Annotated in this window: 50 protein-coding genes and 1 pseudogene (1 of these 51 only partly in view); 31 read left to right on the top strand and 20 right to left on the bottom strand. The window is 35.1% G+C overall.

Annotation, left to right across the window (positions count from 1 at the left end; all coding sequences use genetic code 11):
* Positions 1–66 precede the first annotated feature (66 nt).
* The 4 genes from FJOH_RS16800 to FJOH_RS26640 form a co-directional block, all read right to left on the bottom strand.
* The gene (locus tag FJOH_RS16800; protein ID WP_012025225.1) at positions 67–1,521 is read right to left on the bottom strand and encodes a TolC family protein; all 1,455 of its coding nucleotides are present in this window, start codon (positions 1,519–1,521) and stop codon (positions 67–69) included.
* Positions 1,522–1,524: 3 nt separating this feature from the next.
* Positions 1,525–4,641, bottom strand: a complete 3,117-nt coding sequence (locus FJOH_RS16795; protein ID WP_012025224.1) for an efflux RND transporter permease subunit — start codon at positions 4,639–4,641, stop codon at positions 1,525–1,527.
* Between the two features lie 26 nt (positions 4,642–4,667).
* A complete protein-coding gene (locus tag FJOH_RS16790; RefSeq protein WP_012025223.1) occupies positions 4,668–5,774 on the bottom strand; it encodes an efflux RND transporter periplasmic adaptor subunit in 1,107 nt (368 codons plus the stop codon).
* A gap of 243 nt (positions 5,775–6,017) precedes the next feature.
* Positions 6,018–6,377 carry a hypothetical protein gene (locus FJOH_RS26640; RefSeq protein ID WP_012025222.1) on the bottom strand — a complete coding sequence of 120 codons (360 nt, stop codon included), beginning with the start codon at positions 6,375–6,377 and terminating at the stop codon, positions 6,018–6,020.
* Positions 6,378–6,564: 187 nt separating this feature from the next.
* On the opposite strand from FJOH_RS26640, the gene FJOH_RS27160 reads away from it, so the two are divergent.
* The 3 genes from FJOH_RS27160 to FJOH_RS16775 all read left to right on the top strand — a co-directional run bounded on the left by FJOH_RS27160 (position 6,565) and on the right by FJOH_RS16775 (position 7,929).
* Positions 6,565–6,909: a hypothetical protein gene (locus FJOH_RS27160; protein ID WP_200799100.1), complete on the top strand. Its 345-nt coding sequence runs from the start codon at positions 6,565–6,567 to the stop codon at positions 6,907–6,909.
* A complete protein-coding gene (locus FJOH_RS27155; protein WP_202944869.1) occupies positions 6,867–7,154 on the top strand; it encodes a cyclic nucleotide-binding domain-containing protein in 288 nt (95 codons plus the stop codon). The genes FJOH_RS27160 and FJOH_RS27155 overlap by 43 nt, the downstream gene beginning before the upstream one ends.
* Before the next feature lie 73 nt (positions 7,155–7,227).
* The gene (locus tag FJOH_RS16775; RefSeq protein ID WP_012025221.1) at positions 7,228–7,929 is read left to right on the top strand and encodes a CPBP family intramembrane glutamic endopeptidase; all 702 of its coding nucleotides are present in this window, start codon (positions 7,228–7,230) and stop codon (positions 7,927–7,929) included.
* A gap of 137 nt (positions 7,930–8,066) precedes the next feature.
* Here FJOH_RS16775 and FJOH_RS16765 read toward each other — a convergent pair whose 3' ends face one another.
* Positions 8,067–8,420 (bottom strand): hypothetical protein, encoded by a 354-nt coding sequence (locus FJOH_RS16765; protein ID WP_012025220.1) that lies wholly within the window; start codon positions 8,418–8,420, stop codon positions 8,067–8,069.
* A gap of 284 nt (positions 8,421–8,704) precedes the next feature.
* On the opposite strand from FJOH_RS16765, the gene FJOH_RS16760 reads away from it, so the two are divergent.
* The 9 genes from FJOH_RS16760 (at position 8,705) to FJOH_RS16720 (ending at position 20,676) form a co-directional block, all read left to right on the top strand.
* A complete protein-coding gene (locus FJOH_RS16760) occupies positions 8,705–8,956 on the top strand; it encodes a hypothetical protein (protein ID WP_012025219.1) in 252 nt (83 codons plus the stop codon).
* Between the two features lie 631 nt (positions 8,957–9,587).
* The gene (locus tag FJOH_RS16755; protein WP_012025218.1) at positions 9,588–10,421 is read left to right on the top strand and encodes a universal stress protein; all 834 of its coding nucleotides are present in this window, start codon (positions 9,588–9,590) and stop codon (positions 10,419–10,421) included.
* A gap of 170 nt (positions 10,422–10,591) precedes the next feature.
* Positions 10,592–11,638: a beta-ketoacyl-ACP synthase III gene (locus tag FJOH_RS16750; RefSeq protein WP_012025217.1), complete on the top strand. Its 1,047-nt coding sequence runs from the start codon at positions 10,592–10,594 to the stop codon at positions 11,636–11,638.
* A gap of 199 nt (positions 11,639–11,837) precedes the next feature.
* On the top strand, positions 11,838–12,932 hold the full coding sequence (locus FJOH_RS16745; RefSeq protein WP_012025216.1) for a sensor histidine kinase: 1,095 nt from the start codon (positions 11,838–11,840) through the stop codon (positions 12,930–12,932).
* Positions 12,933–12,937: 5 nt separating this feature from the next.
* On the top strand, positions 12,938–13,690 hold the full coding sequence (locus tag FJOH_RS16740; protein WP_012025215.1) for a LytR/AlgR family response regulator transcription factor: 753 nt from the start codon (positions 12,938–12,940) through the stop codon (positions 13,688–13,690).
* 358 nt (positions 13,691–14,048) lie between these two features.
* Positions 14,049–15,185, top strand: a complete 1,137-nt coding sequence (locus FJOH_RS16735; RefSeq protein ID WP_012025214.1) for an efflux RND transporter periplasmic adaptor subunit — start codon at positions 14,049–14,051, stop codon at positions 15,183–15,185.
* A 30-nt stretch (positions 15,186–15,215) separates the two neighbouring features.
* Positions 15,216–18,368, top strand: a complete 3,153-nt coding sequence (locus tag FJOH_RS16730; RefSeq protein WP_012025213.1) for an efflux RND transporter permease subunit — start codon at positions 15,216–15,218, stop codon at positions 18,366–18,368.
* A gap of 2 nt (positions 18,369–18,370) precedes the next feature.
* Positions 18,371–19,780, top strand: a complete 1,410-nt coding sequence (locus tag FJOH_RS16725; RefSeq protein ID WP_012025212.1) for an efflux transporter outer membrane subunit — start codon at positions 18,371–18,373, stop codon at positions 19,778–19,780.
* An 89-nt stretch (positions 19,781–19,869) separates the two neighbouring features.
* Entirely contained in the window at positions 19,870–20,676 is an 807-nt protein-coding gene (locus FJOH_RS16720) for a hypothetical protein (RefSeq protein WP_012025211.1), read from the top strand.
* Positions 20,677–20,878: 202 nt separating this feature from the next.
* Here FJOH_RS16720 and FJOH_RS16715 read toward each other — a convergent pair whose 3' ends face one another.
* The 8 genes from FJOH_RS16715 to FJOH_RS16680 all read right to left on the bottom strand — a co-directional run bounded on the left by FJOH_RS16715 (position 20,879) and on the right by FJOH_RS16680 (position 28,924).
* The gene (locus tag FJOH_RS16715; RefSeq protein ID WP_012025210.1) at positions 20,879–21,319 is read right to left on the bottom strand and encodes a hypothetical protein; all 441 of its coding nucleotides are present in this window, start codon (positions 21,317–21,319) and stop codon (positions 20,879–20,881) included.
* 157 nt (positions 21,320–21,476) lie between these two features.
* Positions 21,477–21,845: a hypothetical protein gene (locus FJOH_RS16710; RefSeq protein ID WP_123875730.1), complete on the bottom strand. Its 369-nt coding sequence runs from the start codon at positions 21,843–21,845 to the stop codon at positions 21,477–21,479.
* On the bottom strand, positions 21,839–22,438 hold the full coding sequence (locus tag FJOH_RS16705) for a hypothetical protein (RefSeq protein WP_044047796.1): 600 nt from the start codon (positions 22,436–22,438) through the stop codon (positions 21,839–21,841). The genes FJOH_RS16710 and FJOH_RS16705 overlap by 7 nt, the downstream gene beginning before the upstream one ends.
* Positions 22,439–22,453: 15 nt before the next feature.
* A complete protein-coding gene (locus tag FJOH_RS16700; RefSeq protein ID WP_012025207.1) occupies positions 22,454–24,004 on the bottom strand; it encodes a hypothetical protein in 1,551 nt (516 codons plus the stop codon).
* A gap of 12 nt (positions 24,005–24,016) precedes the next feature.
* Positions 24,017–25,873, bottom strand: a complete 1,857-nt coding sequence (locus FJOH_RS16695; protein WP_012025206.1) for a contractile injection system protein, VgrG/Pvc8 family — start codon at positions 25,871–25,873, stop codon at positions 24,017–24,019.
* A 14-nt stretch (positions 25,874–25,887) separates the two neighbouring features.
* Entirely contained in the window at positions 25,888–26,361 is a 474-nt protein-coding gene (locus FJOH_RS16690; RefSeq protein ID WP_012025205.1) for a hypothetical protein, read from the bottom strand.
* A 258-nt stretch (positions 26,362–26,619) separates the two neighbouring features.
* The gene (ilvD, locus tag FJOH_RS16685) at positions 26,620–28,308 is read right to left on the bottom strand and encodes a dihydroxy-acid dehydratase (protein ID WP_012025204.1); all 1,689 of its coding nucleotides are present in this window, start codon (positions 28,306–28,308) and stop codon (positions 26,620–26,622) included.
* Between the two features lie 46 nt (positions 28,309–28,354).
* Positions 28,355–28,924, bottom strand: coding sequence for a Crp/Fnr family transcriptional regulator (locus FJOH_RS16680; protein WP_012025203.1), 570 nt, complete (start codon positions 28,922–28,924; stop codon positions 28,355–28,357).
* Between the two features lie 270 nt (positions 28,925–29,194).
* Here FJOH_RS16680 and FJOH_RS16675 point away from each other — a divergent pair, with 270 nt between their 5' ends.
* The 3 genes and pseudogenes from FJOH_RS16675 (at position 29,195) to FJOH_RS16665 (ending at position 31,104) form a co-directional block, all read left to right on the top strand.
* Positions 29,195–29,572: a hypothetical protein gene (locus FJOH_RS16675; RefSeq protein WP_012025202.1), complete on the top strand. Its 378-nt coding sequence runs from the start codon at positions 29,195–29,197 to the stop codon at positions 29,570–29,572.
* A 118-nt stretch (positions 29,573–29,690) separates the two neighbouring features.
* Positions 29,691–30,152: pseudogene (locus tag FJOH_RS16670) on the top strand (IS1595 family transposase); the annotation flags it as partial.
* A gap of 148 nt (positions 30,153–30,300) precedes the next feature.
* Complete coding sequence (locus FJOH_RS16665; protein WP_200799098.1) at positions 30,301–31,104, top strand: DUF2490 domain-containing protein; 804 nt, start codon at positions 30,301–30,303, stop codon at positions 31,102–31,104.
* Between the two features lie 83 nt (positions 31,105–31,187).
* Here FJOH_RS16665 and FJOH_RS16660 read toward each other — a convergent pair whose 3' ends face one another.
* Positions 31,188–31,979, bottom strand: a complete 792-nt coding sequence (locus FJOH_RS16660) for an SDR family NAD(P)-dependent oxidoreductase (protein WP_012025199.1) — start codon at positions 31,977–31,979, stop codon at positions 31,188–31,190.
* A gap of 51 nt (positions 31,980–32,030) precedes the next feature.
* Complete coding sequence (locus FJOH_RS16655; protein WP_012025198.1) at positions 32,031–32,612, bottom strand: TetR/AcrR family transcriptional regulator; 582 nt, start codon at positions 32,610–32,612, stop codon at positions 32,031–32,033.
* 323 nt (positions 32,613–32,935) lie between these two features.
* On the opposite strand from FJOH_RS16655, the gene FJOH_RS16650 reads away from it, so the two are divergent.
* Both FJOH_RS16650 and FJOH_RS16645 read left to right on the top strand, forming a co-directional pair.
* Positions 32,936–33,298, top strand: coding sequence for a BlaI/MecI/CopY family transcriptional regulator (locus FJOH_RS16650; RefSeq protein WP_012025197.1), 363 nt, complete (start codon positions 32,936–32,938; stop codon positions 33,296–33,298).
* The gene (locus tag FJOH_RS16645; protein ID WP_012025196.1) at positions 33,295–35,313 is read left to right on the top strand and encodes a M56 family metallopeptidase; all 2,019 of its coding nucleotides are present in this window, start codon (positions 33,295–33,297) and stop codon (positions 35,311–35,313) included. Before FJOH_RS16650 ends, FJOH_RS16645 begins: the two co-directional genes overlap by 4 nt.
* Before the next feature lie 90 nt (positions 35,314–35,403).
* On the opposite strand, the gene FJOH_RS16640 is transcribed toward FJOH_RS16645, so the two are convergent.
* Positions 35,404–36,855: an FAD-dependent oxidoreductase gene (locus tag FJOH_RS16640; protein ID WP_012025195.1), complete on the bottom strand. Its 1,452-nt coding sequence runs from the start codon at positions 36,853–36,855 to the stop codon at positions 35,404–35,406.
* Between the two features lie 252 nt (positions 36,856–37,107).
* Between FJOH_RS16640 and FJOH_RS16635 the strand changes: the two genes are divergently transcribed.
* The 3 genes from FJOH_RS16635 to FJOH_RS16625 all read left to right on the top strand — a co-directional run bounded on the left by FJOH_RS16635 (position 37,108) and on the right by FJOH_RS16625 (position 38,693).
* Positions 37,108–37,302 carry a hypothetical protein gene (locus FJOH_RS16635; RefSeq protein WP_012025194.1) on the top strand — a complete coding sequence of 65 codons (195 nt, stop codon included), beginning with the start codon at positions 37,108–37,110 and terminating at the stop codon, positions 37,300–37,302.
* A 186-nt stretch (positions 37,303–37,488) separates the two neighbouring features.
* The gene (locus FJOH_RS16630; RefSeq protein WP_012025193.1) at positions 37,489–38,124 is read left to right on the top strand and encodes a hypothetical protein; all 636 of its coding nucleotides are present in this window, start codon (positions 37,489–37,491) and stop codon (positions 38,122–38,124) included.
* Positions 38,125–38,240: 116 nt separating this feature from the next.
* On the top strand, positions 38,241–38,693 hold the full coding sequence (locus FJOH_RS16625) for a hypothetical protein (RefSeq protein ID WP_012025192.1): 453 nt from the start codon (positions 38,241–38,243) through the stop codon (positions 38,691–38,693).
* Between the two features lie 80 nt (positions 38,694–38,773).
* Here the strand turns inward: FJOH_RS16625 and FJOH_RS16620 are convergent, their stop codons facing one another.
* Both FJOH_RS16620 and FJOH_RS16615 read right to left on the bottom strand, forming a co-directional pair.
* Entirely contained in the window at positions 38,774–39,994 is a 1,221-nt protein-coding gene (locus FJOH_RS16620; RefSeq protein WP_012025191.1) for a DUF763 domain-containing protein, read from the bottom strand.
* Positions 39,995–40,063: 69 nt separating this feature from the next.
* Positions 40,064–40,615 carry a GNAT family N-acetyltransferase gene (locus FJOH_RS16615; protein WP_012025190.1) on the bottom strand — a complete coding sequence of 184 codons (552 nt, stop codon included), beginning with the start codon at positions 40,613–40,615 and terminating at the stop codon, positions 40,064–40,066.
* Between the two features lie 368 nt (positions 40,616–40,983).
* Between FJOH_RS16615 and FJOH_RS16610 the strand changes: the two genes are divergently transcribed.
* The 5 genes from FJOH_RS16610 (at position 40,984) to FJOH_RS16590 (ending at position 50,272) form a co-directional block, all read left to right on the top strand.
* A complete protein-coding gene (locus FJOH_RS16610) occupies positions 40,984–43,929 on the top strand; it encodes an Ig-like domain-containing protein (protein WP_012025189.1) in 2,946 nt (981 codons plus the stop codon).
* A 429-nt stretch (positions 43,930–44,358) separates the two neighbouring features.
* Positions 44,359–47,049, top strand: coding sequence for a PAS domain-containing sensor histidine kinase (locus FJOH_RS16605; protein WP_012025188.1), 2,691 nt, complete (start codon positions 44,359–44,361; stop codon positions 47,047–47,049).
* Between the two features lie 2 nt (positions 47,050–47,051).
* Positions 47,052–47,504, top strand: coding sequence for a response regulator (locus FJOH_RS16600; protein WP_012025187.1), 453 nt, complete (start codon positions 47,052–47,054; stop codon positions 47,502–47,504).
* Positions 47,505–47,625: 121 nt separating this feature from the next.
* Positions 47,626–49,398, top strand: a complete 1,773-nt coding sequence (locus tag FJOH_RS16595) for a mechanosensitive ion channel family protein (protein ID WP_012025186.1) — start codon at positions 47,626–47,628, stop codon at positions 49,396–49,398.
* A gap of 271 nt (positions 49,399–49,669) precedes the next feature.
* On the top strand, positions 49,670–50,272 hold the full coding sequence (locus FJOH_RS16590) for a murein L,D-transpeptidase catalytic domain-containing protein (protein WP_012025185.1): 603 nt from the start codon (positions 49,670–49,672) through the stop codon (positions 50,270–50,272).
* Positions 50,273–50,380: 108 nt separating this feature from the next.
* Here FJOH_RS16590 and FJOH_RS16585 read toward each other — a convergent pair whose 3' ends face one another.
* Positions 50,381–50,893 carry a hypothetical protein gene (locus FJOH_RS16585; protein ID WP_012025184.1) on the bottom strand — a complete coding sequence of 171 codons (513 nt, stop codon included), beginning with the start codon at positions 50,891–50,893 and terminating at the stop codon, positions 50,381–50,383.
* Between the two features lie 413 nt (positions 50,894–51,306).
* On the opposite strand from FJOH_RS16585, the gene FJOH_RS16580 reads away from it, so the two are divergent.
* The 3 genes from FJOH_RS16580 (at position 51,307) to FJOH_RS16570 (ending at position 54,141) form a co-directional block, all read left to right on the top strand.
* On the top strand, positions 51,307–51,915 hold the full coding sequence (locus tag FJOH_RS16580) for a GNAT family protein (protein ID WP_012025183.1): 609 nt from the start codon (positions 51,307–51,309) through the stop codon (positions 51,913–51,915).
* 85 nt (positions 51,916–52,000) lie between these two features.
* On the top strand, positions 52,001–53,023 hold the full coding sequence (locus FJOH_RS16575; RefSeq protein ID WP_012025182.1) for an LLM class flavin-dependent oxidoreductase: 1,023 nt from the start codon (positions 52,001–52,003) through the stop codon (positions 53,021–53,023).
* Between the two features lie 182 nt (positions 53,024–53,205).
* A complete protein-coding gene (locus tag FJOH_RS16570; protein WP_012025181.1) occupies positions 53,206–54,141 on the top strand; it encodes an NAD-dependent epimerase/dehydratase family protein in 936 nt (311 codons plus the stop codon).
* A 51-nt stretch (positions 54,142–54,192) separates the two neighbouring features.
* Here FJOH_RS16570 and FJOH_RS16565 read toward each other — a convergent pair whose 3' ends face one another.
* On the bottom strand, positions 54,193–55,482 hold the full coding sequence (locus tag FJOH_RS16565) for a hypothetical protein (protein WP_012025180.1): 1,290 nt from the start codon (positions 55,480–55,482) through the stop codon (positions 54,193–54,195).
* Positions 55,483–55,873: 391 nt separating this feature from the next.
* Between FJOH_RS16565 and FJOH_RS16560 the strand changes: the two genes are divergently transcribed.
* The 3 genes from FJOH_RS16560 to FJOH_RS16550 form a co-directional block, all read left to right on the top strand.
* Positions 55,874–56,452, top strand: a complete 579-nt coding sequence (locus tag FJOH_RS16560; protein ID WP_012025179.1) for a Crp/Fnr family transcriptional regulator — start codon at positions 55,874–55,876, stop codon at positions 56,450–56,452.
* A 163-nt stretch (positions 56,453–56,615) separates the two neighbouring features.
* Positions 56,616–57,473 carry an SDR family oxidoreductase gene (locus tag FJOH_RS16555; RefSeq protein ID WP_012025178.1) on the top strand — a complete coding sequence of 286 codons (858 nt, stop codon included), beginning with the start codon at positions 56,616–56,618 and terminating at the stop codon, positions 57,471–57,473.
* Between the two features lie 46 nt (positions 57,474–57,519).
* Positions 57,520–57,671, top strand: partial view of a VOC family protein gene (locus FJOH_RS16550; RefSeq protein ID WP_012025177.1) — the beginning only. 853 nt of this gene lie beyond the right edge of the window; the window shows 152 of its 1,005 coding nt (coding positions 1–152); it begins with the start codon at positions 57,520–57,522; its stop codon lies beyond the right edge, outside the window.

The following is a 57,671-nucleotide window of genomic DNA, read 5'->3' as shown; positions in this document are numbered from 1 at the left end:
GTGGGATTTATAACTGCAGTTTTTAAGTACTAATTCAAAAGTTTACGACCAGTAGCAGCTTCAAGATTAGTTAATTCCTCCTCCTAAAGCCTTGTACAATAAAACCTGTGACTCTGCATTTTTTAATTGAATGTCGACAAAGTCAAGTTCGGCCTGCAGTTTATTTTTTTGGGCATTAATAATTTCCAGATAATTGGCATAACCGCTCAAATACAAATCATTTGAAACGTTTACAGCAATTTCGAGATGTTCAATTTCCTTCGATTTATATTTCAAAACATCAACAAAAGATTCTGTTCTGTGCAGTAAAGCACTGAGTTCATTATACGCTGTTGTAATTGTATTTTGATATTGCAGAAACGAAATCTGCTGTCTTTTATTAGATACAAAAAATTCTTGTTTTATTTGTCCCTTATTAAAAACCGGAGCTGTTAATCCGCCAAGCAATTGCCAGGCAAACGATCCGTTATCAAAAAAAGTTGAAAAAGAAAACGAGTTAAATCCGGCATAACCTCCCAAGTTTAAAGTCGGGAAAAAGGCAGCACGTGCAGCCTTAGCATCGGCATTTGAGGCACGAAGTTCATGATACGCTTCAGATACATCGGGTCTTTTATGAATAATCGAATCTACGCTTATTTTTTGATTTAACACCTCAAGATGACCAGAAAGAAAATCAGAACTTCTGTCGATTTTTCCGCCATATTCCCCTAAAAGATTTAATAACGCTTTTTCAGTTTGGTCAATGCTTAAATTCAGCTGTTCAGCTTCGGCTAAAATATTATTATTCTGAGCATTAAACTGCTGTACAGCCAATTCGGTTGCTTTTCCCACAGATCGTTGTGCCGAAATAATATCAAGCGCTTTTTGTTGTGTTTTGAGGTTTTTATCGTAAATCGAAGCCTGTTTGTCTAAAGCGATCAGTTTATAATACAAATCGGCGACATCGCTTAACAATCGGGTTTGCAGTAAACGCATTCCTTCCTGAGAAGCAAAGAAACGTTCACGAGCCGCTTTTTTTCGATTGCTCAGTTTTCCCCAAATATCAGCTTCCCACGAAACTTTTCCGCCTAAAAAGAGGTTAGGGGTTACATCTTCGTTTATCCTTTGTTTTTCATTAATATTTTGCGAAAAATTGGTATCAAAATTCCCTACACCGTCCATAGTGTATTTTCCATAATGCGTTCCGGAAGCATCAGCCACAAAATCCAAAGAAGGAAGAAGCCCCAGTTTTGCTGCTTTTAAATGCGAATTGGCAATTAAAATTCTTTCCTGCATAATTAAATAGTCAGGATTTTGGGCAATGGCTTTCTTTAAAAGGTTTTCCAGTTTGGCATCTTTAAAATAGGTTTCTGTTTTTAGCGGAATAAAATCCTGCAGACTGTCTTCTGCTTTTTTTCTTTTCAAATCAAAATTTTCAGGCAGTTGTTTTGCCGCGAAATTATTGTTGATTTTAGGAGCAGAGCAGGCTGTAAGCAGTAAAACGCCTCCGAAGATTATATATCTATTTATTTCTTGTTTCATGTTTTAATTTTTATTCATTGCTTTTTCTAATTTGGCAAACAGGATATAAAGTCCCGGAATGATTACAAGTCCGAAAACAGTTCCTATAAGCATTCCTCCAGCTGCTGCAGTACCAATTGAACGGTTTCCAACTGCTCCGGCTCCGGTGGCAATACACAACGGAATCAATCCTGAAATAAAAGCAAAAGATGTCATAAGAATAGGTCTGAAACGAAGTCTCGCACCTTCAATCGCTGCTTCGGTAATGTCTCGTCCTAACTTGTTTTGTGCCATCGCAAACTCCACAATCAAAATGGCATTTTTGGCGAGCAGACCAATCAGCATGACGAGTGCTACCTGTGCGTAAATATTGTTGTCTAAACCAACCATTAAAAGAGCAAGATAAGAACCAAAAACTCCAACAGGCAGACTCAATAATACCGGAAACGGAAGCAGTAAACTCTCGTACTGTGCCGCAAGCAGTAAATACACAAACAGAATACAAAGAGCGAAAATGTAAATAGTCTGATTTCCGGAGAGAATTTCTTCACGCGTCATTCCCGACCATTCCAGTTCAAATCGGCTAGGGAGTTTTTCTTCGGCTATTCTTTCAACAGCAGCAATAGCTTCTCCAGAACTGTAGCCTTCTGCCGGTTCTCCGTTAATCATAGCCGACATATACATATTGTATCGTGTTAAAACTTCTGGACCATAAACACGTTCTAATTTGATAAAAGTTGAAAACGGAACCATTTCGCCTGCATCATTTTTTAAATACATATCCAGAATACTTTCGGGATTTTTTCTAAACTGCGGACTTGCCTGAACCATTACTTTATACATTTGAGAAAAACGAATAAAGTTGGTTGCATAAAACGAACCTAACATGGTTTGTAAAGTTGCCATAGCATTGTCTACAGAAATTCCTTTTTTTGCCGCAAGATCATAATCAATATGAATTAAATACTGCGGAAAAGTTGCATCAAAACTGGTAAAGGAGTTTTGTATTTCGGGTGAAGCATTAAGTTCTTTAATAAAGTTTTTAGTTACTTCATCGGTATTATTAATAGTTCCGCCGGATTTATCGAGTAAACGAAGTTCAAAACCACTCGTATTACCAAATCCGGGAACTGTTGGCGGTGCAAAAATTTCAATTTGCGCATCTGTAATGCCTCTTGTTTTTTCGGTTAGTTTGGCGATAAATTCGTTTACCGAAATATCACGTTCTTTCCAATCCTTCAAGTTGATCATTCCCATTCCGTAAGAAGCGCCGGCAATTTCAGTTACAATACTGTATCCCGCAAGTGTCGTTACGTTGTCAACACCATTAATTTCTTTAGCAAGACGTGTTACTTCGTCTAATGCTTTTTCGGTACGTTCTACCGTTGCTCCCTGAGGTGTAGTTACGTTTACATAGACCATTCCCTGATCTTCAGACGGAATAAATCCTGAAGGCAGAAACTTGCTTGTTCCCCAGGTAAATAAGCAGAATAAAACCAATAATCCAACCGTAATCGAAGTACGATCGGCAAATTTTACTAATACTTTAATGTATTTAGACGTTACATTATCAAACCATTTATTGAATCGGTGGAAAAATTTATCCAGTAAAGATTTTTTTTCTTTGCTTGGATCATGCGCTTTCAGCATAATAGCACACAAAGCAGGAGTAAGCGTAAGGGCATTGATTCCCGAAATCACAATACTAATTGCCATCGTTAACGAGAACTGCCTGTAGAAAACCCCAACCGGACCGCTCAAAAAGGCAACGGGAATAAATACAGCCGCCATAACAATGGTAATGGCAATTACAGCTCCGGTAATTTCTTTCATCGCGCTGATTGTGGCAGGCAAAGGTTCCATATGTTCTTCGGAAATTTTTACGTGAACGGCCTCGACGACGACAATCGCGTTATCAACAACAATTCCGATAGAAAGAACCAAAGCAAAAAGCGTTAACAGGTTGATCGAGAATCCCATCATCGACATAAACGTAAACGAACCAATTAAGGCAACAGGAACGGCTAAAACCGGAATTAAGGTCGAACGCCAGTCTTGCAGGAAGATAAAAACCACAAATGCAACCAGAATAAAAGCTTCAATCAGTGTTCTTAAAACCTCGTCGATAGAAGCGTCAAGAAAACGCGAAACGTCATACGCAATGTTGTAATCCATTCCCGGAGGAAAAGAAGTTCCTTTTAGTTCTGCCATTTTTTCTTTTACACTGGCAATAACTTCAGATGCATTCGAACCTGGACGCTGTTTCAACATAATAGATGCCGAAGGTTTTCCATCGGTTTTAGAAACCATTCCGTAACTCATCGAACCAAATTCAATGTTCGAAATATCTTTTAAACGCAGAATCGTTCCGTCTGGATTGGCTCTCAGCGGAATTTCTTCATACTGTTTTGGTTCAAAGAATTTTCCGCCGTACTTTATTACATATTGTAACTGATTGTCAAGCTGTCCGGATCCTTCACCTACTTTACCCGGAGCGGCAGAAATGTTTTGCTTTTGAAGAGAATTGATGACTTCATTTGCCGATATATTATAAGAAAGCATTTTTTGCGGATCCAGCCAGACACGCATCGAATATTCTTTCTGACCCATAATTTCAGCACGGCCGACACCATCAATACGTTTTAATTCCTGAAGAATATTAATATCCGTAAAATTGAAGATAAACTGTTCATCCTGAGTTTTATCTGTACTAGTAATATTCAGGTACATCAGCATACTGTTTACCTCTTTTTCTGTGGTAACTCCGGCACGAATAACTTCTTCGGGAAGTTCGTCAAGTATTGTTGTCACACGGTTTTGAACGTTTACGGCTGCCAAATCAGGATCGGTTCCTACTTCAAAGAAAACCTGAATCAGCGTTAAACCGTCATTTGAAGTTACAGTAGACATATACGTCATTCCCGGAACACCGTTTATAGCTCGTTCTAACGGAAGCGCTACGGCATTGGCAGAAACCTCTGCATTGGCTCCGGTATATTTTGCCGTAACCGTTACAGACGGAGGCACAATATCTGGAAATTGTGTAATAGGAAGCTGGAACAAAGCCAGTAATCCTAAAAGTACTATCATAACCGAGATGATTAATGATAATATTTTTCTTTTGATAAACATTTCTATCATTTCGAAATCTTTTTAATAATGTATAATTACAGGCTTACGTTCTGGGTTTCTTTAATATTGATTTTATCGCCGTCGCGTAAAGACTGAATGCCTTCCTGAACAATTAAATCGTTGTTTTTTAAACCTTTGTTTAGAATGTATACATCATCAAGAGTACTTCCAATAGTAACGTTGGTCATTTTTACTTTGCCTTCCTTATTTACCAGAAATACGAATTGTTTGTCCTGAATAGAAAAAACTGCTTTTTGCGGAATTATGATCGCATTGGTTTTGGGTTCTGAAATAATAAGTTTTCCAGATGTTCCGTGTTTGATAAATCCCTGCGGATTTTCAAATTTTGCTTTATATTGAATAGAACCAGTTTGTCGGTCGATATCTCCGTCGGCAGTTCTAAGTTCTCCTTTTTGGTTATAGACAATTCCGTTTGGCAAAACCAGTTGAATATCTTCATGAGTATTCAGGCTTTTATCTGTCATCATCTGGAAATAAATATTTTCAGGAATTGAGAAATAAGCGTAAATATAATCAAGCTGTGACACGTTGGTTAAAAGAGAACCGTTTTCTACCAGACTTCCTTCTTTAAACGGAATTCGGTCAACCGTTCCGTCAAATGGAGCGCGGATTGTGGTAAAACTAATCTGCTGATTGATCGCTTTTCTTTCTGCAGATGCGTGAGCCACTTTAGCAGAAGCTGCATCGTGTTTTGCTTTAGATAATTCTAATTCCTTATCGGCAATTACTTTTTTATTAAAAAGGGTCTGGGCTTGTTCCAGTTCAACGGTTGCGATTCTTAAATCGGCCATACTGCTTTTATAAACAGCTTCGGCTTTTAAAAGTTGTATTTGGAGTTCTACATCGCTTATTTTAAACAGGACTTGTCCTTTTTTTACTTTTTGTCCTTCGCTTACATATACTTTATCGAGTAATCCGGGAATACGAGCGTGAATTTCGACATTGTTTTTGGCGTGAACATCGGCAACAAATCGGTTAGAAACCACGGTATCTCTCAAAGTCACCTTATAAACGGGCAGTGTTTTGATTTTATCTGAATTTTTTTTGGCTTTATCACCGCACGAGACCAGAACGAACAGTGATAAAATAGAGATGAAAAATGAATTGTTTTTAATGCTCATGATTAATTTGTTATAATAATAAATAAATAGATTCTCTCCCTTATAGACAGCCTACAGGGAGTTTTTAATTGGGTTTAGAAAATAAAATGGAAATGCTGCGAATACTGTCTTTTCAGACCGTTTCGAGCGGGTTAATATTTTTACAAATAGAAAACACGCTTCTTTGTGTTTGGTTAGGAACACAAAAAAATACTGCAGCTGAAAAACTGCATTTTTGTAAAAATAAAAACGGGGTTCTAAAAACTAGAATAATTGATACAGGTGCAGGTAAGTGTGACGCTGAATTTGGTATATAGAAGCGATTCCATAAAATAAGCTTCTTTTGTAATTTCTGAATTTAATCAGATTGCTGTAATAAGGCGGTCTTAAGGTGCTGCTGTCCAGAGTCGTTGCTCTAAACTTCATCTTCTTTTTTACAACATAATGAATCTGGATTTCCTTGTTGTGCATATCCGTAGATGAAAACTGCGGAATATCTGACGTAGTAAGTTCGCAGAGATTTTTGCACACGTCTTGTTCAGCATGATATTTATTAGATTCCGTACTCTTAATAAAGAGAAGCAGGAATAATAAAATTATACAAGTGAACTTAGTGTTTTTCATCGACTGAATTCGAAGATTATAAATTTGTTTTGTTAAAAAGGGCTCATAATTGATGGCCAAAGATAGTCATTTGTGAAGTATGGATTTCTTAATTTTTTCAAAAAAAGATGAAGAAAAAAAGGCTTTTTAAAGATTTTACTAAAATTTGTTTTGTAATTTGGTTTTTGTAAATCGAAATTTCTAAACCATGCCCCAAAATCCTTCTCCAGAAGATGTAAAAAAGATTTTTGATTCATATTACGCCTCAGATACCAATATCTGGGACGGATTTTCTAACAAGATAGAAGTCAGAAGATTTAAAAAATCTCAGATTATAAAGGAATACAATCAGGTCGAAAAGTTTTTGAATATAATAATTAAAGGTTCTGCCGGATTGTTTGTGTGGGACGGGAACAGGGATATCTGCATTAACCTGCTTTATGAAAGGTCTTTTATAAGTGATTATCTTTCTTTTTTAAATCAAAACCTTCTGTTATTAAAGTTGAAGCTTTGGAAGATCTTACTTTATGGTCAATTCATCATGAAGACCTAAAAGAACTTTACAGTCGGTCTCAAGCTGGTTTGAGGGTAGGAAAAGCAGTTTCTGAAATGCTGTACATACAAAAACAACAGCAGCAAATTGATCTTTTAACGCTTACGCCACAGGATCGTTATTTAAAACTGATAGAATCCAGACCAGAAATTTTTCAGCGCACTCCTTTAAAGATAATTGCCTCGTATTTAGGATTAACAGCAGAAAGTTTAAGCCGCATTCGAAAAAGAATTATTGAGAAGTAATTTCTTACCCAAAGTCAATTTTATTTTTGTTTCCTATTACTAAGTTTGTCTCAACCTAATCAAAAGATAACTTATGAAACCAAAAATTAACTACGGAGCAATTGCAGTTTTTTACATCATCGCTGTTATATGCAGATTTATAGCTGTTAAAACAGATTTATTTAAGGGAGTTGAACATAATGATTATATATTTATTTTAATTCGAGGTCTGGGGCCGGCTCTGGGAGCTTTTGCCGCAATAAAATTATTCTCACTTCAAAATCCAATGTCTTTAAAAGGAATATACAGCAATTATATTCTGCCTTTTGTTGTTTTTTGGCTGCTTCCTGCGCTTTCTATTACAACCTTATATTATTTTATATACGGAAAGTTCCCAATTGTATTTGCTTTTACCGTTTTAGTTTACGGACTTTTAGAAGAAATTGGCTGGAGAGGATTTTTGCAGGAACAATTAAAAGGGCTTCCAAAGTTTACTTCAATTGCTATTATTGCTATTCTTTGGTTTGTATGGCATTTAAACCTTAATATGACAACTTCAAACCTAATTTTTCTTGGGGTTATTTTCTTCGGAACCTGGGGAATTGGTAAGATATATTCTAAAACAGGTTCACTTCTTGCCGTTGCGGGAGTTCATTCGCTGAACAATTTCTTTGTAAAAGAAGGAGTTCACGAACAAGAATTAATGGTAATTCTGGCTCTTTTGGTAATCTGGATAGGATTTGTAATTGTTTACGACAGTAAATTTAATAAAACCAAACTAGCTTTAAATAACTAAATACTAGCCATTTTAATATTTTATATTGTATAAAATAGCTCAGCGGAGCAAAATATCTAGCCAGATTTGAATAAATTATGCTATACATATTTTGCTCCGCTTGAGCATTTTTTTTTGAGAAGTGTAAATGACTTTCATTAGTCAATTTTATATCCATCATCAGAAAAACTTTCGATCTCACGGTCATTTTCATCATAATCTTCAACCAGATCATCGTCGAGATCACTTTCATCTAAATCGTCGTCTTCGTCCCAGTCATCTTCTTCCAGACCATCTTCATCGTATTCCGGTTCGATTTCATCATCTTCATCTCTGTCAAGCGCATTCGAGAATTCGTTATCGAGATAATTTTGATCCTGATTTAATAATTTTTCCTGTTCAAAATTTTCGTCGCCCATATGTTCCTGTTGATATTGGTCAACATAACTCTGATTATCATCTGTGAAATTATAATCATCCTGATTATAAAATCGGTTAGTATCTGCTGTCATATAAAATCTGTTTTAATTGATTTATCGTATATAAGTTTCAATTCAAAAATAATCATATATCTGGCAGGGAGTCTTATAGCATTTTTGGGATTGTTTATTTAATTATAATGATGTATTAATTAGTAAAGACATAGTTCGATCCTTTATTTTAGGCAGTTTTGAGAAATGTTCATAAGGTGTTGATAAATAATAGGTTGTGGAGTGTGTTAAATTATTTTTTCGAATTACTAATTATTATAAATTTAATAATTGAATGAGAGTTAACTATTTAAAAATATTTACAAATGGAAAGAGCTATAAAACTACAAGTTCGCAAAGAGCTGGACGGCAAGCAGCAGTCAAACATAATTAAACTAAAAGGGACTTTAATATCTAAAGGTTATACCGAAATTATCCACATCAGCGATCAGGATGATGAGTTTCATATTAATTCATTTGAAACCAAAGTAGAAGCCAGTCACGAGGTTAAAGAATTCATTCAGGACTTTATCATAAAAGAAAACCTAACTAACACTATAAGCGTATTGGTTAAATAGACTCTCTTGGTTATCAGGATTTAAAGAAATAATATCTTTTCCTGATAATGCTATATTATATCAGCTTCATTTGTTTAGAGTTTGTACCGTGTTACAAATTCAAATATTTATTCTTTTAGAATTTATCCTATTAAAGGTATCACTGCTTTTAATACTTCAAGCGCATTTCCTTCCTAAAAATATTTCTAACCTTTTGATACTTTGTTTATCATCAGGTTTTTTGTGCTTTTATATTTCTTTAAAATAGTTACAGGCAGTTTTGATGGTGTTATTTGTATAAGAGGAAATAACTTAAATAAGTAAAAAACAGGAAATTAAAATAAGTAAAAATACCCGTTTTAGCAGATAAGCCATAAATATTTTTAATTAGTTAGGTTTGATGTGTGAATGAACCTTTTTTGAAAGTTTAAGCAGCATAAAATGAAATTACGTCTAATTCCTATTTAAGAATTGATAAATGCAAACTAGAACTAAGAAAAAGATAATATCTGATATTTTTGATTTATTCAGTCATTTTTCGGCTGCTAAATTTTACGGTTGAGACCTAAAAAATGATTATTCAGTAACTTTAAAATAAACTGAAAAGATTAATTGGGCATTTTTACAATTAAAATGTTTAATAGATATATTTATGATTCCTCCACTTACTATAATCGCCGCCACAAATTTTTCTTCAATTGCCAACAACGCTGTTACTTATGCCGCTGGACTTGCTAAAGCAACAGGTGCTAAACTTATTTTGTTTAATTCATTTTCTTTGAGTGTTCACAGCGCTAATTCTTTAATTACTGCCGAATCAATGCAGAAACAAATGGATAAAGCAGCACTGAGACTTCAGACTTTTGGAGCAGAAATCGCAGGTTTGTTTAAAATTTCGGTAGAAAGCATCTGCAGTTATTCTTTTCTGGAAGACGAACTTCCTTCGATCATTACACAAACGAATGCTAATCTAGTGGTTATGGGAATGGCAGAACGTTCTCTGGAACAGGATTTAATGGGAAATTCGACTACAGCAGTTATAAAAAACCTGAATATTCCGGTTTTGGCTGTGCCGCAGAATGCACGTTTTCTAAATGCTAAAAAAATCCTGTATGCCTGTGATACGCTGAGTTTATCTTCTATAAAAAGATTTACCTGGATTAGACGCGTGATTGGAAATTTAGGTTCTGAAATTGAATTTTTCAGCGTTGATGAAAAACTGGACGAAATTAAAGAGGAGCAGGGAAAAGTTTTACTGAATTCTTCGATTGAAAAAGAGTTTGAAGACGTAAAATATATTTACAAAAACGTACGTTCAAATGCGGTAATCAATGAGATAAGAAAAGAAATCAAAAATTTTGAAGCTGATATTTTAGTAATGGTTCCTCAAAAATATGGTTTTTGGGATTCATTAGTTCATAAAAGTAAAACCAGAATCATGGCAGCAGGTTTAGATATTCCGTTACTATCTATTCCGAAGAATTAAGGGAAAAAATAAAAACACCTTTAAGATTGTGCGGTAAGATTTTTTGGAAATTTATGCTTTTTTATATTAATTGTTTGTTAATTATTGAAAATCCGACCCTCCAATACGGTGAAAAAAGCTAATTTTCTATTCTGTTTAAAGAAAAATAAAATAACAAAAAAACAACAAAAATGAAGGCAGTGATTACAGCTATCGGCGGTTTTGTACCCACTTCGATCCTTAATAACAAAACAATTTCAGAAACTGTTGAAACTACAGAAGAATGGATTGAAAAAAGAACCGGAATAAAAGAAAGACGAATTGCAGTAGGCAAAGGCACATCTGACCTTGCCAGCGCAGCGATCGAAAATTTAATGAGTAATTACGAGGTTGATCCTTCAGAAATCGATGCCCTTATACTCGCAACTGCAACACCAGATCATCTTTTGGCACCAACAGCAAGTAAAATCTGCGAGTTAAGCGGACTTACTAATGCTTTTGGCTTTGATATGAATGGTGCCTGCAGCGGTTTTTTGTATGCACTTGAAATGGGTGCCACAATGATCGAAAGCGGACGCTATAAAAAGATTATTGTAGTGGGAGCTGATAAAATGAGCTCAATTGTAGATTATGAAGACCGCAATACCTGCATTCTTTTTGGAGACGGAGCAGGCGCGGTGCTTTTGGAAAAAACTGAAACTGAATACGGACTAATGAAAAGCATTTTGCGAACTGACGGAAGCGGTACAGCTTCTTTAGTCGTTCCGGCGGGAGGTTCTAAATTTCCGGCCAGTATGCAGAGCATTGTTCACAAAAAGCATTTTATTAAACAAGACGGATCGTTTGTGTTTAAAAAAGCAGTTGCAGCAATGTCGAGCGTTTCAAGAGATGTTCTATTGAGCAACGGTTTAGATTCTGATGAAATTGACTGGGTAATTCCGCATCAGGCCAACCTGAGAATTATCAATGCCGTGAGCGACAGTTTAAATATTGGATCAGAGAAAGTAAAAGTAAATATTGACCGATACGGCAATACAACATCGGCTACGATTCCTTTATGTTTATGGGATTTTGCAGCAGATTTTGAAGAAGGTCAAAACCTGTTAATTACTACTTTTGGCGCCGGATTCTCTTGGGGTGCAACTTGCTTAAAATGGGGAGTTATGAGAGAAAGAAAATCTCAAAAAGCGGTAAAAAGCAGCAATACATGGGAGGTTTTAGAACCGCAGCTATCGTAAATTTTTAAAAATAAAATAGTTGTAATAAAAAATTAAACACATAGAAACATAGTTTTATTGTTGGTTAAAAAGAATTTAAAAGAAAGCACGCTTTTAGCTATGTTATTGATGCAGGTGAAAAGCCTTTTTTAGATTTCGAAACTATGTTTCTATGTGTTTAAAATAACAAAAAATAAATTATCAATTCTTAAAAAAGTTAATGGGTTCAAGTATTCAAAATAAAATTACAGGAAAGAATTTTTTCTACAAATACTATAGAATTATAGTAATTCCAGTGGTTTTTTTGGTGTATTTGTCATCATACTATCTTTTAAATCCCAACCAGAATTTCGAACAAGATTCCTTAATATCATTCGACAAGTCATTTGACATCTTTATTATTCTGGTATACTGCGGTGTATTGACAGAATTAAGCCTTTTCGTAGGACGCAGTTTAAATCGGTTAATACGCTGGGAACATAATCCCATTTTTAGAGCAATTGCTCAATTTATCTGCCTTATAGCCGGAAATATTCTTTTAAACTTTATTTTTTCCCATTTGTGGAATTACTTATATCCGGGAGCCTGTTTAGAAGAAAACGAACTGCTTATTATTTGGCAGTCCAATATCATGGCTGCAATACTATCATTGTTTATCAGCTCTGTACATACCGGAATATTTTTGCTTAACCGCTGGCGTTTAACATCAAACGAAGCAGCCGAACTTAAAATAAAAGCTTCAGAACTTCAGGAAGCCGTAACACGTTCGCAGTTAGAATCCTTAAAACTGCAGCTTGATCCGCATTTTATATTCAATAATTTCAGCACCTTAACAGAATTAATTCACGAAGACCAGCAGGCAGCAGCTTCATTTTTAGAAAATATTACACGCGTTTACCGCTACATGATTTCGAACTTAGATAAAGATATTATCACAGTAAGAGAAGAAATAGAATTTTTAAATGCTTATTTTTATTTGTTGAAGAAACGTTTAGGCGAAAAAATCCAATTAGAGTTAGAAGTAGACAGCGACTGCCTTGATATGCATTTACCGCCTTTATCACTGCAGTTATTGGTCGAAAATGCCGTAAAACACAACATGGCGACTTTATCAAGTCCGTTGATTATTTCGATTTATTCTGAAGAAAAAAATATAATCGTAAAGAATAATTTACAGCCAACATCGGGCAAAACTTTAGTGTCTACAGGCGTAGGACGTAAGAATATTGAGTTTAGATATAAAATTTTATTCAACAAAAAACCTGTTTTTTCACAATCGTTAGAAAGTTTTACAGTGCGTTTACCATTAATATAGAGAGTATGAGAATTTTGATTATTGAAGATGAGAGTATTAATGCCAGCCGGCTCAAAAGACTGTTAGAAGAATTAGAACCCAATTGCGAGATTCTTGATATTATTGATACAGTCGAAGGTGCTGTAAAATGGCTGAAATCTAACGAAAAACCGGATTTAATTACAATGGATATTCGTCTGGCAGACGGAATCAGTTTTTCAATTTTCGAAGAAATAAAAATTTCCAGTCCCGTTATATTCACTACAGCATACGATGAATATGCAGTTCGGGCTTTTAAAGTCAACAGCATCGATTATTTGATGAAACCTATTGATAAAAGCGAACTGGAATTTGCTTTGCAGAAATTCAAAACCTTATCTAAAACCGACACTTACAATGACATCGCTGGAATTTTAAAGGGATTTATCAATAAACCAACTTTCCGGCTTCGGTTTCTGGTTACGTATCGTGACGGTTATAAAAGCGTAAATGTAACTGATATTGATTTTATTTACTCGGAGTTTAAAACTTCAAATTTAGTTCTCAAATCGGGTATAGTAATTCCGATTCCGCAGACAATGGAAGAACTGGAGCAGGAATTAGATCCTGATGTTTTCTTTCGTGCCAACAGGCAGTTTTTTATTCGTGCCGAAAGCATAAAATCGATTGCTAATTATTTTAATGCAAAACTAAAAATTCAGCTGAAAGCAGATCCTGAACGCGAAGTAATTATCAGCAGGGAAAAAGCACCTTTTTTTAAACAGTGGATGGATCGCTAGTTAAGCTTCTGAGGTACTAAGATGCTAAGGTTCTAAGTTGAACCATACTTTTTTGCATTGCCTCCAGTTTTAACTGGAGAAAAAATAAAGTCATCAACAAGGGCTTTAGCCAAAAGACAAGTTTGGCTAAAGCCTTTTGTATTGTCGCTTATAAATACCTCCAGTTAAAACCGGAGGCTATTCAATAAATTTAACTTTGTGTCTTTGTGTCTTTGTGTCCTTGTGTCTTTGCTGCAGTATCAATCCTAATTCGTTTCAGTATCGAAAAATTACGTTTGGGTAAATTTATCCCATTTTAAAGGTGTTTTGAGATGTTATTTTGCCGTCAAATTAGACGAATTCATTAAAGTGAAGTAAAATGACAAAACAATTTTTCCAAAATTATAAAACACTCAGTAAGGCAGCCGTTTTATTGGTTATCATCGGTTTTTCATCTTGTGGTAAAAGCGGGGCAGATGCCGGAGCTTTTGCTGCCCCAAAACCTGAAGTAGACTTTTTTCAGGCAGAAGCGATTACAGGTGAAGTAGAAAAAAAATATCCGGGAACTGTTGAAGGTACAGTAAACGTTGACATAAAAGCACAAGTTTCTGGATATCTTGAAGCGATTTATGTAAAAGAAGGAGATTATGTAAACAAAGGCCAGTCTCTATTTAAAATTAAAGGAGATGTTTATGCAGAACAGGTAAACAACAGCCGTGCAGCTTATAAAAGCGCTCAGGCAAATCTGGCAAATGCTAAACTTGAAGTAGAAAAAATCAAACCGCTTGTTGACGGAAAAGTTTTTTCTGATATGCAGTTAAAAACGGCTCAGGCAAATTATGAAGCTGCCGTTGCTCAGGTTGCACAGGCAAAAGCGGCTTTAGGATCTTCACAATTAAATGCAGATTTCTCTTTAATTAAAGCACCTGTAAGCGGTTATATCAGCCGAATTCCAAATCGTATTGGTAATCTGGTTACGCCGGCAGATGCTGTGCCGTTAACGGTTCTTTCAGACATTAATACCGTTTTTGTGTATTTCTCATTAACAGAAGCCGATTATCTTGCTTTTTCAAAAGATCCTAAATCAAATCAAACCGTAAGCCTTATTATGGCTGATGACAGCGAATACGAGCAGAAAGGAAAACTGGAAGTAGCCAGCGGAAACATTGACCGTTCAACCGGAACAATTTCTTTAAAAGCCATTTTTCCAAATCCTAAAAAACTGCTTCGCGCTGGAGGTTCAGCAAGAGTGATTTTAAACAACAGTTTATCATCTGTCATCACCGTTCCAATGGCGAGCGTAAAAGATATTCAGGACAAATTTTTTGTTTTTGTTTTAAAACCTGGAAATAAAGTTGCGATGGTTCCTATTGAAATTGGCGGAAGTTCCGGAACAGATTATTTCGTAAAATCGGGTTTAAAACAAGGTGATAAAATCGCTTTAAACTCAATTGATGTTCTTTACGATAGTATGGAAGTAGTGCCAAAAACGGCAAAAGCGGTAAGCAGCAAATAATTTTTGATTTTAATATAAATAACATTTTCCATGTTAAAAAATATAATAGACAGGCCGGTTCTGGCCACCGTTATCTCCATTGTTTTGGTGATATTGGGTATCATTGGTCTTACCAGATTATCGGTTACAAGATTTCCAGATATTTCACCTCCAACCGTAATGGTGAGCGGTTCTTATCCGGGAGGAAACAGTGAAACCGTAATTCGTTCGGTAGTAACGCCGCTCGAAGAACAAATTAACGGAGTAGAGAATATGCAGTATATTAAATCTACTGCAAGTAACGACGGATCGTTTTCGATCAGCGTGATTTTCAAACAAGGAATCGACCCGGATCAGGCTGCCGTAAACGTCCAGAACAGAGTGCAGCAGGCAACGCCAAAACTGCCTCAGGAAGTTGTTCGTATGGGACTTACCACTTCGAAACAGCAAAACAGTATGATTGTTATTTTCAATCTTTATACAGATGATAACAATAAATACGATGAGTTGTTTTTACAAAATTATGCCAACATCAATTTAGTACCGCAGTTAAAACGTGTGCCGGGAGTAGGACAGGTTCAGATTTTCGGACAGAAAGATTATTCGATGCGTATATGGCTTGATCCGCGAAAAATGGCAAATGCAGGTTTAGTACCTTCAGATGTTACGCAGGCCATTGCAGAACAGAGTTTAGAGTCGGCGCCGGGAAAGCTGGGAGAAGAATCTAAAGCGGCTTTAGAATATGTTATTCGTTATAAAGGAAAGAAAAACAAACCGGAACAATATGAAAATATTGTAGTTAAAAATAACGGTGGCAGTCTTTTACGACTTAAAGACGTTGCCAGGGTTGAGTTTGGTTCTATTTCATACAGCGGCGATAACAAATCGAACTCATTAAATGCTGTAACAATGGCTATTTTACAGACTTCGGGTTCTAATGCAAATGATATCGAAATTGGCGTAAACAAAGAGGTAGAGAGATTATCAAAATCTTTTCCTCCGGGAATTAAATACGTCAATGTAATGAGTACCAAAGAAAGACTTGACGAAGCTACTGGCCAGGTAAAATCAACCTTAATAGAAGCTTTCATTCTGGTTTTCATAGTAGTATTTATATTCCTGCAGGACATTCGCTCGACGATTATTCCGGCAATTGCTGTTCCTGTAGCCATTGTGGGTACTTTTTTCTTTCTGCTTGTGTTTGGTTTTACCATTAATATTTTGACGCTTTTTGCCCTCGTATTAGCCATTGGTATTGTCGTCGATGATGCCATTGTGGTCGTCGAGGCCGTACACAGTAAAATGGAAGAAGACAGCAGTTTAACAGCCAAAGAAGCCACTCACGGTGCGATGGCAGAAATTACGGGAGCGGTTATTTCGATCACTTTAGTAATGTCAGCTGTATTTATTCCAATTGGTTTCATGACCGGATCATCGGGTATTTTCTACAAGCAGTTTGCTTATACGCTGGCTATTGCGATTATTATTTCGGCAGTAAATGCACTTACGCTTACTCCGGCATTGTGTGCCCTGCTTTTAAAGAATGTTCATAATGGCGAACACGGAAAAAATGAACATAAAACCACTTTTAAAGAACGTTTTTTCATCGGATTTAATACAGGTTTCAACAATTTGACCGGAAGATACATCAAAGCCGTTCGTTTCCTTATTGGCAGAAAATGGCTTGCGGCAGGATTAGTAACAGGAATTAGTGCAATTGCTGTATGGATGATGATGTCGACTCCAAAAAGTTTCGTTCCGCTGGAAGATGACGGATTCATGGTGTATAGTTTGTCAATGCCTCCGGGAACTGCGCTTGATCGTACAACTGAAGTGGTTCAGAGAATGGAAAAAATATTAGAAACAGAAAAAGCAATCGATGTTAATACAAGTATTACCGGATTTAATATTTTGAGCAACAGTGCCAGTACAGCTTACGGATTAGGGTTTATCAAATTAAAACCTAAAAAAGAAAGAGGTGCAGTTAAGGATATTGACGAAATTTTGAATAGCGTTACAGCTAAATTGTCGACTATTAAAGAAGGCTCGATCATGGTATTTAGAATGCCTCCGGTTGAAGGATTTGGAGTAACAAGTGGTGCCGAAATCGTTTTACAAGACAGAATGGCAAGAAATCCGGAAACTTTAAAAGCAATGTCTGATAAAGTAATTGGACAGATTATGCAGCAGCCGGGAGTTCAATATGCTTATACAACTTTTAGAGCCGATTATCCGCAGTTAGAATTAGAAGTTGATGAAGATAAAGCGCGTCAAATGGGCGTGAATGTAAAGGATCTTTTAGGAAATATACAGACTTATTTTGCAGGAGATCAATCGTCAGATTTTACCAGATTTGGTAAGTTTTACAGAGTGAATGTAAAAGCCGACGGAATTTTTAGAATGGATCAGGATGCGTTTAATGAAATTTTCGTAAGAAATGCTGATATGCAGATGGTTCCGGTAAAATCGATTGTAAAATTCCATAAAGTGTACGGGCCGGAATCGGTAAACCGATACAACCTTTATAATTCGGTAAATATTACAGCAATGGCTCTGCCAGGATATAGTAACGGACAAATTATGGGGAATTTAGAAAAAGTTCTGGATAAACTTCCGTCTGATTACAGTTACGAATGGACAGGTTTAAGTTTGGAAGAAAAAGCAGGAGGAAACCAAACCATTGCCATTTTTGGATTGTGTCTGCTTTTTGTGTTCTTCTTATTGGCGGCACAATACGAAAGTTATTTATTGCCATTGGCAGTATTGCTTTCTATTCCAACCGGAATTTTAGGAGCTTTTGCGGGAATTAAAGCCGTTGGTTTAGACAATAACATTTACGTTCAGGTAGGATTAATTATGCTTGTGGGGCTTCTGGCCAAAAACGCGATTCTTATTGTGGAATTTGCGCTGCAGAGACGAAACGCAGGATTAACTATTACCGAAGCGGCTCTTGAAGGTGCAAAATCGAGATTACGTCCTATTATCATGACTTCGCTGGCCTTTATTGTAGGGATGATTCCATTGATGTTTGCTTCGGGAGGAACTGCTGTAGGAAACAGATCGATAAGTGTAAGTGCTTCAATTGGAATGTTGAGCGGTGTTATTTTAGGAGTTTTTGTGATTCCGCTGCTTTTCATTGTATTTCAATATCTGCAGGAAAAAGTATCAGGTAAGAAGAATGTAGTTCAAACCGTAAAAGAATAATAATGAGAATACTATATAAAATTGGAATAACGGTATTTTCAGGTATGATTTTAACATCGTGCGTTGTTGGAAAAAAATATTCCCGCACCGAGTTAAACGCTCCTGATAAATACCGAGAAGAATTAACCGTAACAGGAGATACTATTTTGCATTCCTGGAAAACGTATTACAAAGACCCGCTTTTAGTTAATTTGATCGAAAAAGCCCTCGTTAAAAACAACGAGGTGCTTATCGCGGTCAAAAGCATGGAACAGCTGGATTTAAATTATAAACAAGCCAAACTGTCTTTACTGCCAACATTGGATTTTGATGCTGCAGCGAGCCGTTCGTATTTGTCTAAAAATTCGTTAAACGGATCTTTGAGCGCGCAGTTTACGAGCAAAGATTATATGGACGATTACAGCGCTAATCTTCGTATGTCGTGGGAAGTAGATATTTGGGGAAAAGCAACAATGCAGAAAAGAGATGCAAAAGCAGCGTATTTTGCCCAAAAGGAAAACCTTTCGGCTTTAAAAACCCGAATTATTGTTCAGGTGGCGCAGTCGTATTACAATCTTTTAGGTTTAGACGAACAGCTTAAAATTGCTGAAAAAAACATCGAATTGAGCGATAATACCCTGCAGATGATGAAACTGCAGTACAACTCAGGTTCGATTAGTTCATTGGCAGTAAATCAGACTGAAGCTCAGAAAAAAACAGCAGAATTACTTGTTCCTTTGGCAAAAACCAATATCGCGGTTCAGGAAAATGCACTGCAGATTTTATGCGGCGAATATCCTAATACGATCGAACGTTCAGGTAATTTAAATGTTGATGAATTTGCGTTTGAAATGCCATCTGGAGTTCCAGCTTCACTTTTAAGCCGAAGACCGGATGTAAAATCGAGTGAATATGCTGTGATGTCGGCAACAGCCAAAACGGGATTAGCAAAAGCTACAATGTATCCAACGCTGAGTTTAAGTCCGTCAATTGGAATTAATTCATTTGAGTTCGATACCTGGTTTAATTTTCCGGGTTCGGTTACAAAAAATATAGCAGCAAATCTGGCACAGCCTATTTTTAGGAAAAAAGCCTTGCGAACTGCTTATGAAGTAGCGGTTTTAGAACAAGAAAAAGCTGTGGTTCAGTTCAAACAATCGTTTATTACCGCTGTTGGTGAAGTTTCTGATGCCATGTCGAGATTAAAATATGCAGATGAACGCATTAAGCTGGCAGAAGAAAAAGCAATATCTTTAGAAAAAGCAACTTCAGATGCTTCACTTTTATACAAAAGCGGTATGGCCAATTATCTTGAAATTATTGCCGCTCAAAATAGTGCCTTGCAAAACGATCTTGATGTCGTAACAATAAAATTAGAAAAATTAAATGCCTCTATTAATTTGTACCGCGCTTTGGGCGGAGGAGTAGAGTAGTGCTGCATTTCTAAATCCATCATCTTTATAAATGTAAAGATGGTGGATTTTGTATATTATTTTGATGGTTTAAACTGTCTTGTTTTAATATGGACAAAATAACATTTACACGTCTGGAACTTTATAATTTAGTTTGGAAATTCCCAATTATCCAAATTGCGAAACATTATGAGATTTCGAGCATGGGAATAAAAAATGCCTGCGAAAAAATGCAGATTCCCCTGCCGGGAAGTAAACATTGGATCAGGCTGAATTACGAACGAAAAAGTATTCCGAAACTTTCAGGAGATTATAAAGGAAACAGTCAGATTAGTATTTTAAGGAAAATGTATGAAAGTCCGCTTAGAAAAACAGCGAGATCAACTCCTTTAATTGCCTTAATCGAAAGTATTGAATCTGATTCAAAAGCGCCTTCAAAAGTTCTTGAATTCTTAAACAATCCCACTGGTATTATCAGGAAAACACAAAATTATTGGAATCATGCCGAATTGAACAGAAACGTTTCTGAAACTCCGGAAGAAATTATCCAGTTAAGCGTAGATCAAAAAAATACAAATAGGGCTTTACGATTTATGGATGCCCTGATTAAATTGTTAGAATACAGAGGACATCAATTTAAAAAAAGCAATGACAACCGCGATATTATTTTGATGCATAAAGAAATCGAAATTGATATTCACCTGCGCGAAGCCTTAAAAAGGATTCCTCCCAAAACCAATAAAGACTCAGCCGACTATATTTTTACAGGCGAATTTATTCTGCAAATCAAAAAAGGATCTTATAAAAAGGAGTGGAGAGACGGCAAATTACCTTTAGAAAACAATCTTACCGCCATCGTCGCCAAACTTGAATTAATCGCCGTAGAAGAAAAACAATGGAAAGAAGCTTCTTTTTGATGATTGAAATTTGGTGGAAATAAAAACCTTACCGCTTTAAGGGAAGTTTTTAATTTTCAGAATTTTAAAACTTATAAATCTATTTTAAAAACAGCACCATTAATGGCTCCGCGTGAGCATTCGGCTAGTGCGCTTGAGGCTTAATTCGGTTAAATAAACTTTGTGTTCAAGAGTGATACGCTCTCGCCAGCGGAGGTAAGATTTATTGAAATAAGAATTCAAAATCCAGCAGATTATCATCAAAATTACTGGGATTGTAGTAAAAGTCTAATTCATATTTTAACGCAAGTTTCATTCTTAATATTTCAGGCTCCATATAAATTTCATATTCTACTTTAAAATGATGACCTCTATGTGTTTTTTCTAAAATTATAAGATTTCTACTTATCTTATCTGACACTTTTTCTAAGTCTTCTTTATTTTCTATCCAGCAGTTTGTTTTTAAGACTAACTCATCATATTTAACAACAATTTTATCTCCATGCCGTTTAAAATAATCTAGTTCTTTTTTCTGTCTTTTTACTAATTTATTGAATTTATATTTGTCGACAAAATATGCAGCTAAAAGGAGTAAAACTATACATATTTCTAAAAACCAAGGTAATCCTACTGATCTTCTGGTATAAATAAAAGTTGTGGTCATAATTGCATAAGTTTATAAAACTAGAATTTAAGTATTTTGTTTCTTATAAAAATTTAAAGTGATCTTTGTAAATAATTTTAAATTATTTATCCGTGCGAATAAGACACAATACAAATTATCAATGCAAAAGCTATAAAGAATCATGTAGTTTTTGTCTTTATTTAAAATTAAAAACCAATCTTTGCGGGCACGGATTACAAATCCGCGCTATCGGGGATAATTTATTCAAAGTCGTTTGATTTATTTTAAACATTTTAAATGCATAACGTTTTTCTTTTCCTCCACTACTTTGTAAAAACTCATTAATACCTTGAACTCCTTTATCCTTAGCTTTTTCTGCTAAATCAAAAACGACAGTGTCCCAAGATTCTTCTATTGACTTTCTCAATTCTGGCGCAACAACTGCCAATAAAAAGTCTGCAGGCGCAAAACCTATCATTATCATTTCTGGGTTTTCATCCATGGCAAAACTTATTACATCTGAGGCAAAATTGAATATCCCAAGTAATTCTTTAGAAATTACCAATTTATTTTTTGACTTATATGAGCTCTTTCTCCTCCCTTTAGTGATACACTAAATACCACAGAGTCATTTACTTTTCGAAAATCTTCAATAAGGTCTGGATTATCTTTTCTGAATCGATCATAGCCAACTAATTTTATAAAATCTCCTAATTCTAAATTTCCAATTTTTGCATCAATATTATATTTTTTTAGTATTAAGTCGGCGTCTTTTATTGAAATCATTTGAGTTTTTATTGCTACTATAATGCTATTATTTCTCTGCGATTCTAATTCCTCTTTGTCTAATGAAAAATAATGAGGTTTTGTGGGATTTTGTTTATCATAAGTTTCGTAATCGATACCATACTTTAGCAATCGTTTCCCATTAATCGAAACAAAGTATAAATCGAGATGTATTATATTTGATGTATTTTGTTGTATGTTAAATTCCACAGGAATAGTAATTGGAATACTATCTTTTGTAATATGATTTTTAATTCCTGGTTCTATTAATACTATCTGATTAGAAACATTTTCTTTGACAGAAATTGGTTCATGTATATTACAAGAAAACATAGTTAAAAGAATTCCTAAATAAAAATATAGTCTTTTCATAATTTTCAATTTTTATTAATTAAAAAAAATAGTATCAATTATTAATAACTCTTCCTCTTTTGCTTCATCTATTTTTTTATAATAAAAAAGAGTATATACTAACGAACTCTCATAATCATACCGATCCATTGTTATTTTCAAATTCTCTTGAGCATTTGTTAATTCTTCAAAAGTTTTAAATTTGCCCATTAATAGCTGATTTAGCATGTATTGATTTATATCCATTGTGTTGAAATCATATCTTTTCTCTTTCCCTCCTGAACTTTGTAAAAAATCATAAATACCTTCGATACCTTTATCTTTTGCTTTTTCTACTAACTCAAAAACAGGAGCATCCCAAGATTCTAGTATAGATTCTGCGATACTAGGCATAACCATAGCCACAAGAAAATCTAGCGGCGCAAACCCAGTCGGAATTATTTTTGGGTTTTCATCCATGGCAAAACTTATTACATCTGAAGCGAAATTAAATATCCCTAGTAATTCTTTAGAGGCTTTAGCTATTTCATTAAAAGCACCTACTTCCCTAAAATAATCAAGCTGGCTTATTCCCTTTGTGGTTACCTTTTTGCCTTCTTTTCTATAGCCAAAATTTGCTGCTTTTGTTATTTCATAAAGTTTGCCACTATTATCGTAAACCGGTTTGGTATAAATCCTACGGCTAAACTCTATTTTTCCAAGGTTGTTTGCCAAATACCCTTTCTTCAATTGTCTTACAGCAATGGTATGGCGCATATTGTCGCTATACTTCATCATTGCTTCACGCACACTTCCATAAATTTCACTTTTTATCTTGTCTGCAATTGCATCTAGCTGTCCTTCCAGTTCTTTGGATGGTTCGTGTTCTAGTCCTATCCCTGCTGAGAAAACAACAATATCTCCTTCGGCAGTACGAATTTCAGGAAAATTATAACCCTCATAGGCAGGCTTTATAAAGAGGCTTTGGTTCGAAATTGTCACTTTCAAATAGTCCCCCAAATTCGCGGGGAGCCAAATGCCTCTATCCTCGCCGTAAGAGCATTCGAAATAAAATTCTAACAGTCCCATTTCTGCAAAACCGCCAAAAAAGGTTTCATTAAACATCTCGTGCATTCCCCAAGTCAAATTTATGGTAATGGCTGTTTTTCCGTTTTCGTCCAATGTCAATTCTGTTATCTCATTTTTACCTGATACGATTCTTACATGATCGTCAAAAGGGCGGGTTTCAACTGCACCTGAGCCATATGTACCCAATGACAAATAAACAGAGGTATCGTATTCGAACAGTTTTATTTCTATCTTTTTTCCTTTTGGGTTTTCTATTCCCTGGGTTTGAATATGAAATTTTACCGTGTCCAAAATACGGGCTTCCTTTATAGGCTTGTCATGCTTATCAGTCCACCAGCCTTTTACAAAATATTTTGCTGCAGGTGGCGCCTCTTTAGGATTGTCTCCATAAATTATTTCTCCATCACACGATTCATGTATGTACATTCCTGCGTTTGCAGTAATATCTTCATTAGAAAAAATATCGTGATCTCCAACGGTCGTTTTTATAATCTCGCTTTCAGAAAATCGTAGTCTCATATTTTCAATGTTTTAGTTGTGGGTCGAATTTTCTCCGCTATTGTTATTCAAGTTTTTTTGCGCATGTTTACTAATAGAGCCTTCACTGCTTGTTTCAACTCCTTTTAAACCAATCTCTTTTCGCTCTTTATCTGAGTGTGATTCAATTCTACCTTTTACATATTCTTTAAAACAGCCCATCACCCTAATTATAAAATCAATACCTATGGATATGTATTTAGACCCATTTATGGTTTCCCTATAATTGCCACCTACAGTATCTGTTTTATCGTTTACAACATCAGCAGTCATATTCCTTTCAACATTAATATTTAAATCCTCACCAACATTTATAGTGAAGTTTTTAAGAACATTTAGTGTTGCATTTCCTTGTCCGTCAAAGAGTAAATAATTTCCATCGGGCGTACTCTGTTTCCAGCTCCCTTCTGCATCATTGCGAAGAGTCTCAATTCCGCTTCGCGTTCTCATCACTTTCAGATCATTATTAGGCGTGCTGAAACCACTTTTTTCTTTTCTGCTGGTTATGGTTCCCATTGCAATAGGCAGTTCGGCATTATTACACTGAAAATCCACAAAAACTGTATCGCCAATTTCCGGCAGCGTATGGATTCCTCTGGCATCGCCTCCGTATTTCTGCACGAAGGGAATATAAGGAGTGGTTTCGCCTTTGGCTTCCTGCCACGGCATCTGCACCTGTATGCCGCTGAGTCCGTCCGGGTCTGCATTGCCCGTTACAATGGCGGTCTGGCTTCTGCAGAACGGCACTAAATCAGGGTCGGTTTTGGGAGAGAATACAGAACCGTTAAAGTTTACGGCAGTAAAATAATTTTCATAACCGCCTCCGTCGTCGCAGATGTGGGTTATCTGTATTACGCGGTAGGAGCTTTCCAGCTGTACGTCGACACCTGCTATCCTGACTTCATTTCCTATCGTAATTCCCGGAACTTCGCTGGAGGCTTTTACTTCTGTTAAACGGCTTAAAATAGCGCGCATTTTGTTTTTGGCATATTCTTCTGAGGAGCGTCGTGCAGATCCTCCAACAGGATTTTGGTTGAGCTGTATTATGGTTTCTTTATTAAAGAACTCATTAGACTTATTTAAAAAATTCTGCTGAAAACCGTCGGCTTCCCTTCTGTATTTTAAGGTTTCATCGGTTCTGTAACTGCCGTCGCGGTTGTCATTTTCTATTACTTTAAACATTGCCGGCAGGAGTTTAATGGTATAATCAAAATCCTGCATGTTTACCCCGTAAACTAACTGGGGCTGTCCGCCTACACCGCCGGGGCTTCCAAAAACAGTGGTGCGTCCGTTATAATACAGCCAGTGTCCGTTTCTTTTTGCCAGACGGTTTAGAAAAGAAAAATTACTTTCGTTATACTGCACCGTATAAGGCAGGTTTTCTAAATAAAAAGGTCTTACATCCATATCAATATCACAGCCTGATTTTACTTTGGTTACAATATCACTCAGGGTCATATTGGTAAAAGAACTGCATTCGGGACCGTTTTCGAGTGCTATCGTGGAGCTTTTTCCTTTTATTACGATAATTTCTTCTATATCTTTTACACGGGATTTCTTCAGTTTTACTTTGGTCACAACACCATAGAACTGCATGGTATAATGTTTAAGGTCTGCGCCAATCATAAGATCTTCCAGGCCGTCTATAGGTTTTATTTCGATGCTGATTTTCTCGCCGTACAGTTTCTGGGAAAAAGGCATCACACTTTTAAACTCGTCAACTAATAAATCCTGTCTTACTTCAAATGAAAAAGTATGGTGGTCGTGGATGGTTTGAAATATCTTTAATTTATTAAAATTGGTAATCCTGATTTCGCCTACTTTAATGGTGGTTATTGTTTGTAATGCCATGCTGGTTGTTTTAATTAATTACTGGATATATATGCTTCTATCTGAGGATGATTAGAGGATTTGAATTTTTGAAAAACAACAAAATATTTATCGGTCTTATCGCCGTTGTTTTCAAAAAAATACATGCCGTTTGTTACTCTCTCAATTCCATAATGAGGGTTTTCGAATTGTTTAAAATAGCTGTATGCCATTTCTATTACGGCTTCTTTTGTAGTGAAGTAATGAGTTGTGCCAAGATTGGTAAATGAATCCCCGGGCTTTGGATAATAGATTTTACCATTTATAATTAATTCTTTGGGAATGGTCAGCCAGACATTATCATTTTTGTCTTTAAAATAAAATAGAAAATCTGCGGAGACATTAAAAAGAGTACCGTTGTCTGTATCTAAAATAGCAGCAGTTTTACGGGTTTTATAGTCACCATTAGTTACAATAGGTTTTCGATACTTTTGGCTTAGTAAATTTTGGAGTAATTCCTGAGACTGCATATAATTACTTTAAATTGGTTTGATAGTTTAGTAAATATATGCCTGGTTGAAACTGTTAATTAGCCCCTAAAAGGTATTTTTATAACAGAATAAGGTATTTTTTGAAGCAGAAAGGAAATTTTGTTTGTTAGAGTAAGACTCAATTGAAAAGTGTGATAGTAGATTTTTTTGCAAACTTTTAGATTACGATATTTCTTAAAATAAAAAAACTTCCCATAAGAAACGAGAAGTTTTCGGTTTTCAATAGTATTTAAAATCTTATAAATCAGTTTTTAAAATGGCGCCATTACTTGCATTGGTAACTAAAGCTCTGTACTGCCCAAGCCATTTTGAGTTTAATACTTTTTTTATGGGTTGAAAAGCGGCTTTTCTGGTTTTAATTTCTTCATCAGATAAGTTAACCGACAAGATATACTGATCGACATCAATATGAATTTCATCGCCGTCTTTAAGCAGGCCAATCATACCGCCTTCTGCAGCTTCGGGAGAAACATGTCCAATAGAAGCGCCTCTTGTAGCACCGCTGAACCTTCCGTCTGTAATTAAAGCTACAGAACTTCCTAGTCCCATACCCATAATTAAACTCGTTGGAGCCAGCATTTCCTGCATTCCGGGACCGCCTTTTGGACCTTCGTATCGAATAACAACTACATTTCCGGCTTTTACTTTTCCCATCATGATTCCGGCAATGGCTTCGGCCTGACCGTCAAAACAAACCGCTTTTCCTGTAAAAACTCTTGCGCCTGTAAGTCCTGCCGTTTTAATTACAGCGCCTTCTTCGGCAAGATTTCCATATAAAACAGCAAGTCCGCCCACACTGCTGTACGGATTATCAATGGTATGAATAATCGTCGTGTCTTTAATTTCTGCATTATCAATTTTTTCCAGTAAAGTTTCGCCGCTTATAGTCAGATTATCAATTAAAACACCAGAACCTCTTTTGTTCATTTCTTTCATAACCGCATTAACGCCTCCGGCTCTGTTTATGTCTTCCATGTGAACGGTGCTTAAACTTGGCGATATTTTAGCAATATGCGATACATTGCCGGAAATGGTATTAATGTCTTTTAGTTTAAAATCTACATTGGCTTCATTCGCAATGGCTAGCATATGCAGAACAGTGTTGCTGCTGCCGCCCATAGCCATATCAACCGCAAAAGCATTTCGTACCGCATTTTCGTTTAGAATGTTCTTTAGTTTAAACTTTTCAATATCGTGCTGGTCTTTTGCAATGGCACAAATTCTTCGTGCTGCCTTGCGGTATAATTGTTCTCTTTCCGGAGTTTGAGCCAAAATAGTTCCGTTGCCGGGCAGTGCAATTCCCATGGCTTCCATTAAAGTATTCATAGAATTTGCTGTAAACATTCCAGAACAGCTTCCGCCGCTAGGGCAGGCATTGCATTCAATATCGTATAATTCTTCATCTGTAATGCTTCCTGCTTCGTGTTTTCCAACGGCTTCAAAAGCTGTAGCCAGATCAATTGGAGTACCATTTTTTGTATATCCTTTCGACATTGGCCCGCCGCTTACAAAAATAGTTGGAACATCAACCCGCAGAGCGCCCATAATCATTCCCGGAACGATTTTGTCGCAGTTAGGAATGGCAATCATAGCGTCGAGTTTATGTGCATTCATAACGCTTTCGATAGAGTTGGCGATAATTTCACGGCTTGGCAGTGAGTACAGCATTCCGTCGTGGCCCATTGCAATTCCGTCGTCGATTCCAATTGTATTGAACTCAAAAGGAACACAGCCGTTTGCCCTGATTTCTTCCTTAATAATTTCAGATACTTTATTTAGGAAAAAATGCCCCGGAATAATTTCAATAAATGAATTGGCAACGCCGATAAATGGTTTTCCAAAATCTTCATTTTTTAATCCTGTTGCTCTCAATAAGGATCTGTGAGGGGTTCTTTGAACTCCTTTTTTTACTTCATCGCTTCTCATTATATGTTTTTTTGTTTTTTGAATTGGTGTGCCGAAGTATAAAAAGTTAAATCTGCGACTTTATACGGCTTAATGTTTCCGGAGAAATATTAAGATAAGCAGCCAGATTTACATTTGATAATCGCTGTATAAGTTCTGGATTGTTTTTAAGAAGATTACGGTAGCGTTCTGCAGCATTTTGAGTTAGTAAACTGCTGAGTTTAGAGGTTATTACCGTTAAACCGTATTCAAGAATATAGATATACATTTTATCCCATTCCGGTATTGTTTTTCTAAGATGAAAAAAATCATGATAGGAAATAACCAATAATTCGGAGTTTTCTACGGCTTCAATATACTCAGGCGAAGGTTCTCTGGAAATAAAACTGACTATTGAAGTCAGAAATGTATTTTCAAAAGCCATAAATCGGGTCGAAATACTATGGTCGCTGTTACTGTAGTATAAACGCAGACAGCCTTTATTGATAAAGAATATACGTTCTGCCGTTTCATCTTTTTCTAATAATAATTCATTTTTTGTAACGCTGACAGGTTTAAAACAGGCGAGAATTTCGTTGAGCTGTTCTTCTTTTATCGTGGTTTTCTTTTGGATTAGTGCTGCAAGTATCTCTTTCATTTCCTCAATTTACTTTTTTTAATTGCAAAATTATTCCAAATGAATTTTATAAACATTGACATTTATCAAAATCGTACTTTATTCTTCAAAAAAATGCCGGTTTTCCTGATTTGACCCAAATAATTAATCTGATTTTTTAGGAATAGTTAATTACTGAAAAAAAATAAATTTAGGTACACATTGCGGATAATTAAATAAAATGAGATCTATAATTTTGTGTAAAATCCAAGAGAAAAAGGATTCTAGAACCCTAAATAAAACTAAAAACATATGTCTGATTTTTTAAAACAATTTGGAGAAGACCTTAAAAAAAATATTCCAGGTTTCATCGCAGTTTCTGTAGCAGAAATTCAAAGCGGAATGTCGTATTTTTCACTTTCAACTGTAAGTGATTTTGATCCGGAACTAGCTTCGGCTTATAACCTTGAAGTAGTTAAGGCAAAAATGAATGCTATTAAGGCTTTAAAAATAACCGATCAGGCTATTGATAATATCATGATTACGCTTACATCTCAAATTCATATTCTTGACGTTTCAGACAATGGTGATTATTTTATCTACCTGGCTGTAGATTCTACAAAAGCAAATCTTGGAATGACAAAATCGATTTTGAATAAATACAAAAAAGAGATTACCCAAAAACTGTAATTGCCTAATTTATAATTTTAAAAGAGGATTTTCTATTTTGAATTTCCTCTTTTTTATTTTATACCATTTTTTGTCTGCGAAGATTGATTTATATTTAGTCCGTAAACAAATTTAGTAAATGGAATTACGGAAGTACTTCGAAAAATACCACGACGAAGAAACCTGCATTGAAGAATTAAGAGACAAACGGCTGCAAAATGGTTTGTCTTGCAGGAAATGCTCACATAATCAGCATTCGTTTCGAAGAGTTGATTTAAAATTTCAATGCAAAAAATGCGGCAGCAGAATGAGTCTGCGGTCGGGAACCGTGATGGAAAATTCAAATCTGCCTATAAAATACTGGATGATCTGTATTGAATTGATGACGCTTTCTAAAAGAAAATTTTCCATATTGCAGATTCAGTATTTATTAGGTCACAAACGCTACGAACCTATTTGGTTAATGGTGCAGAAAATACGTCTGGTAATGCAAAAGAGAGACGAAAAATATACTTTGCGTGCTTATTCTGAATTCGATTCTGAATTTCTTAAGGAGATCGACAAACTGACCTACAAAAAGAAAACTAAAGATACCAGCGAAAACTGACTGGGAAATATTAATTACATCGAAAACTTTGTTTCATGTTATAATCTGCAACCTGTAAATTTCAATACATACTATCTGCAGCTTTTATCTTTGTTACACTTCTATCAGGAATTTTTCTTTTTAGATGTGTAAATCGAAATTTATGAGCACGATTAAAAAAGGTTGTATTATACTGTTTTGTGTCTTGGCTTTGCAAATTTTAAAAGCTCAGGACGCGCCTTATTCAATAGGTTTTATACCGGCCTCTATTGAAGAAATCGATGTTGCGTTTCCTATTTATGACAAATGGCATTTAAGCGGACAGGCCGATGTACAGTTGGTTACACAAGGTGCTTACACAAATGGAAATCCGTTTGAATATACACAAAGAGTAGTAGTAAGACCGTGGCTGATATATTCCGGATTTAAAAATATCAAATTATGGCTGGGTTATGCGCACAATCAAAAATATGCTGTAGAAGAAGCCGGAAACTACGAAACTCTCGAAAACAGACTTATTGTAATGGGAACTTTTTCTCAGGAAATGCCCAAAGGATCTATTTTTGAGCAGGTTCGTTTTGAAACTAAATTTTTTGATGACAGAACCGGAACTCCTCAAACAATTCCAAGAATAAGAGCAAGATTCGGCGTAAACCATTATCTGCGTCAAACCAAAGAAAAACCATTGTTTCTGGCTCCCAATTTAGGATATTATACGGAGCTGATGCTGAAATTTGCTTCTAAAGATTATGCGAAAGAACATTTTGATATTTTTAGATTGTCTGTGTATTATAGTGCTGGGATAACGCCAAATGTTCATTTTCTGGCTGGAATAATAGGGCAGATGCAGCTTCGCACAAACGGAACCCAGTTTGATGTGTATTACGGGCCTATGGTTTCTGTAAAATACAGCATCAGACCAAAAGAAAGAGAAACTTTTGACAGCGTTGACGGCGGTGCTGATTAGAATACTGTTTTAAATAAAATATTATATAATGGGTTGGCTTTTAATCCTGTTTAGGTTAACTAAACAGGATTTTTAGATTTAAGTTACACCGTTTTTAAAACGCCTCCATCGGCTCTAAGACATGAACCGTTTGTTGCAATGGCAAGCGGGCTTGATAAATAAACAGCCAAAGAAGCAATTTCTGCCGGATCGATAAAACGCTGTAATAAAGAATGCGGATTCGTCTGCTGTATAATAGCACTTTTCATTTGCTCGATTTCTATATTTTGTAAAGAAGCAATATGTTCGATTGTTGAGGCAACACCATCAGAATAAGTTGGACCGCCTAAAATAGTATTGACAGTAACTTCGGTTCCTAAAGTTAGTTTTGATAAACCATTGCCAACAGCCATCATAGCTGCTTTTGTCATTCCGTAATGAATCATGTTTCCGGGAATATTCACACCAGATTCACTGCTGATGAAAATAATTCTTCCAGATTTTTTCTGAAGCATCTGCGGTAAAAGTTTCTTAGAAAGTTTGACACTGCTCATTACATTAATCTCAAAAATTCGGTACCAGTCTTCGTCTTCTATCGTTTCAAAATCTTTTAATTCAAAAATACCTACGTTGTTTATTAAAATGTCAATATCGTTTAGCTGGTTTAATAATGCGGTTACTTCTGCTTTATTTCCAAAATCACACACAATACCTGAAACTGCGGCATTTGGAAATTCATCTTTTAATTTTTGAACCGCCAGGTTGGTTTTTTCTTCATTTCTTCCGTTAATAATAACTTCGGCTTTTTCATTTAATAATTGTTTTGCAATCGCAAAACCAATTCCTTGTGTCGAACCGCTGATGAAAGCTTTTTTTCCTTCTAATTTTAAATTCATTTTTTATTATTTTAATTTTTGTAATGATCGATACATAAATAGTCAAAAAAATTAGCTGATAACAGCTAATTGCATTTCGATTTGTTTTTTTAGGACGTTTTTGTCCAGATACATTCGGCGAAGTGTATTAAGTCCGCACCAAAATGTTATTAAATATCTGCCCAGTATTTCGGGATCTGCCTGGTTTTTTAGCTTCCCTTTTATTTGTTCGTTTTTAATAGCCTGAGTAAACATTTGTTCGACTTCTTTTAAAATCTGAACCGCATTGGCTTCCAAAGCTTCATCAATAAAAGTCATTTCAACAACCGTATTAGCAATAATACAGCCTTTAAGATGTTCATTTTCTTCCGCGGAAGCAATACTTCTAAAAAAATCTTTGATTAGTTCTAAGGGAGATTCGCTCTTACTTAATTCAATTTTAAAAGCATCAAATGCCAATCGACGTTCTTCAATTGCTTTTTGAAAAACCTCTTTTTTACCGCCTTTAAAAGTATTGTAAAAACTTCCGGCTCCGGCTCCGGTGGCTTTTTGCAAATCGCTCAATGAAGTAGCGCTGTATCCTTTCTGCCAAAAAACTTCTTGTGCTTTTTTTACAACAGCAGCGTCTTCGTAGATTGTTGGTCTTCCTCTCATTGTTGATTTTTTATTTTGTAATGATTGGTACAAAAATATACAAAAATACCTTTACTCCAAATTTTAAAGCATTTTTTTAAACTCTATTTATAGTTTCAAGTTCCATTCTTTTTGATGCTCCGGTTATAAATCATACTTTTTGAGTGTTCCTGTTTTGTATTTAATTATAAGTTAAAATTTAGTAAATCAGTGCTTTAAAAAGAGTTTGTGTTCAGGTTTTTTGTGTTCGTATCGATTGAATTACTAACTTATTAGTTAAAAAACTAACAAATTAGTTTGTCTACTAATTAATTAGTAGTATCTTGCATCAAAATATTTCAACTATGATAAAATTAGCCAAACGAGAAGAACAGATCATGCAGGTATTTTGGGATTTAAATAAAGCTTTTATACGAGATATAATCCCGCTGCTTCCAGATCCGAAACCGCATTACAATAGTGTAGCCACTATAGTAAAGATTCTCGCCGAAAAAGGTTTCTTAAGTTTTGAAACTGCCGGAAATATGCATTGCTTTTTTCCAATAATCAGCAGAGAAGAGTATCAGCAGTTTGCCCTTAAAGATATTGTCAGCCAATATTTTGATAACTCATATCCGAGAATGTTAGCTTTTTTTGCAAAAGAACAAAAACTTTCAGATAAGGAATTAGATGAAATCGTGAGCATCATTAAAAAAGAAAAAATATGATACCATATATCTTATACACCGCGCTTATTCTTTCGGCTTGTTTTTTGTTTTACAAACTGCTGCTGCAAAAAGAAACCTTTTTTCATTTGAACAGATATGTACTGCTTTTTTGTATGGTATTGGCATTTACACTGCCTTTAATTCCGGTACCGCAGCAATTATCATTTAGAAAAAATGCAGTAGAACAGTCTATTGAGGCTGCAAAAATTCCAACAGGAACTGCTGCTGCTCAAACATCAAAAGAAAAATCTATTGAGTCTGTACCTGTTGAGGAGACAAAACAAGTAATCAATGTTGATGTCTTACTGCAGGGTATAATTTATTTATACTGGTTTGGCGTGGTAATATTTGGTCTTAATTTTTTAATGCAGGCCGTTATATTGCTTTTTAAATCCTATTCAGGATCTGTAATTCAGGATGGAAAATTTCGTATTGTTGAAATAACAGGCGATAAAGCGCCGTGTTCTTTTGGTAATAACATTTTTATCAATCCTGAAAAGTACGAATGGGAAACCTACAACCAAATTCTGCTTCACGAAAAAATCCATATTGAACAGAAACATACCATAGATCTTCTGCTTGCAGAAGTTGTTTTGGTTTTTCAATGGTTTAATCCGTTTGCCTGGCAGTGGCGAAAAGCACTCGAAACTAATCTTGAATTTTTAACCGATGATCAAATGCTGCAGCACGATACGGTTGAAAGAGAGAGTTATCAGTTTAGTCTGTTAAAAGTAGCTGCGCCGCAATTTCCTTTGAGTCTTACAACTAACTATAATCAATCATTATTAAAAAAACGAATCATCATGATGAACTCAAAAAAATCAAATGTGCACACCACATGGAAATATTTTTTCCTTGTGCCGCTAATGGTGCTTTTTGCCTGCCTTTTTAATCAACCGGCAGCGCAGAGCCAGCCTTTAAATTCAAAAGGCGAATCGAAACAAAATGTTATCGTTGAAGATGAAATGAAAACCGATGGAAACTGGTTTGCCGTTATAAAAGGCGATTCTATTGAAATCAGCTTTAAAAGCGATGAACATAGCAATTCTTCGCATACTTTTCAATTACGTGAATTAAGCAGTATTCCGAGAGATAAACAAGGCGATTTTACTTTGACTCGTGAAGTCGGAACTATGAATTTTAACGGGAAATTTGAAGGCAATAAAGGAATGGGAACTTATAAATTCACTGCAAATAAAGATTACAGCACTGCTATGAACAAAGAGGGATTAGATATTAAAAAAGATAATGATCTAATGGTGTTCTTTTTAATTAATATCAAAGTCTCTTATGTGCAGATGCTTAAGAAAAACGGCTTTAATAATTTAGATAATCAGGTTATTCCGCTTGCAGCTTTAGATGTAAATGAAGCTTATATAACTTCAATCAAAAAAGCTATTCCGGATATTGATTTAGAAAATCTTGTTCCTTTTAAATCATTAGGAATAGACAAAGCTTTTATTGAAGAAATTCGCAGTTCAGGTTACAAAAATGTTAGCCCAAGTAATATTATTGCCTTAAAATCTCAGGGTATTGACGGAAAATATATCAATGATTTCCGAAGTTCAGGTAAAAAAAGCGATAACGTTGAAAATAACAACAGAAACAATAATGATGACAACGACGATGACGATATCATTGCTTTTAAAGCATTAAACGTTGATAAGGCATTTATTGATTCTTTTAAAGCATTAGGATATAATAACCTTTCAAACGGTGATCTTATTGGTTTTAAATCATTAAATGTAACTCCAGAATACGTTAAAAGTTTTCAAAATGCCGGTTATAAAAACATTTCAGCAGAAAATCTAATGGCTTTAAAATCTCAGAATATTTCACCAGATTTAGTAAAAGAATACAAAAGTCTAGGGTTTGATAATCTTGATCTCGAAGAAATTGTGGGAGCAAAAGCAATTGGTACAACTCCGGCTTATATTAAATCGATGCGTGCAAAAGGACATGATTTTAAAAGCCTTGAAAAATATATTGCTTTAAAATCGCTGGCTAATAATTAATTATTTGAATCAGCTTTAAAAATACCTCAGTTGTAAGACTAAAAAAGCCCAAACCTAAACAGGAATGGGCTTTGTTGTATAATGAGTTTTCTATATTTCTTTTTTCTTTAAACAGCGGCCTCTTGGTTCGTCGCCTTCATAGAGTACAATTTCAGAATGTAAAAACTGAGCTGCATCTGCAGAGCCTTTTACTTTTATGGCACTGCGTTCTATCATTTCAGCTTCAAATTCTGTTAATACACTTTCCCTGATTCCAATTTCTTTCCATTGACAATTTCTGCATGCTTTTACGATTCCTCTTGCTAATGTCAGCGCATCTAATAATGCCTGATTGGCTCCTTGTCCTTTAAACGGACTCATTGGGTGAGCAGCATCGCCAATTAAAGTTACTGAACCGGCATTTTTTAATAAATCTGACTGCAGCAATTCGCGGTCATAAACAGGATATCCTGAAATCTGGGTTTCTTGGGTTGCCATTAAAATCTGCGGAATAGGATCGTGCCACTGTGTTCTGCGGCAGGCTTCTTCTTTGAGTGCTTTTTGACCTTTTGCACTTAATATTTTTGCATCGTTTTCAGACATTGGAAAACTAAGCTGCCACATTATAGAATCTGATTTGTAAGGCATAATGTAGATGCGTTCATTACCGTTTGCCGTTTGAAACACGGTTGCACCGTCGAGCAAAGGGCTTTCTAGATTTTCAAGAGTGCTCAAAGGACAGATTCCTAATATTACAATGCAGTCCAAATAACGTAAAGGCGTAGTTTCATCGCCAATCAGCAACTTTCGAACAGAACTGCGAATTCCATCAGCACCAACAACAAGATCTGCTTTACAACTTTTAGTTTCGCCGTTTACCTGAAAATTGAGGTCAACATTTTTATCATTTTGGTTAAAATCAATTAATTGATGTCCCCATTGAACTTTATCATGTCCGCCAAGCTGTTCAAGCAAAGCCAGACGCAAAGACTGCCTGGCGATATGCATATTGGTGCGTTTAGAAGTTGTTTTTGCATTAGACTGCAGCCATTTTCGAATTCCCCATTCGCCAATAACTTTTCCTTCTGTAGTATGAACCAAGTGTCTTGTCGAAATAACTTTTTCGTCTAATGAAAAAATACCTAAACCTTCGATTGCCTTACTAGCCTGCTGTAAAGTAAGTCCGTAACCTTGGGATCGGGCTTCGAAATCAGCATCACGTTCAAAAAGTGTAAAAGGAATTCCTCTGTGCAAACAAGCCACAGCTAGAGCCGTACCGCCAATACCGGCACCAATAATAGCAATATGAGGCAGGTTTTTATTGTCAGGTTCAGGAAAATTTAGTGAAGAAACCAAACCAGATCCGTTGCATTTTGTGCAGGTGTATAAGTGTGCTTTTGGGCGGACAGGAGCTTTGCCTTCATTGTTATTTTTTTGAAATAAATCTAATGCTGTTTGATAATCACGACGGGCTTTATTGCTGAGTCCGCGGTTTTTTTTACCACTTCCTTGGCATTCTTTACAAATAGTCCAGCTTGTTTTTTCGTTTTCTGCTTTTTCCACTTTCTCTTATTTTACCGGACTTTAAAACGTGAATTTTTCTGCGTTTTCTGGTGTGCAAATTTAGGACAAAAGATGGGCTTGTCAAAACGGCTTCAAAATTTAGGAATTAAGATTGTATTATGCTTGTAATGGTTTAATATTAAATAATTTGTGTTTTGTTTTGAAAGTATATTTTATAACTTTTACAGATGATTATGTAAGTGTCGCTTTTTGTATTTGAAGTAATTTTATTAAAATTTAAAACTTGAAATTATGGGCACAAATAATCAAAATCCGAATGCTGCTAAACCAAGCGGATCAGATAATCGAAGCGATACGAGAAAACATCAATATAGAGATCATGATGAAGTTTTAACAAATGATGAAAATTATGATGTTGATACTCATGAATTTAAAGGCGAAGAGCCAGATTTTGACGATAAGTTGAATAACGAAGAAAAAAAATAAAATAAAAGTCTCAATTTTTTGAGACTTTTTTATTTTCGATGACAGAAAAGGACTAATTAGAAGATTCTTTATAATTTTTGACAAAAATGAAGAAGTAAAAAGAAACTATGATTTGATTTTTATAGATTTGTAAACTCTCAAAATTTTCTAAAAAAGTTGAGAACCATATTATAAAATTTTATTACAATGAAATCTGTTACTCCACTATTTTTATTTTTAATGTTCATCTGTTCACCCTCGTATTCTCAATTAAGTTCAGATAAAATATTCGAAAGCTTTAAGCAGGGAGAACGTACTAACTGCTCATCAATTGCTTTTATAAAAGCCTCTTTAAATGTTTACGGATTAGATAATCTTTTTGAAACTGAAAAAATAGATGATAATCTGCAAAAAATAACATTAAAAAATAATGCCTCATTTAATTTAAAAAGTGAAGAACTAAACAGAGCTAAGATTTCTGCAGGATTTGTATTTATTAAGGATAACTGCGACAGCGAAAAAATAACTGACTATGCGGTTTTAACTTATGCTGTAATGGCAAAATACAAGCAGATCATTGATAAAGAAAAAACCTTTGATGAAGCTTTGGAAGATTTAGAAGATGGTACAGTCTATACGCCGACAATTTATAAGTATTTGGGTTTTAAGCTGGGAAAACAAATCGAAAAATTAGGAAGACAGGAGGGAAGTGAATTTTGCGGCGTAGTAGCATGGTCAAAAGCACATGCGGTTTTTGTATGTGAAGAATTTATGGATTATTACGGAAACAAAAAAAGTATTTTTATTAAATATCCCGGCCGTTTTAGAATAATTAAGTCTTAAAAAGACAGAAAAAAGCCAATTGTTAAAGTTTTCTAAAAAAAAGAAAATAATAAAGTTGCAATTTAACTTAATTTGCATATTTTTGCCCTAACCAAGAACCTATTAGATCTACGAAAATGAAGAGCAAAATTATTTTTTTAAGTGTCCTTTTCTTCTTGACAACGGCAGCTGTTTCGGCACAGGCAAAAAATGCCCCAAGAAGTATCATCAGTACAACAGCCTTAATCCGTAAATACCACGATCAAAAAGAATTGAGCGGTATGCAAAAAGGAGAACTATTGGAATTGTACATTGAGCGTATTAAAGTTTTAGTTAAAACGCTTCCTTATATCGCTTTGGTTACTAAACCTGGTGTTACGATGGCAGATTTAGGTATTCCAGACGATGGAGATCACAAAAAAATATTAGACAATCAAGCGGTTGGAACATCAACTTTCTTAGATACTACAGTAGAGTTTCAAAGAAAAATGATGCCTTACTCTGATAAAGGAAACCTTATCGCGGCGATTTTATTCTACGAAAACACATTAAAATCTTTACACGAGTTTAATGAATTAAACGAAATGTAATATTTTTTATAAAGCAAAAATAAAACCTTCAAAGTCAATTGATTTTGAAGGTTTTTTTTATGATTAAGCTTTTTGAAATCTTAAAATAATTCAAGCTGATTATTTGTATTTGGAGGTCTTTTTTTAGGAGGTTTGGCATCGCCAAAAACTGTTTTTCCTCCATATTTATACGATTCGTTTCGTTCTTTTTGAATCAAAGCATCAAAATTAGAATTGGGCGTAAAACTCTGTTCCGCTTTTCTGGATATTTCAGATAATTTTTTAATTGCTTCAATCTTGTCGCCATTGCCAATTTTAGCCCGGTTAATTGCCCGTTGTAATGTATTTATAGTTTCATCATATATAGTTACAGGAACCGGAAACGGATGTCCGTCTTTACCTCCGTGTGCAAATGAAAAGCGCGCAGGATCTTCAAATCGGGTAGGAGTGCCGTAAATAACTTCGCTCACTAATGCGAGTGATTGTAAAGCTCTTGGTCCCATTCCTTTTAAAAGCAGTAATTCTTCAAAATCCTCAGGTTTATTTTCGTGTGTTGCCCAAAGCATTGCACCAAGTCTTTTCATGTTTACATCTTCCATTCTCACGTCATGATGTGCAGGCATAGAAAGATACTGCATTTCCTTCATGATTTTTGCAGGAGATTCTTTAGATAATTCTAAAATTCCTTCTCTGGATTTTGAGGCAGCCTGAGCGGTAAGGTTTAAAATTGTTCCCTGATTTTCTCCATAAATAAAGGTATGAGGCTCTTCAATAAAAGATTTTAAATCCTGTGAATGCCAATGATATCTTCTGGCAGTTTTAGAATCGGGGTTCATTCCCTGCTGAATGACAGCCCATTGTCCCATATTATCAACAATAAAATTATGCTGATACAATTGAAAACCATCCTGAATGGCTGTATTATCTACTTTAGCAGCAAGTTTACTGCAGTTTGCAAGGTTATTTCCGTCAAGCCCTGTTTTTTCGCCTACAAATAAAAGTTCTTGAGGAGTTAAAAGCGAATGTTTGCCTTTTCCTCCGCAAATGTAAATTCCAAGTTCTTTTGAATGCGGATTGACAGATTTTTTTAAGGCACCAAGTACAGAAGTAGTAATTCCGGATGAATGCCAGTCCATTCCCATAACAGCTCCAAAACTTTGAAACCAAAACGGATTGCTTAGTTTGCTTATCACTTCAGAAGTAGAAAATTCTAAAGCAATCGTTTCTACAATTGCCAGGCCAAGCTTAGACATTCGTTCAGAAAGCCATAACGGCACTTGTCCATAATGTAATGGAAGATCTGCTGTACCGGAACGTTTCATGGGAGTATTGAATTTTTACAAAATTACGAAAAAAAACTTTTATTAATCGTTTGCCATTCAAAGCCTTGATTACTTTCGTTCTTCCCATTCTCTTTTTAACATTGCATATTGAAATTCACTTCCCCATTTCCCTTTAAAAAATATGTTTTCTATAAAATGACCTTCTTGCTTAAAACCGACACTCTGCAATAGTTTAATAGAAGCAGTATTCTCTGCATCGACTATTTCGACTACACGGTGTAATTTTATTTCATTAAACAAAAAAGTCAAAATGCCCAATAAAGTTTCTTTTGCAAACCCTTTTCTTTGTTCCAGATGCGAAATTGTAATTCCAATTTCGGCAATTCTTGTGTCGTATTGATCAAGTTTAATGGCGCAGTCGCCAATTAGCTGTCCGGTTTCGCGATTTTCAATTGCATATTGTACCCATTCACCGGCTTTTCCAAAATATTTAGCAGCGTTTTCTGTTATAAACTCTTCTGCCTGTTCTAAATTCATAACATCAAAACCCTGGTATTTTGTAACTTCAGGATTCGAGCGGTAAATAATAAAGTTAGATAAATCATGTATGTTGAGATGTCTTATAATTAGACGGGGCGTTTCTATATGCAATGGCGTCATTGTTGGTATTGGTTAAGATTTTTTGCAAGTTATGAAAGTACATTTTTAATTTAATGCTTCGGATTAATTTTTATTAGAATAAATAATACTCAGTTTTATTTTTAAGAAAAGAGAATATTATAATTTATGATGTTAAAAATTTTCATATTCTTATTAATTTGAGTAAAAATTATGAACTTCTTATCTAGATAAGTTCTTGATTTTTTATTTGTATTAAAATTTTATTTACTTGATTTTCAGTGTTTTATTTATTGGAAAACGTTTTAGATATCTTGATTTTTATTCCACTTTTTTTGTAATCTTTTTTTTAGGTCTAGTTTCGTTATAATCCTATTTCTAGGAACTAACTATTTAAAAAACCGAAAATTATGAGAAAACAATTACATGGTATTTTATTTAAAAGAGAAAAAAGCCGCCACTTTATAATGTGGATTTTTTTCATTCTCTTAACTTCAAATTTGTATGCGCAGCGAGGTTATTATGATGCAGCTTATAAAAGATACGAAGCAAACTTAGGACAATTGTCTAATGGAGCTTCAGTAACTGCAAAATCGTATAATCAAGCTGATTTACAGTCAGAAGCTTCAGATCAAATTTGTGTGAATATGTCTGCATCAAACGCAGCAGTTCAATGGACGTTAACTGAGGCTGCAGACGGACTCGTTATTCGATATAGCGTTCCTGACGGTCAGTCTGGAACAATAGGCGTATATAATGGCAGTACAAAAATTACAACGCTTACTTTGACTTCGACTTGGTCATGGGAATATTTGTGGAGTAATGGAAATCCAAATAACAACGGAATTACAAACCAAAATCCAAGAATGCGTTTTGACGAAGTACGTTATAAACTTCCAAGTAAAATACCAGTATCCGGAACATTGCGTTTGGTAAGAGAAACGGGTAATATTCACTTGGATTTTGCTGAAATGGAACCCATTCCGGCTGCAGTAACAGCGCCTTCAGGTTCTGTAACTTATACAGGAAACGGAAGTGATCTTCAAACTTTTATTGATGCCAACGGCGGTAAAAAAATATTTGTTCCAAGCGGGGTTTTTAATGTGAACCGCGAATTGTATTTTGGTTCTGCCAATACCTCTTTAATTGGAGCGGGAATGTGGTACACGCAGATTAATTTTACCAATACCAGCAGCGGTAACGGAGGATTGAGAGCTAATGCAAGTAATATTTCTTTTTCAGATTTGTATTTAACCACAAATTCTGCTTCAAGAAGTAATTCTTATAAAGCGATAAATGGTGTATTTACATCTGGTTCTACAATAAAAAATATCTGGGCAGAACATTTTGAATGCGGTGCATGGATTGCTCAATATAATGTTGGCGGACCCGCAATTGCAGATGGATTTACCTTATCGCACTGCCGTTTTAGAAATAATTATGCTGATGGAATTAACCTTTGCAAAGGAACGGCAAATGCTATTGTTGAACATTGTAATTTTAGAAATAACGGTGACGACGATCAGGCAATCTGGTCTGCTAACGGACAGGAATGTATCAACAATACTTTTAGATATAATACGTCAGAAAACTGCTGGCGTGCCTGCGGACTGGCTATTTATGGCGGAAAAAATAATAAAGCTTACAACCTGATTATTAAAGACAATCTTGAAGCAGGTATTCGTGTGAGCAATAATTTTGACGGCGCACCATTTAACAATGACGGAAACCATGAAATACACGATATTACAGTAAGCACATGCGGAACTTTTAATGATACTTATAACAATCCTGTTGCGGCGGTAGATATTTTCAGCGCCAGTAATGCCGGAACTCAGGTTAAGAACGTTCAGTTGTATAATATCGATATTTTAGATTCAAGAAACGATGCTATTTCTATAAGCAAAAGATCTGGAGACGGTATTTACAATCTTAGTTTTAAAAACATTACAGTTAACGGAACAGGGAAAGAATATCCAAACAACAATGCTCTTAACAGAAATTGGGGCAGAGGTTATTTTGTACTTATTGCGGGTTCTCCAAACGGAAACGGAACGTACTGCAATATGAATTATTCTAACAGAGGAGGAAATGCAGCAGCTAATGAAGAAATTAGTGCGATTGGCAATTTTTCTTGGACACAAAGCAGTAACTGTTCTGTAACAAATGTTCCGGTAACAGGCGTAACAATTGCACCAACAACAGTAACGCTGGGTGCCGGAGCAACACAACAATTAACGCCGACTATTGCTCCTGCAAATGCAACAAACAAAAATGTATCGTATAGTTCTAATAATACTGGCGTGGCAACAGTAAATGCATCTGGTTTAGTTACTGCGATTGCATCCGGATCTGCCACAATAACGGTTACTACACAAGATGGAGCTAAAACAGCATCATCGGTAATTACTGTAAATTCATCAGCTGCAGCTGTAACAAGCGTTAGTTTAAGTCCTAATGCAGCATCATTATCAGTAGGAGGAACACAACAATTAACACCAACTGTTCTGCCTTCTAATGCAACAAATAAATCGGTAAGTTATAGTTCAAACAATACAGGTGTTGCCACAGTAAATGCTTCAGGACTTGTAACGGCTGTTGCTAACGGAACAGCAACAATTACAGTAACAACAGCAGATGGAAACAAAACCAGTACAGCCTTAATTACGGTAAGTACAGCTACAGGAAGTTATTTTACCATTAAAAACAAATGGACGAATAATTATTTATATGATGCAGGGGCTAATGTAGGTTATGGTGCAACTGTTGCAAATAACAATTACAAATGGGAAAAAATAGCTGTAGATGCCACAAACTTTATCTTGAAAAATGTAGGTACAGGAGATGTAATGCATATTGAAAATTTAACAGGATCTGTACAATGTACAGCAGCAGGATCTGACTGGTGGAGCGCACAATGGTCAACCGAAAATGTAGACGGAACCTGGGTAAGAATCAAAAACAGATGGCAGACAGGAAGTATGATTCATATTGAAAACCTAACAGGTTCTGCTCAATATATAGGAGCTCAAAATAGCTGGGAAAGCGCACAATGGCAGTTTCAGGCAGCTTCGGCATCAAAGAAAATAAATGAAGCCGTAGTAACAGCCGAAAATAATACTGCAGTTAGTATTTATCCGAATCCGTCAGTTAATAATGAATTTAACATTGCATTACCAGAGTTAAGCCCAGACGATACAGCAATAATAACGGTTACAGATATAAACGGAAGAAAAGTTTTAGTAAAGAAACTGAATTCGTCAGCAAAAATTAATCATGATTTGGCTTCTGGAATTTATGTTGTTACAATTCATTCAAATGCTTTAAATATTTCTAAAAAACTGATTGTGAAATAATTTGCATTAATATTTTTTTAATTTAAATAAATCCAATAACCCTTATGCAGCATGCATAAGGGTTTTGTTTTTTTAAACGAAATAAACAGCCAGCATAAAATTTTGTAAATATTAATGGTAATTATATAAATGTAAACCAAAAGTGGTAATTTATATTTGATTTGTTATCTGTAGCTCAAAAATGAAATCATTTAGAACAATTGTTCCCTTAAAAGAATATTAAATAGATTTGAATACTTCATATTTTTAAAATTTAAAGTATTCATTTTTCATGCATATTCAGCTTTAAGACTTGATAGAATAGGCGTGGCGGCTTGTAATAATTTTAATTTTTTATACTGTCTGTTTTTCAAAAAATATTCGACAGTAATAAAGTATATTTGGCAATTAGCAGTTAAGGCAATTAAGCTTTTTAGATATTCTACAGCAATGGAGTTAACAAGTAATGATGAACTTTTTTATACAATTTTTAACTCTGCGGCAAACGGACTTATTGCATTGCAGCCAGTATACAATAAAGAAAAGATTGAAGATTTCTTACTACTGTTCTGTAATTCCCGTATTCAAGAATATTTTGAAGTTGAAGAATGTAAAAACCAGTTTTTTACAGATATTTTCAAACTTTATGATGCAGATATTCTCATCGAAAAATTCACCGAAACTCTAGTAAATAGAAAAAACTCTACTTTTGAAATCAGTTTTGAAATTGGAGAACAATTATATTGGTTTCGCTTTACAGCAGAAGAAAAAAACGGTTTACTAATCGTTACTGTTGAAAACATAACTGAATATAAAACAAAGAGAAACAATCTTATTGCCGCACTAACAGCGATTGAAAAGCAGGAAAGATTTTATAATTCCATTACCAATACCACACCAGATTTGGTGTATGTATTTGACCTTGCATATAATTTTACGTATGCCAACAAAGCTTTGTTGGATATGTGGGGTAAGTCAGCGCAAGATGCTATAGGTAAAGGCTTAAGAGATAACGGTTACGAAGAATGGCACGCAGTGATGCATGAAAGAGAAATAGACGACGTTGTTGCTAATAAAAAAATGATTAGAGGCACCGTATCCTTTCCTCACGCAGAATTAGGACGAAGAGTTTATGACTACATTTTTGCTCCGGTTTTTAATAAGCAGGGAGAAGTAGAAGCGATAGCCGGAACAACACGCGATATTACAGAAATAAAACTGGCGGAAGAACAGCAGTTTTTAGCAAGAAAAAGGATAGAAGAAAGTGAATCCAGACTGCAGTCTATGATTCACCAGACACCTTCGGCTACATTGGTGCTTATGGGAGCAGATTTGGTAATCGAGCAGATTAATAGACAAATGCTTGCTTTAATTGGCCGTGGCGAAGAAATTATAGGCATGCGGTTGATTGATGTTCTTCCGGAATTAAACGGGCAATATGTTTGGACACAGGTGCAGAACGTTTACAATAAAGGAATTCCTTTTGATCAGGCAGAAGTGCTTGTTCAGCATAACCGAACAGGTGAAATGCGCGACTATTATTATAATCTGGCCTATCGTCCTTTAGTTCAGGATGGGGTGATAACAGGAATGATTCAGGTAGCAGAGGATGTGACAGAACAGGTTACGGCAAGAAATAAAATGGAAGAAAGCGAAAAGCGTTTCAGAGCTTTAGTAAATGCTTCTTCAGATTTTGTGTATCGTATGAATGCAGACTGGACTGTAATGAGAAGTTTAGAAACACTGGATTCTTATGCATCAGAAGGCGAACCAGTTTCTAATTGGATTAACAGTTATATTCATCCTGATGACCGAAAAAAGGCTTTGAAACTTATATCTGAAGCAATAGATAATAAAAGTATTTTCCAATTAGAACATAGAGTTCTAAATGCAAATGGTACTATTGGCTGGAATTTTTCCAGAGTAGTTCCTATATTAGACGATAATAATACTATCATTGAGTGGTTTGGTGCCGCAAGTGATATTACTTCACAAAAAGAAGTACAGCAGATTATTAATGAAAGTGCAGAAAATTTTCGACAGCTTGCCGATTTGGTACCTCAGATTATATGGACAAGCAGGCCGGATGGTTTTATTGATTATTATAATAAGCGCTGGTACGAGTATACGAATTTGAAAGAAAATGAATATGGTGATTCGAGCTGGATTTCTGTATTACACCCGGATGATGTAGAATTAGTTAAAGATAATTGGTATGAGAGTATCCAATCTGGTAATTTTTATCAGCTTGAATTTCGATTAAAAGATAGTGTTACAGGAGAGTATCGCTGGTTTTTAAGTAAAGCAGTTCCTATCAGGGATGCATCAGGAGCTATTACAAAATGGTTTGGTACATGTACAGATATCCATGAACAAAAAACTGCTACCGAAAAATTAGAAGTCCTGATAAATGAACGCACACGGGAACTACAGCGTTCTAATGAAGACTTGCAGCAGTTTGCTCATGTCGCTTCCCATGATTTAAAAGAACCGGTACGAAAAATAAAAACTTTTATAAGCAGACTTGAAGATAATCTTGAAGGAAAACTCGATGACTCGGCAAAGAAATTCATTGACAGAATACACGTCGCATCAGATCGAATGTTTAACATGATAGAAGGTGTTCTGGCGTATTCTAAAATAAATGCAGATCAACAGAAACCAACAGTAGTGGATCTAAATGAAGTTTTAAAAAATATTGAAACCGATTTAGAAGTTTCTTTACAAAAAACAGGCGGTGAAATCTATTATGATAATCTTCCTGTTCTGGAAGGCGCACAGGTATTATTGTACCAGCTTTTTTACAACCTGATTAATAATTCTATTAAGTTCGCTAAAGACGATGTTCCGGTTAAAGTAAAATTATCCTCAAAAATAATAAAACAACAGGATAATGATTTTGCCGTTATTACTGTAGAAGATAATGGAATTGGTTTTAACGAAAATCAGGCAGAAAGAATATTCGAAACTTTTACAAGACTTAATTCTAAAGATTCTTACGAAGGTACAGGTCTGGGATTATCGCTCTGTAAAAAAATAGTTGAACGCCATGCAGGAACTATAACTGCATCGGGAAGTCCATATAATGGAGCAGTATTTACTATAGTGCTTCCTTTGAAACAAGAAGAAAATGATATTTAAATATGAATAAAAAAATAATTTTGCTGGCTGACGATGACAGGGATGATATAGAAATGTTTTGCGAAGCCTTAGAAATGGTTAATGAAAATGTTATCTGCGAGTGTGCAGAAAACGGTGATCAGGCGTGGCGTATGCTAAACGACAACAATGAAAAACCACAGCTTATCTTTCTGGATATTAATATGCCTATTATGAATGGATGGGAATGTCTGAAATTAATAAAAAAAGATGAAAATTATCAGGATATTCCCGTGATCATGATTTCAACATCTTCACATAAAAATGATATGGAGACGGCTTCTAAGCTGGGAGCACTAGGTTATTTTGTAAAACCAAATGATTTTAATGATTTAAAAAGCATGCTCAAAATTATAACTTCTAATGAGGGAACAGATTTAAGTGATGCTTTACATAATCTGCAAAACAGTGGTTCAAAATACATTTTTCATTTGTAAAAGAGTTCAAAACAACCCTTATTTTAAAGTTGATAATAAAAAAAGTATTGCCTGTTTTCCTATAGAAAGATTTCTTTTCTCTTCTATATTTCTTATTTTTAGTATTCTAAAATAAGAAAGCATGATTTTAAGTGTGAAGCGTTTACTGTCCTCTTTGCTTTTATTAGCAGCATTACTGATAAATTCTAATGCAGTTACAGCCCAATTATTGGGTTCAGCAAAAACTACAACAGAAGAACCGGTAAAAGTCCCGGAAGATTCTTTGGGAAGAAGAACACCTCAGGGAACAGTTAATGGATTTATTAAAGCTATTGGCGAGCAGAATTACCTGCGTGCCAGCCAGTATCTTGTACTAAGTAAACGCTCTTACCGAAAAACAACTGAAAGAATACGCATAGTAAAAACATTTCAACAGCTTTTAGATCAGGGCGGTAACCTTTCGCCCTCGTCCATTATAAGCAATAAAGAAACCGGGCGGACAGACGATGATCTGGCAACGGGTGTAGATCTTGTAGGGAATATTTCTACGGGTAAAGAAACCATACAGCTCTACGTAGAAAATCAATCAGATGACAGCCAGCCCGCATTATGGCTTTTCTCTGCCGAAACAGTAGAATCCATACTTTCAGCCGATATTAGAGGAGAAAAAACTTTTTTAGATCGTATACTTCCGCATTATTTAAAGGAACGAAAATTAGGAAACGTTCCTATTGGTCATTGGGCAGTAGTAGTTGTCATGACGATTTTATCCTATTTATTGGCCAGAATATTAATTTTCGTAATAGGTTTTGTGATTCAAAAGCTATGGAAAAAAGCCGATACAGAAAATGGAACAGCAATTATAGAGGCATTGACACTGCCGGTTCACATGTATCTTACCGTAATTTTATTTGTCGCGTTTACACAGCGCATGGGAATTTCCATAGTCGTCCGCCAGCGTTTTAGTATTATTATAATCACCATCGGAATCGTCGCTTTTTTAATACTGCTTTGGAGAATGACCGATTTTGTAAGCATGTTTGCGCGAAGCAGAATGAGCAGGAAAGGCCGAATTTCTGCCATATCAGCGATTTTATTTTTGAGTCGTACTACTAAAGCTGCCATTGTTTTTGTTGGAATTATTGCAATTCTCGGAATTATTGGTGTAGATGTCACAGCAGGACTTGCGGCACTTGGTATTGGAGGTATCGCATTGGCTTTGGGAGCGCAGAAAACTATAGAAAACTTTGTTGGCAGTGTCAGCCTTATTGCAGATCAGCCTTTAAGAGTAGGCGATTACTGCCGGGTTGATGATATTAAAGGAACAGTTGAGTCTATCGGAATGCGGTCTACCACACTTCGTACTTCTGCAAGAACTATTGTAACTATTCCTAACGGACAATTATCGGCCAGTAAAATAGAAAATTTTGCCCATCGCGACCGTTTTATATTTAATCCGATATTTACCTTTAGGATGGAAACAACTCCTGACCAAATGCGTTATCTTTTAGTAGAACTAAGATCTTTGCTGTATGCTCATCCTGCAGTTTTAAATTCTCCGCCTATAGTTCGTTTTACAGGAATAACAGCAGATGCTTTAAAAGTTGAAATTACGGCATATATAGAAGCATTAAATTTTGAAATATCTCAAGAAGTACAAGAAGATATCTTACTTAGAATGATGGATATTATAGAAGCAAGCGGAACATCATTAGCCTATCCGTCTCAAACATTGTATATGGCTCAAGATAGTTCACCCTCAAATGAAAAAGCCGCCGCAGTTGCAGAAACTGTTAAAAAATGGAAAGAAAAAAATGAGTTGCAGCTCCCTAAATTTGACCCTAAACGTGTTGAAGAAATAAAAGACAGTATTAAATACCCAGGAGAAGGCAGTTTTAAGCCAAAAGAAGATTGATTTTTTTGATATGTCTATGTGTATGAAGTAATTAGAATTTGATATAAAAAATGTTTTTTGAAGAATATTTTATAAGATTTTTTGATTCAAAATTTCAAAATATGACATAAAAAGTGTTAAAAATTGCTGTAAACGTCAAGTTTTCAAATATTTATAATATATTTAACACTGCAAACATGGGAATTCTGTAAAATTTGTGCATAATTTTGCAATGTCAAAAAACTTGATAGGAGTCCCAAACTGCTTTTAACTTTAATTTTACTGTCTTAATATGAGAATATTTTTTATGGCACTGCTTTTTTCTTTAAGTTCGTTTACCACTTACAAGACTGCGGACAATAAAGAAATTTTATCTGAACTGGAAATGATAAGACTTACAGAACATGTAAATGAAATTAAAACATTTACTGCTTCAAATCATGGCTACAATAAGAAAATCGCTTTTCTTGTAGATATGAAGATCAAATCAGGTAAAAATCGTTTTTTTGTATACGACTTACAAAACAACCAAATTATCGATCAAGGACTAGTTGCACATGGTTCAGGATCAGAAACCGGAATAAAAGGTGATATTCTTCAATTTAGCAACACCCCAAATTCTAACTGTACATCATTAGGCCGTTATTCTGTTGAAAAACCTTATAAAGGTGTTTTCGGAAAAGCATTCAGATTGAGCGGTATGGATGAAACGAACAGCAATGCTTTAAAAAGAGCTATCGTGCTGCACTGCTACAAAGAAGTTCCAGACGATGAAAAAGAATACTACATAATAAACAGCCACGGCTGCCCAATGGTAAGTGAACTTTTCTTTAAAAGACTTGAAAAAATAATTGACAGCTCAGATTCTAAAATCATGCTTTCAGTTTATTATTAAAAATCAGAGTGCAATTTTTAGCAGAAACTGCTAAAACAAAATATCAAATACAAAGGGAGCTTTTACAGCTCTCTTTTTTTATACATCATTCCGCGTCATTTTTGAAAATTAAATTATTCCTTTTTTTCTAATTCGATATACTTTTAAAGTATCCATCGCTCTTTTAAAACAAGGTTTGTTTAAAACTAAATTTCTGATATCAATTCCAAAAGCTCTATTTCTCATTTCCTTATTTGACAGTGCTTTAGTATCAGAACAATTCGGTCTGTAATTAATTCTAATAGTATTTAAGATTTTGCCTTCTTTAAAAAATTCAATTTGATCTTCAGAACTCGGCATAAGCCAATAACATTCAGGATAACTGTAATCGCCTCTAATTTCATCTATTTTGTTTTTAGAGATAGAACTGAGCAGTTTAATACTGTCGTTTTTAGTAAATAAAATAGTGTCCAGATTTTCTTGTCCGCGATAAAATGTTCTAACTGTTTTATTTTTAAAATCAAAAGCAACACATTTTTCATATTTAAATAAAATTGAAATATCAGTATCTGGTTTCTGTTTTGTATTGCATGAACTAAAAATTAAAGCGATAATAAGTAAGGGTAAAATGGTATTTTTCATGTTGTGAAAATTAATAAATTACTTTTTTGTTTTCAATTATCTTTTCATTTTGAGCAGCTGTTTTATCATTTTGATAGGCTTTTATAAATAGAAATCGAGTTGTCTTTTTTATTATATTGATAATCAATGTATTTTGTTACCCTAAAATGTTTTGGCATATCATTTGTTTTTTATTTTAAAAATAAAAGCAATATAATATTATGAAAGGGAATAAAACCAGAAGTAAAGAGATTACAAAAGTGTATCTATCTAATAAATCTCTGCAGCATAAAAACAGAATCATTAATTTAATGGTATTTACGATAGTTTTCTTTATCGCTCTTTTGCTGATCTCACAAATAGTTTAGCTGTTTTGAGTTTAGCATTTGAATTTCGATAGAGTAGTATTACAAATAGAAATTTTCTAAACTGATATGAAAACTATAAAGCGTAAAAAAGAAACCGCCGTAATTTTGCCTTATGCGGTATCTAAAGAAGCAGTTGATTTTTGTATTGAAACTGCCGGACCTGCTCATACTTTATGGATAAACGAAATTTGTGAAGTAACATTACTGTCAGCCATAGCACGTGGTACAGGTATATCCGGACGTTCACCAGAACTTCTTAAGGAAAAAATGAAAAAGGGAGAAGCTGTTATTGCATTTACAGCAGATGGAAGATGGGCAGGTTTTTCATTTATTTCTTCTTGGGAAAACGGCCGTTATGTTTCAAATTCTGGTTTGATTGTTGCGCCAGATTTCAGGCATACCGGATTAGCGAAAAAAATTAAAAGAAAGATTTTTGAACTTAGTATTCAAAAATATCCTAATGCTAAAATATTCAGCCTTACAACTGGTCTTGCGGTAATGAAAATGAATCATGAACTGGGATTTGAACCTGTAACATATTCAGAACTGCCCGGTGACGAAGAATTTTGGGATAATTGCAAAACCTGTGTCAATTGTCCTATTTTAAAAAGTAAGGACAGAAAAAACTGTTTATGCACTGCAATGCTTTATGATCCAAAAAATATTCAAATATAAAACAGACTCCGTGTTTGCTGTAAAAATTAGTAACAAAATTGATTTTTGATGCGTATATTTGATATAGTAAAAAAAGGAAGCATTTATGAAAAAGCTAGGATTTTTATCATTTGGGCATTGGTCAAATAATCCATCATATCAATCTCGTACAGCTGCTGATACACTGCTTCAATCTATCGATTTAGCAGTAGCTGCAGAACAAATAGGTTTAGACGGAGCTTATTTTCGTGTGCACCATTTTGCGCAGCAGCTCGCATCGCCTTTTCCTTTGCTTTCTGCAATTGGTGCAAAAACAAGCAAAATTGAGATAGGAACAGGTGTAATCGATATGCGGTACGAAAATCCATTGTATATGGTGGAAGACGCTGGCGCGGCCGATTTGATATCTGGAGGACGTTTACAACTGGGAATAAGCAGAGGTTCACCGGAACAGGTTATTGATGGATGGCATTATTTTGGTTACGAACCAATGGCTGGTGAAACTGATGCCGATATGGGACGAAAAAAAGCATTGGATTTTTTAGAAGGACTTAAAGGTGAAGGATTTGCTGAACCTAATCCATATCCAATGTTTCCAAATCCGCCGGGATTGTTACGTGTTGAACCACATTCTGAAGGATTAAGAGAACGAATTTGGTGGGGAGCTGCATCGAATGCAACTGCCGTTTGGGCAGCTGAAAACGGTATGCATCTTCAAAGTTCTACCCTTAAGTACGATGAAAACGGTAAACCCTTTCATGTCCAGCAGGCAGAACAGATTAGATTGTATAAGGAAGCTTGGGAAAAAGCAGGACATCAGCGTGAAGCAAGAGTTTCGGTAAGCCGTTCCATTTTTGCAATAGTTAACGAACAGGACAGGTATTACTTTGGCGGACAAGGCAAAGGAGCTGACAGTTTCGGTTATATCGAACGCGATAAAAGAGCTGTTTTTGGTAAAAGCTACGCAGCCGAACCAGACAAACTAATCGAAGAACTGAGTCAGGACGAAGCGATTAAGGAAGCAGATACATTACTGCTTACAATTCCTAATACTTTGGGTGTAGATTATAATGTACATATTTTGTCTTCAATTTTAGAACATATTGCTCCTGCATTAGGCTGGAGATAGTTTTATAAAAATAAAGTAAAAAGCCCTCTATTTAAATGAGGGCTTTTATTTTATATGCTGCTTAAAATTTGACATTTAATTTCCAAAAATATTGGTAAGCTCATTAGATTTGGATATAAACGGACTATGTACGGAATTAATTGTAATATGGTAATTAACAAAAATAAAACAGACTATATAAGATGCAGACGATATTAGGTGCCAGCGGGCAGATAGGAGAAGAACTTGCAAGAGAACTAAAAAGGAATTTTACTTCAGATATTAGAATTGTAAGCCGAAAAGCTCAAAAAGTTAATGATACTGATACTGTTTTTTCAGCAGATTTAATCAATCGGGAAGAGGCTGTTGAAGCTGTTAAGGGAAGTGAAATTGCTTATTTTACATTGGGACTTCCTATGGATTCTGATTTATGGGAAAAACAATTTTTGCTGATTTTAAAAAATACAATTGAAGCTTGTAAAATAAACAAAACAAAACTCGTATTTTTTGATAACACATATATGTATCCGCAGGATAACAGAGTCCTTACAGAAGATACAGTTTTTGAGCCTGTGGGAAGAAAAGGGAAAATTAGAAAAGAGATGGCTGAAATGGTTTTAAGCGAAATGCAGTCTGGTCAGTTAGAAGCTGTAATTTGCCGTGCACCTGAATTTTATGGACCTGATAAAACACAAAGTATTACGAACACATTAATTTTCAAGGCAGTTAAGGAACATAAAAAGCTAAAAGTACCTTTGAGCGCTACAAAGAAAAGAAGCCTTATTTGGACGCCTGATGCAAGCAGGGCGACAGCATTAATAGGAAATACTCCAGATGCTTTTTATCAAACCTGGCATTTGCCTGTCGATGAAAGTCATCTTAGTTATAAAGAGTTTATTGCATTGGCCTCTAATGTTTATGGCAGAGAGTTAAAATATGCTGTTATTCCTAAGTTTGTATTTAAAATAGGGTCGCTTTTTAATAAAAGAATGAAAGAATTACAGGAACTGCTTCCGAGATATGAACATGATAATATTTTTGATGATTCGAAATTTAGAAAGCGTTTTCCGGATTTTGAAATAACAAATTATAAAAAGGGAATCGAAAGGATTAAAGAGGAGCAGGAAATTAGTAAATAAAAAAAGGAACTGATATTTCAGTTCCTTTTTTATTGCTTTTTAAAAGCTTTATTATTTTCCGCTTGAAGCAGTAATTTTTCCTAATTGAAGTCTAAAATCTGGTCTTTTTGCATTGTATACGTCAACAAAAGTTTCTTTATTATCCGTTTGTGAATAAACGTTAAAGAAAACGCTGTTTCCATACCAGTTTTCTAAATCTGAATTGTCGCTTTTGTTTTCTGCAAAAATGTTACCACTGCATTGGTTGAAAAACATTTCTTCAAATTTGATTTTCTTTAGGTTTTCGGCATTGATTTCAGTTTTGCTGTCAATTAAAACCGCAGGATTAAATCCAGAAACTACACTTCTTTTTAATTCTAAAGAAGCATTTTCAGCAACATACACAGCTTCTTTTACTAAACCAGCCTGAATATCAGCTTTAATTTTTTCACTGTCATTCAACATTGTAATGTTTGTAGCAGAAACAAATGTAGATTTTTTCGTAAAGTCAGTTTCGCTTTTCTTTTCGTATGCTTTAACCTCTAAACATCTAGATCCGTCTTTGTTACTTGATAAGTAAGAAGATCTTACTGCTAACGAGTTATATAAACGACACTGTATACCTTGTGTAAATTTAAAATCATCATTGATTGATTTGTATGAAACTAACTGAGAAGCATTTACATCTCCGCCGTAAAAAGCAAACGAATCACCGCCTGAGTAACTTACCATGATATTTTCTATAACAGTTTTATTACCTACACCTGCGATAGTCAATGCGTTAAAAGTATCAGCACCTTTTACTCTTTTACCAGCAAATTCAATTCTTACAAACTTTAAAACTCCTGAGTTTGATGCTGTATTATTTCCACCATACACAGTAAGAGCAGGATCAAGATCCATGTTGTAAGAGCCAACGCTTCCAAATTTGTTAATTGGAGCATCACCAAGAATTACTAAACCACCCCAGTCTCCAGCTTTTTTCATGCTGCTGTTTGAGGTAAACACAATTGGATCAGTTTCTTGTCCTTCTGCCATTATTTTAGCACCTTTAGTGATGATTAAAGCACCTTTAGTACTTACATCGCCAATAATCGTTGTACCTGGCTCAATAGTCAAAACTGCATTGTTTGTTACATAAACATTTCCCTGAAGAATGTATACGTTTCTTTTCATCAGTTTTGTGTTTTCAGTAATGTTTCCAGCTAAAATTTGATTTGCATCTTTAGATTCGGACTTGTGAGGTTTAAATTCTGTCCAGTTGTCCAGCCAGTTGTTGTAACCAATAATTCCTTTTTCTTGTTGTGCGTTTACGCCGGCAGCTGTCAGCAGTAAACAAATCATTAGAGTAATTTTTTTCATAGTCTTGGGGGCTATTTAGGTATTATACAATTTTTAAACATCTCAGAACGAAGCTTTTATTCAATACAGCTGTTTTTGACCTTCGGCAACCGTTAAGTGAACATTTATTTTAAATAGAACTTTTAAAAAAATATCAGAGTAGGTTTTTCTGCAGTGTTATACACAAATATAATTAAAAAGGTTTACATAGACCTTGATTTTACTGATATTTAACATTTGCTGCAGTAAATTTAATACAGCACATTTTTTTTAATTAGCACTACAGATATTTAACGATGAGTAAAGGTTTTTATTGTGCCGAAAATTCCTAGAATTAACTTTCTTGCAATATCTCTTCTTCTCGTAAAATCAAATTTGCCGATAAAGACCCTTTTATATAATTTTACATGCTATGTATGAAATATTCCAAAAATACCTTGAAGATAAAACTGAACTGACACAGGCAGAATCAGAACGTATACAATCATTTGCTATTATTAAAAAACTTCGTAAAAGACAATATCTGCTTCAGGAAGGAGATGTCTGGAAATATGACGCCTTTATTACTCAGGGTTGCGTTAGAACTTATACCGTAGATGAAAAAGGAAGCGAGCATGTAAACAGTTTTAGTATAGAGAACTGGTGGACAGGCGACAGGGAGAGTTTAATGATGCAGCAGCCGTCACGGTTTAATATAGATGCTATAGAAGATACCGAGCTTGTTCTTTTTACTCATGAGAATTTTGAACTGCTGTGCAGAGAAATTCCCGCGTTTAATAATATGGTCAATACTATTTTGCAAAGAAGTTTTATAGCCGCTCAAAACAGAATTCAGGCTTCACTGACTTTAACAGCCGAAGAAAAGTATTTAAATTTTATAAATAAATACCCGGGATTTGCTTCGAGGATTCCGCAGACCATGATTGCCTCATATCTGGGCATGACACCAGAAACGCTAAGCCGTATTCGAAAACAAACCGCAAAAAAATAATATCATCAGGAGCTTTTAAAGCTCCTTTTTTTATGCCTGCTTCAAACTCTTGATCTAAATCAAGTTTTTACTTATTTCTAATCAATGTACAGGTTTTGCATTCGTCGCAACTTTGTAATGTTCAAAAGAAACAAACATTATAAACATTTAAAAATTAGAAATCATGTCAAAAACAATTTTCATTACAGGAACAAGTACAGGCTTTGGAAAATTAACAGCTTTAACATTAGCAAACGCTGGTCATTCAGTAATTGCAGGAATGCGCAACACAAATGATAAAAATGCCGCAGCCGCAAAAGAACTGGGAGCAGTAGAAAACATTGAAGTAGTAGATATCGATGTTACTGATGATGCATCAGTTAACAAAGCCATCGAAAAAGTAATCACTAAATACGGCAAAATTGATGTATTGATAAACAATGCAGCAGTAAGCGGTTTTGGTCTGCTTGAAGGCTACTCAATCGATCAGGTTCGCAAAATGTTCGATGTAAACGTTTACAGCGTGCTTCGTATGTATCAGGCGGTGCTTCCTTCTATGAGAAAAGAAAGAAACGGACTTGTCATTAATATTACAACCGGAGCAAGCGGACACACACTTCCTTTTATGGTTCCGTATATCGCATCAAAACTTGTAGTAGAAAGTTTTACAGAAGGATTGCAAGATGAACTTGCTGATTACGGAATTGAAAATGTAAGCATCCAGCCTGGAGTTTATCCAACAGAAATGAATAACGGATCGAAAGCGGGTATTTATGCTGATAAAACAGAAATTATAGAACAATACGGCGAAGCTGCAACAGAAAAATTCAACGCATTGGGCACAGCATTATTTGGCAAAATGGCACAGTTCGATATGAATCCGCAGACTATTGCCGATGGTATTCTGGAGTTGGTAAGCATGAAAAAAGGAGAGAGACCGCTTCGTTTTCCGCTTGATGCCATTGCTCAGGGAACTGATAAAGAATTTATAGAAGCCCGTGCTGCTATTAAAGCAAAATGGGTAGCTGCTTACACTAATTAATTTTCCTTTTAAACACATTTAATAATTACAACACATATAAATAATCATGAAAACAATTCATAAAAAATCAAATAAAAAAGTACAGACTTCAGCAGCTGCAATACTTAATTTAATACTGCTTTTTTCAGCTTCAGAAAAAACAGCCGCACAAACTAGTGCAGGAATCGTTGGTATCGATCACGTGGGCATTAATGTGCC

The sequence above is a fragment of the Flavobacterium johnsoniae UW101 genome (assembly GCF_000016645.1).
GTDB lineage: Bacteria > Bacteroidota > Bacteroidia > Flavobacteriales > Flavobacteriaceae > Flavobacterium > Flavobacterium johnsoniae.
The sequence above is the reverse complement of the archived record's forward strand: the minus strand, read 5'-3'. Positions and strand labels throughout refer to the sequence as shown.

Bases quoted from the DNA above. Each gene is read 5' to 3' on its own strand.
- FJOH_RS16605 (WP_012025188.1), top strand. From the start codon at position 44,359: ATGGAGTTAACAAGTAATGATGAACTTTTTTATACAATTTTTAACTCT.
- FJOH_RS16775 (WP_012025221.1), top strand. From the start codon at position 7,228: ATGAAACCAAAAATTAACTACGGAGCAATTGCAGTTTTTTACATCATC.
- FJOH_RS16590 (WP_012025185.1), top strand. From the start codon at position 49,670: ATGAGAATATTTTTTATGGCACTGCTTTTTTCTTTAAGTTCGTTTACC.
- FJOH_RS16795 (WP_012025224.1), bottom strand. From the start codon at position 4,641: ATGATAGAAATGTTTATCAAAAGAAAAATATTATCATTAATCATCTCG.
- FJOH_RS16740 (WP_012025215.1), top strand. From the start codon at position 12,938: ATGAGAATTTTGATTATTGAAGATGAGAGTATTAATGCCAGCCGGCTC.
- FJOH_RS16600 (WP_012025187.1), top strand. From the start codon at position 47,052: ATGAATAAAAAAATAATTTTGCTGGCTGACGATGACAGGGATGATATA.
- FJOH_RS16730 (WP_012025213.1), top strand. From the start codon at position 15,216: ATGTTAAAAAATATAATAGACAGGCCGGTTCTGGCCACCGTTATCTCC.
- FJOH_RS16715 (WP_012025210.1), bottom strand. From the start codon at position 21,319: ATGACCACAACTTTTATTTATACCAGAAGATCAGTAGGATTACCTTGG.
- FJOH_RS16745 (WP_012025216.1), top strand. From the start codon at position 11,838: ATGGGTTCAAGTATTCAAAATAAAATTACAGGAAAGAATTTTTTCTAC.
- FJOH_RS16610 (WP_012025189.1), top strand. From the start codon at position 40,984: ATGAGAAAACAATTACATGGTATTTTATTTAAAAGAGAAAAAAGCCGC.
- FJOH_RS16675 (WP_012025202.1), top strand. From the start codon at position 29,195: ATGTCTGATTTTTTAAAACAATTTGGAGAAGACCTTAAAAAAAATATT.
- FJOH_RS16630 (WP_012025193.1), top strand. From the start codon at position 37,489: ATGAAATCTGTTACTCCACTATTTTTATTTTTAATGTTCATCTGTTCA.
- FJOH_RS16560 (WP_012025179.1), top strand. From the start codon at position 55,874: ATGTATGAAATATTCCAAAAATACCTTGAAGATAAAACTGAACTGACA.
- FJOH_RS16580 (WP_012025183.1), top strand. From the start codon at position 51,307: ATGAAAACTATAAAGCGTAAAAAAGAAACCGCCGTAATTTTGCCTTAT.
- FJOH_RS16595 (WP_012025186.1), top strand. From the start codon at position 47,626: ATGATTTTAAGTGTGAAGCGTTTACTGTCCTCTTTGCTTTTATTAGCA.
- FJOH_RS16650 (WP_012025197.1), top strand. From the start codon at position 32,936: ATGATAAAATTAGCCAAACGAGAAGAACAGATCATGCAGGTATTTTGG.
- FJOH_RS16680 (WP_012025203.1), bottom strand. From the start codon at position 28,924: ATGAAAGAGATACTTGCAGCACTAATCCAAAAGAAAACCACGATAAAA.
- FJOH_RS16750 (WP_012025217.1), top strand. From the start codon at position 10,592: ATGAAGGCAGTGATTACAGCTATCGGCGGTTTTGTACCCACTTCGATC.
- ilvD (WP_012025204.1), bottom strand. From the start codon at position 28,308: ATGAGAAGCGATGAAGTAAAAAAAGGAGTTCAAAGAACCCCTCACAGA.
- FJOH_RS16655 (WP_012025198.1), bottom strand. From the start codon at position 32,612: ATGAGAGGAAGACCAACAATCTACGAAGACGCTGCTGTTGTAAAAAAA.
- FJOH_RS16575 (WP_012025182.1), top strand. From the start codon at position 52,001: ATGAAAAAGCTAGGATTTTTATCATTTGGGCATTGGTCAAATAATCCA.
- FJOH_RS16755 (WP_012025218.1), top strand. From the start codon at position 9,588: ATGATTCCTCCACTTACTATAATCGCCGCCACAAATTTTTCTTCAATT.
- FJOH_RS16620 (WP_012025191.1), bottom strand. From the start codon at position 39,994: ATGAAACGTTCCGGTACAGCAGATCTTCCATTACATTATGGACAAGTG.
- FJOH_RS16690 (WP_012025205.1), bottom strand. From the start codon at position 26,361: ATGCAGTCTCAGGAATTACTCCAAAATTTACTAAGCCAAAAGTATCGA.
- FJOH_RS16790 (WP_012025223.1), bottom strand. From the start codon at position 5,774: ATGAGCATTAAAAACAATTCATTTTTCATCTCTATTTTATCACTGTTC.
- FJOH_RS16625 (WP_012025192.1), top strand. From the start codon at position 38,241: ATGAAGAGCAAAATTATTTTTTTAAGTGTCCTTTTCTTCTTGACAACG.
- FJOH_RS16645 (WP_012025196.1), top strand. From the start codon at position 33,295: ATGATACCATATATCTTATACACCGCGCTTATTCTTTCGGCTTGTTTT.
- FJOH_RS16555 (WP_012025178.1), top strand. From the start codon at position 56,616: ATGTCAAAAACAATTTTCATTACAGGAACAAGTACAGGCTTTGGAAAA.
- FJOH_RS16660 (WP_012025199.1), bottom strand. From the start codon at position 31,979: ATGAATTTAAAATTAGAAGGAAAAAAAGCTTTCATCAGCGGTTCGACA.
- FJOH_RS16720 (WP_012025211.1), top strand. From the start codon at position 19,870: ATGGACAAAATAACATTTACACGTCTGGAACTTTATAATTTAGTTTGG.
- FJOH_RS16615 (WP_012025190.1), bottom strand. From the start codon at position 40,615: ATGACGCCATTGCATATAGAAACGCCCCGTCTAATTATAAGACATCTC.
- FJOH_RS16800 (WP_012025225.1), bottom strand. From the start codon at position 1,521: ATGAAACAAGAAATAAATAGATATATAATCTTCGGAGGCGTTTTACTG.
- FJOH_RS16760 (WP_012025219.1), top strand. From the start codon at position 8,705: ATGGAAAGAGCTATAAAACTACAAGTTCGCAAAGAGCTGGACGGCAAG.
- FJOH_RS16565 (WP_012025180.1), bottom strand. From the start codon at position 55,482: ATGAAAAAAATTACTCTAATGATTTGTTTACTGCTGACAGCTGCCGGC.
- FJOH_RS27160 (WP_200799100.1), top strand. From the start codon at position 6,565: ATGCCCCAAAATCCTTCTCCAGAAGATGTAAAAAAGATTTTTGATTCA.
- FJOH_RS16765 (WP_012025220.1), bottom strand. From the start codon at position 8,420: ATGACAGCAGATACTAACCGATTTTATAATCAGGATGATTATAATTTC.
- FJOH_RS16725 (WP_012025212.1), top strand. From the start codon at position 18,371: ATGAGAATACTATATAAAATTGGAATAACGGTATTTTCAGGTATGATT.
- FJOH_RS16570 (WP_012025181.1), top strand. From the start codon at position 53,206: ATGCAGACGATATTAGGTGCCAGCGGGCAGATAGGAGAAGAACTTGCA.
- FJOH_RS16665 (WP_200799098.1), top strand. From the start codon at position 30,301: ATGAGCACGATTAAAAAAGGTTGTATTATACTGTTTTGTGTCTTGGCT.
- FJOH_RS16635 (WP_012025194.1), top strand. From the start codon at position 37,108: ATGGGCACAAATAATCAAAATCCGAATGCTGCTAAACCAAGCGGATCA.
- FJOH_RS26640 (WP_012025222.1), bottom strand. From the start codon at position 6,377: ATGAAAAACACTAAGTTCACTTGTATAATTTTATTATTCCTGCTTCTC.
- FJOH_RS16735 (WP_012025214.1), top strand. From the start codon at position 14,049: ATGACAAAACAATTTTTCCAAAATTATAAAACACTCAGTAAGGCAGCC.
- FJOH_RS16700 (WP_012025207.1), bottom strand. From the start codon at position 24,004: ATGAGACTACGATTTTCTGAAAGCGAGATTATAAAAACGACCGTTGGA.
- FJOH_RS16705 (WP_044047796.1), bottom strand. From the start codon at position 22,438: ATGAAAAGACTATATTTTTATTTAGGAATTCTTTTAACTATGTTTTCT.
- FJOH_RS16695 (WP_012025206.1), bottom strand. From the start codon at position 25,873: ATGGCATTACAAACAATAACCACCATTAAAGTAGGCGAAATCAGGATT.
- FJOH_RS16585 (WP_012025184.1), bottom strand. From the start codon at position 50,893: ATGAAAAATACCATTTTACCCTTACTTATTATCGCTTTAATTTTTAGT.